Source organism: Pseudomonas sp. IT-P12, from assembly GCF_949767465.1.
GTDB lineage: Bacteria > Pseudomonadota > Gammaproteobacteria > Pseudomonadales > Pseudomonadaceae > Aquipseudomonas.
In genome coordinates this window covers 279964-321792 of record NZ_CATKPY010000027.1, presented here as the reverse complement: position 1 = coordinate 321792, position 41829 = coordinate 279964, and the positions used below count along the sequence as shown (strand labels likewise).

Here is a 41829-nt window from a genome sequence, read left to right as displayed (position 1 = left end):
GCCCGGTCACATCGCGAGCGGGCTCGCTCCCAAAATGGAGTGTGAACCACTGTGGGAGCGAGCCCGCTCGCGGTGAGGGCCTGGCAGGCGCCACTCAATGCTCAGGCTTCGCCGCCGGCTGCCACAGTATTTCCGCCACCCCCTGGCGCCGGGCAATCACCCGCGCTGCCACAAACAACAGATCCGACAGTCGATTGATGTAGGCCAGCCCGACCCCGGCCAGGGGTTCGAGCGCATTCAAGTGCTGACACCGTCGCTCGGCGCTGCGCGCCAGGCTGCGGCATACGTGGGCCTGGGCAATCAGCATCGAGCCACCGGGCAGAATGAAATTCGCCAGTGGCCCCAGCTCCTCGTTCCACACATCAATCGCTGTTTCCAGACGCTCGATTTCCGCGAGGTTCAGCGCCTGGTATTCCGGCATCGCCAATTCGCCCCCCAGGTCGAACAACCGATGCTGACAGGGCGCCAGCACTGCGCTCACTTCGTCCAGGCTCGCCGTCTCCAGCCCGGCGAGCAGCACGCCCAACTGACTGTTCAACGTGTCCACCTCACCGATCGCCTCGATCCGCGGATGGTCCTTGGGGACGCGACGGCCGTCGCCCAGTCCGGTCTCGCCTGTGTCGCCGGTGCGGGTGTAAATCTTCGACAAGCGAAAACCCATGGTTACCTCGAAAGCTGATTGAGTTCTTGAGAGACGAGCGGGGTGCTCGTCAGGGGCAGGCGCAAGGTGAAACAGGTGCCTTGGCCCAGGGTCGACTGAACTTCCATCTGGCCCTTGTGATTGTTGGTGATGATGAAGTACGAAACCGACAGCCCAAGCCCGGTGCCCTGGCCGATTTCCTTGGTGGTGAAGAACGGCTCGAACGTGCGTTTGCGCACGTTCTCGCTCATGCCGATGCCGTTATCCTCGACCTGGATTTCCGCCCAGGGTGGATTGAGTCGGGTGCGCAGGATGATCCGTCCCGGCTCGCTGTCATCTTCGCGCTGGTGAATCGCCTGGGCGGCGTTTTTCAGCAGGTTCAGCAACACTTGCTCGAGCTCGTTGGCGGTGCCGGGCACCGGGCCCAGCGTCGGATCGAACTGACGAATGATCGCCTGGCCCTTGAAGTCGAAGCCGATCGCCAGGTCGAAATCGTTGCCGGCAATTTCCACGGCCTGGTCGATCAGCGCCGGCAGGTCGCACGGCGCCATCTGCCGGGTGCTGCGGCGGCTGAAACTGAGCATGTGGGTGACGATTTTCGCGGCCCGTGCACCGGCTTGCTGGATGCCGTCGAGCAACTGCGGCACTTCGCGGGCCCGCAGGTACTCATTGACCGTATCCAGCTCGATGCCGATCTGCTCGGCCTGTTCGAGGTTTTTCGGCAGTTCCGTGGACAGGCGCCGACGAATGTTCTGCACGTTGTGCAGGATCGCTCCCAGCGGATTGTTGATTTCGTGAGCCATGCCGGCGGCGAGCCCGCCGACCGAGAGCATTTTTTCCGACTGCACCATCATCTCTTCCAGGGACAGGCGCTGGGTGATGTCGTCGATCCGGATCACCACGCCGCGCCCGGCGCCGCCCATCAGCGGGTAGAAGGTCAGGGCGTAGTGCTTGGGCTCATCGTCCTTCAGCCAGGTCACGCGCTCGATCTTCGCCACCGTGTGCTGCTCGACGGTCTGCTTGAGTTGCGGCAGAAACGGCTTGAGCGGTTCGAACGCGAGGAAGATCGGTTGATTCAAGGCTTCGTCCAGGCGCGTGCCCGAAAGGGCGCTGGCCTCCTGGTTCCATTGAGTCACGTAGAGCTGCTCATCGAGGGCAATCAACGCCGACGGCATGGAGTCGATGATGCTGTTGAGGTAGTTCTGGAACCCGGTGAGTTTCTTTTCGATCTTGCTGCGCACCTGGACTTCGAGTTCCAGCTTGCGGTTGGTGTGACGGGTTTCTTCGGCCAGCCCCTGGGCCTGGTCATAAGCCGCCTGGGAATCGTCCCGCGCCCGTTTGAGTTGCTGCTCCCGGGCCTCGATGCGCGAGAGCATGGTATTGAAGGCCTCGGCCAGGCTGCCGATTTCGTCATGATTGCCGCGCGAGGCGCGCAGGGCGTAATTCTCTTCGCGGGTCACCTGCCGCGACAATTCCTCCAGCTGATGGATCGGCCGGGTGATCAGGCGCTTGATCTGCCGGGCGATGATCAGCCACAACAGTACGCTGAAGATCAGGATGCCGAGGCTGGCGGTCAGGGTCCCGGTATAGAACGCCATCGGCAACTCACTGCTGGCGACCAGCAGCAAATGACCGGGCGCGGTGCCTGGGCGGGGCAGGGTGATCAACTGATTGCTGCGGAACTCAGTGGCTTGCCAGGCTTCGATGTGGCGATAACGCTCGGGCAACTTGAGTTTGTCGCCATGCTGCAACTGCGCCAGGCGTTCACCCTTGCCGTCATACAGCGCCGCTGCGCGCAGGGGTGAATAACTGTTGAGCTCGTTGAGCAGGCGTTCGGCACTTTGCGGGGATTGCAGGGCTTCGGACACCAGGCTCGGGTTGGACACCAGCCGGCCGATGGTCTGCAAGGCCTGGGGCGCCATGCTTTCCTGGGAGATGTAGTACGCGGCGCTGATGAAGGTCAGGTTGGCGACCAGCAGAACGGTGGTCAACAACACCAACAGGGCAGCCAGCAGTTTCTGGCCGACCGGAAGGTTTTCAAGGCGCTGGCGCAATGGCATCAGTGTGATCGCTGCACAAGGAACAAGTGGCCAGCGTAGCCGCTGCTCAGTCGCTGGGCAATCCGAGGCTGTGCAGATGGGCGATCAGCCGCTGCTGCAACTGGTTGAGGTGCGGCAGGTTCAGCTGATGCCGTGCGGCCGTTTTGCAGGCGTAGCCCAGCAGGTAGCTGATTTCGGTGCGGCGCCCCTGCGCGACATCCTGGTACATCGAGGAGTAATTGGCGGCGGTGGCGTGGATCACCCGTTCGACTTCCTGCTGGAGATCCTCGGCCGCGGCCGGCTGACCGCAGCGCTCCAGCAATTCGCGCAGTTCCCGGCAGAGGGTCGCGACTTCGCAATGATGATCCTGCAAGCCGCCATTACGGCAATCGTGCAGCACGGTCAGCGGGTTGATCGCGCAGTTGAGGGCCAGTTTGCGCCATAGCCGGGTGAGGATGTCGATGCTCCACGCGTGGGGAATACCGGCGGCGATCAGGTCGTCCAGCCAGATAGGCGCCACCGGATGCCCGGCATCCCCCAACCAGGTATAGCCATGGCCGGCGAACACCACGCGCCAGTCGCCTTCGCGAAATGCACCTTCGGTGCTCGATGCGCTGATGCAGCGGGCGTGCGGCACCTGTGCGGCGACGGCGTCCTGACTGCCGAGGCCGTTCTGCAGCAGAATCAGCTCAGCACCGGGGGCCAGGCGTGACGCCAGGCGGGCGACCGCTTGCTCGGCATCGTAGGCCTTGCAGGCCACCAGAAGTCGGTTGATCGGCTCGCCGCTGTCGGCCGTTTCACCGGGAATGTCCCAGGTGTGCGCCTCGCCCTGTTCCACCAGCGTCAGCCCGCCCGCCGCCCGATAGGCCTGCAACCGCGCGTCATCGCGCACGATCAGCCTGACCGGTATTCCGGCCCGCGCCAGGCGCGTGGCCCACAAGGTGCCAAGGCTGCCGGCGCCCAGCACATGCCAGGAGGTGGACATCAGCTTTTTGCTCTGTTTGAGGCGCGCATCGAGGGCTCGCAGTGAATGATGGGAAAGACCCGTTATAATCAGCGCGGATTTTAACCGCAAGCCAGGTGTGCTCCATCGTGATTGAGCGCGCCCTTTATTGGAGAAATTACATGCCGTCGTTCGACGTGGTATCCGAACTGGACAAACACGAAGTCACCAACGCCGTCGAGAACGCCGTCAAGGAACTCGACCGTCGTTATGACCTGAAAGGCAAAGGCAGCTTCGAGTTCAAGGAAAAGGAACTGACCGTCAACCTCACCGCAGAAGCCGATTTCCAGCTTGAAGCCATGATTGAGATCCTCAAGCTGGCCCTGGTCAAGCGCAAAATCGACGTGCAGTGCCTGGAAGTCAAGGACGCCTATGCGTCGGGCAAGCTGATGAAGCAGGAAGCCGTTCTCAAGGAAGGCATCGACAAGGAGCTGGCGAAGAAAATCGTCGCTCACATCAAGGATGCCAAGCTGAAGGTCCAGGCCGCCATCCAGGGTGAGCAAGTGCGCGTGACCGGCAAGAAACGCGACGATTTGCAGGAAGCCATCGCGGCCCTGCGCGCCAAGACGTTCGATATGCCCCTGCAGTTCAACAACTTCCGCGACTGACCTCTCAGGCGGGAACCTGTGGGAGCGAAACCTGCTCGCGAAAAGCGGCTTGTCAGTCACCCTTGGTGCTGAATGACGCAATGCTTCGCGAGCGGGCTCGCTGCCACCCACCCCGGTCGTGTGTAACTCGACGGCATTTTTCTGCCGCTTATTTTTCGTGTGCCGGATGGCCGGAAATCAGGAGAACGTAGATGGACTTGAACGCTGAAGTGGACAACCTGGTCAAGGCGTCCCAAGCCTGGATCCCGATGATCATGGAGTACGGCAGCCGCGTGTTGCTGGCGATCATCACCCTGGCCATTGGCTGGTGGCTGATCAACAAGGTCACGCAGAAACTCGGTGGCCTGCTGGCGCTGCGCAATGCCGACCTGGCGTTGCAAGGCTTTATCAGCAGCCTGGCAAACATCGTGCTCAAGGTGTTGCTGATCGTCAGCGTGGCTTCGATGATCGGCGTGGAAACCACCTCTTTCGTCGCTGCGATCGGTGCCGCAGGTCTGGCCATTGGTCTGGCGTTGCAGGGCAGCCTGGCGAACTTCGCCGGTGGCGTGCTGATCCTGCTGTTCCGCCCGTTCCGTATCGGTGACTGGATCGAAGCCCAGGGCGTGGCCGGCACGGTCGACAGCATTCAGATTTTCCACACAGTGCTGCGCACCGGTGATAACAAGACCATCATCGTGCCCAACGGCAACCTGTCGAACGGCATCATCACCAACACCAACCGTCAACCCACCCGCAAGGTGGTGTTCGATGTGGGGGTGGATTACGAAGCGGACTTGCAGAAGGCGCGCCAGGTGTTACTGGACCTGGCCAAGGATGAACGCATCCTGACCGAGCCGGCACCCCAGGCGGTTATTTCTACCCTGGGCGATAGCTCGATTACTGTTTCCTTGCGAGTGTGGGTCAAGACGGCGGATTACTGGGATGTCATGTTCATGTTTAATGAACAATCCCGTGATCGATTGAAAGCGGCCGGTATCGATATCCCGTTTCCACAACGTGTGATTCGAGTGGTGCAGGAATCGGCAGTGCAGTAAGTAACAAACATGTAACAAAAAAGGCCCATCCGAAGATGGGCCTTTTTGTTTGTTACCGCAAACTAACTGGATGCGATTACAACAGCGACAGCGGGTAGTCGACGATCAGACGGAACTCTTTGATATCGCCTTCGCCTTGGTCAGCGTTAGCCTGGTGCCATGCTTGACGAATACGGAAGGAGAGATCTTTTGCCGGGCCAGTCTGAACAACGTACTTGGCTTCGAAGTTGGTTTCGTTGTGTTTGCCGTCAGCACCGTACAGCGGGTCACCGTTGGATTTACGGTATACGCTGTTGGCCGCCAGGCCGGTACCGTCGATGTCCCAGCCTTTCACGTAACGGGTCATGAAGCTCAGACCAGGAACGCCGTACTCAGCCATTTTCAGGTCGTAACGGATCTGGGCAGATTTCTCTTCCGGACCGTTGAAGTCAGAGTACTGGATGGAGTTGGCGAGGAAGATCGAGTCGCCACCACGGTTGTTCTTGCCCACGCCGATGTAGTCGAACGGCGTATCACCATTGACCTTCTGGAAGGCTACGGTGAGGGTGTGTGCTTTCAGGAACGAGAAAGCAGCCGCCAGGGAGTACGTGGTGTTGCTGATGTCGCCAGCTTCGGAGTCACCGGTGTCCGAGGTGCGGTAGATGTTACCGTCCAGGTTCAGGGACTGATCGCCACCCATTGGGATGGTGTAGTTGGCGTTGGCGTAGTACTGGTTCCAGATGTCTTCCAGCTTGGCGCCGTACAGGGAAACGCTCAGTGCGTCGGTGATGCCATATTTGCCACCGAAGTAGTCGATGGTGTTGGCTTCGGTGCCGGCGTAGGTTGCAAACAGGCCGCCGTCACGGGAGTTGCGGTCCTGGCTGGTCGACGAGTAGAAGTGACCGGCTTCGAGGTCAAGGTCTTTGACTTCGCTGCTCTGCAGTTGGAAACCGCTGGCAGTTTGAGGAAGGATACGGGAACCGCCGACAGCGAACACTGGAGCAGTGCTTGGCTGCATGTCGCCGACTTTCAGCTCGGTTTTCGATACGCGGAATTTAACAGCGCCACCGGCCTTGCCCTGGCTGTCCTGAACGCCGTTGGCGCCTACAGGCATGTTGCCGGTACCGCCGGTACCGTCGCCACCGTCCAGTTTGATTGCCAGGTAGCCGAAGGCATCAACGCCGACGCCGACAGTGCCCTGGGTATAACCGGAGCTGAAGTTGCCCCAGAAACCTTGGGTCCAGTCTTTCTGGTCGTTGCCGCCGTCTTTGTTATTACGGTTGAAGTAGTAGTTGCGCAGCAGGATGTCTGCTTTTGCGTCTTCAACAAAACCTTTGGCTTCAGCCTGGTCACTTACGAAAGGTGCTGCCGTTGCCACTTGAGTACTGGCGGCTGCTGCAACTGCCAGTGCGATCATGCTCCACTTCATCACGCGCATCGTGATTTGCTCCTTTGGTTTTAGAAGAGTACTGCCGTCCCACCTGTTTTTTTATCTGGGCGGCTCTTTCTTTTTGTGTCGGCGCAAACTTATATCACGCCGACTCTATTGGCGATACTTGCGTATCTAACCTTTCAGCTTCTTTACGACCCTGTCGCAAATGGCTTGGTAGATGTCGCAAATTTACAGCCCCAATGCAATAGGAATGGCAACTACAGCGCTGTTTTCCAGGGCTTGAGCATCGGTTGAAAAGAGTCCTTGGTGCAGCGTTTGAATCTCCATCGGGCAACCCTGCCACTGTTTTTATTGCCTTTGGGCTTCCACGTCCGGCGGAGGCTCTGAAGGCGATGTAGGTGTGAATGCAACAAGCGTGCACAAATTGGCAATTCGCTGTTTTTTTTTCCGAACGCCCGCCCGTTAGCGTAAAAACCTCATAAAACCGGGGGTTACAAGCACCTTTTGAAGGGGCTTGACGCCATGGTTTGCATCGTGTTCAGCGCAGCCGTTCAGCGACGCGACAACGAAAAACGTTACCGGTTCACCCCTTTAGTGAGTAATTGGCGGATGCCCGACGCACTGAGCGTAGACGCACTGTGCGGTTTTGGTGCAAAAAATATTTTTTGCTGTACCGATTTCACACAGTTGTCGCTGTGGTGAAAAGTGAACGGGCCCCGGTTTTCGGGTCATTTTCGTCTGTTTCGTATGGCGCCCGGTGCTGGAATGGTGCGTCCACAGGAAAAATGTCTCATGCCGGGGCATGGTTTGCCGGTGATGGCCGGATAGGAACGTGTTCGTCGTGATACCGGCGTTATTCGCAGGTATGCTGCCGTCCTGTCGCTTGGCGCGCCGTCTCTCGGGGCGAGCGCTAAGCTGAAATGATCAAGACCGGGAGTGCACACAGTGTTCGCTTTAGATCCACGACTTCAACACGACACGCTGCCGATCGGCGATTTCCCGCTCAGCCGGTTGCTGTTGTCCAATGATTCGAACTACCCCTGGTTCATCCTGGTGCCGCGCCGCGCCGACATCAGCGAGATATTTCAGCTCGATGCCGCCGACCAGCAGCAGCTATGGCGCGAAACCACTGTGCTGGCGGAGCTGCTCAAGGATTCGTTTGACGCCGACAAGCTCAATGTCGGGGCGTTGGGTAACGTCGTCAGTCAATTGCACATGCACGTGATCGTGCGCAAGCGCGAGGATGCCGCCTGGCCGGCCCCGGTATGGGGCAAGCACCCGGCCCGGCCGTATACGGCGCAACAGGTCGCGACGATACGCGAGCGGCTGCGCCTGATCCTGACCGAAGATTTCACGTTTCTGGAGGGTTGAGTCATGAGCCTGGAAGAACGCGTTACCGATCTGGAGACCCAGCTGGCGTTTCAGGATGACACCATCCAGGCGCTGAGTGATGTGCTGGCCACACAGCAGCGGGCGGTTGAGCGCCTGCAATTGCAAATGGCCGCCTTGCTCAAGCGGCAAGAGGAGATGGCCGGACAGTTCGGGGTGTTTGAAGAGGAAGCGCCGCCTCCGCATTACTGAACGACTGCGCATAAAAAAAACCGCGAACAGCCGGGCTGCTCGCGGTTTTTTTCAGCCTCGGATCAACGTCGCGGCAGTGCGGCGATCACGTCTTCGGCCTGCAGGCCCTTGTCACGGTTCATGACGGAAAACTCCACGCGCTGACCCTCGACCAGAACGCGGTGGCCTTCACCACGAATGGCCCGGAAATGCACGAAAATGTCATCGCCGGAGTCACGGGAAATAAAGCCGAAGCCTTTGGATGTGTTGAACCACTTGACGGTACCGGTATCGCGGTTGCTCATGTCATAGCTAGGCGAGACGGCGGTCGGGGACGACTTGTAGAAGCTGACGCCCAGGTGCAGAAAAACGGCGATCAGGGCAGCGACCAGGCTGAACAGCACGGCCGGCTGACCGGCAATGACCGGCATTGGCGCGAACAGTGTCAGGGTTTGCAGGACGACCGCCAGTACCAGCAGGGCGCTGACGAGGTTCTGCAACTGGTGACGCGGACCTTTGTTCCAGTGAGGAATCACGGGTGCAAGGGTCAGGTTGAGCAGGCCGAAAAAGGCCAGGTACAGTGCATCGGGTTGTTGCAGGTAAGGAACAGCCTCGGACCGCAGGCTGGGGATGAAGGACAGCAGCAAGGCTGCTGCGCCCATTAGGAGGTGGACGATTTTCAACATTTTGATTAACTCACGTTCAGGCGGATCACAAGGAAGAGCTGATCGGGCACGGTTCGCTTCGAAACAATGAGAGGCGTTGGACACGCACCAGGCTTCAGCCTATGCGCAGCGCCCGGAAAAAAAGGCGTTGACGACACGTTGTCTATTTAACAGCAAAGCTCGCGGCTACTCAAATCAGGGTGTCCAGCGGTGTCTCGGGGCGATTTGTCACAGGCGGCGGGCGCAATCCGGGCTGTGATTGCGCGACGGTCTTGCTAGAGTGGTCCTGCACCTGTTGGATGAATTCATCACCGTTAGGGGAAAAGCATGGCAATCGATATCGGTATCAGTGAAGAAGACCGCAAGTCCATCGTCGACGGACTTTCGCGTCTGCTGGCAGACACTTATGTACTTTATTTGAAAACCCATAACTTCCACTGGAATGTCACCGGTCCGATGTTTCGGACCCTGCACTTGATGTTCGAGGAGCAATATAACGAGTTGGCGCTGGCGGTCGATTCGATTGCCGAGCGTATTCGCGCGCTGGGTTTTCCAGCACCGGGCGCCTATTCGATTTATGCGCGTCTTTCTTCAATCAAGGAAGAGGCGGGTGTGCCCACTGCAGATGAGATGATCAAGCAACTAGTCGAAGGGCAGGAAGCGGTCACACGTACGGCGCGGGGGATCTTCCCTCTGTTGGACAAGGTCAGCGACGAGCCTACCGCCGACTTGCTGACCCAGCGCATGCAGGTACACGAGAAAACTGCGTGGATGTTGCGTGCCTTGCTGGATTGACAGCCCCCATGGCGCGCGGAACACACCGGGCCGGTGTGGTTCGCGCGCTGTATTCTTGTACCTGTTCCTGCGGGAACTCACGCTCCGCTCTGTGGGAAATTGTCCAGACTAGGACGGTCTCCGTGATCTGCCTCTTGGTGTTGGCTTATCCTACGTCGACGGTCATAAAGTCATCTGGATATAACTTTGCACCTGCGGTTTTATAAGCCCCGCAACATGGCTTTTATAGAAACCAGAGATGGCAAAGGAGTGTCAGCAGTATGGTTTATGACGGCAGATTAAATGAAGGAAGGTTGGGTCCATTAAAGGATGTAAGGATCGACCCGTTTGTCAGTGAGTTCGATATGGGGCTGGCCCAGCCGTTATCGCGGTCGGTTCGCTTGAATGGTTTTGCCACCTGTTTGCGGCTTGAGCAGGTTTATTGGGATATCCTGGGGGAAATGGCGAAAATCAATTGCTGTTCCGTCAGCGCCCTGTTGTCCCATGTCGATCGCGAAGTGCATTTGCGCCACGGCGGGGTGAAAAATTTCAGCGGATTGGTCCGGGTCGTCTGCGTCGTGCACAGCCGCAACGAGGAGCGAGGCGGTGTCCTGGCGTAGCGCTGACGGTGCCGCGCATCAAGTGTCGGTCTGTGCTGTGTTACGGCTGCACAGGCCGCATTTAATGGATATAATCCCGCTCTTTGCCGCAAGACCCAGCGTGTGCGGTAGCATTCTGATCGCCGAGACAACCCCCATGCCGATGTACGACTATCAATGTGCTTCCTGTGGTCATCAGTTGGAAGCCATTCAAAAGATCAGCGCAGCACCGCTGGTCGACTGCCCTGCCTGCCAGGCGCCAGAGCTTAAGAAAATGCTGTCGATGCCGGGTTTCCGCCTCAGCGGCACCGGCTGGTACGAAACCGATTTCAAGACCGGGTCCAAGAAGAATCTGGCCGGTGGCGATAAAGCCGACTAAGGTCTGCAACCCGATTGAACGACACGTGCGAGCTCTTGCAGCATTCTTCAGCACTTGAAGTGCGCAAGGCCTCCAACCGAATTTCGAATTACGAGAAGTGAAACCACGACCATGATGCGCAGCCATTATTGCGGCCAACTGAACGAAAGCCTGGACGGCCAGGAAATTACCCTTTGCGGATGGGTTCACCGTCGCCGTGACCACGGTGGGGTGATTTTCCTCGATATCCGTGATCGTGACGGCCTGGCGCAGGTGGTGTTCGACCCGGATCGCGCCGAGACCTTCGCCGTCGCCGACCGTGTGCGCAGCGAATACGTGGTCAAGGTGACCGGCAAGGTGCGCCTGCGTCCGGCCGGTGCCACCAACGCCAACATGGCGTCGGGCATGATCGAAGTGCTGGGTTACGAACTGGAAGTGCTGAACGAAGCGGAAACCCCGCCGTTCCCGCTCAACGAGTTCTCTGACGTTGGCGAGGAAACCCGTCTGCGCTATCGCTTCCTCGACCTGCGTCGTCCGGAAATGGCAGAGAAGCTGCGTCTGCGTTCGCGCATGACCACCAGCATCCGTCGCTACCTGGACGAAAACGGCTTCCTCGACGTCGAGACGCCGATCCTGACCCGTGCGACGCCGGAAGGCGCCCGCGACTACCTGGTGCCGAGCCGTACCCACGCGGGTTCGTTCTTCGCCTTGCCGCAATCGCCCCAGCTGTTCAAGCAACTGCTGATGGTGGCCGGCTTCGACCGTTACTACCAGATCGCCAAGTGCTTCCGCGACGAAGACCTGCGTGCCGACCGTCAACCTGAATTCACCCAGATCGACATCGAAACCAGCTTCCTCGATGAAAAAGACATCATGGGCCTGACCGAAGGCATGATTCGCAACCTGTTCAAGGAAGTGCTGGATCTGGAGTTCGGCGATTTCCCGCACATGACGTTCGAAGAAGCCATGCGTCGCTACGGTTCCGACAAGCCGGACCTGCGTAACCCGCTGGAACTGGTGGACGTTGCCGACCAGCTCAAGGACGTTGAATTCAAGGTCTTCAGCGGCCCGGCCAACGACCCGAAATGCCGTGTGACTGCACTGCGCGTACCGGGTGCGGCGAGCATGCCGCGCAGCAAGATCGACGAGTACACCAAGTTCGTCGGCATCTACGGTGCCAAGGGCCTGGCGTACATCAAGGTCAACGAGCGTGCCAAAGGCGTCGAAGGCCTGCAGTCGCCAATCGTCAAGAACATTCCCGAGGCCAACCTCAACGTGATCCTCGATCGCGTTGGTGCGGTTGACGGCGACATCGTGTTCTTCGGTGCGGACAAGTTCAAGATCGTCAGCGAGGCCCTGGGCGCGTTGCGGATCAAGCTGGGTCACGACCTGAACCTGCTGACCTGCGAGTGGGCGCCGATGTGGGTCGTCGACTTCCCGATGTTCGAAGAGAACGACGACGGCAGCTTCAGTGCGCTGCACCACCCGTTCACCGCGCCGAAGTGCACCCCGGCGGAGCTGGAGGCCAACCCGGCCACCGCACTGTCCCGTGCCTACGACATGGTCCTGAACGGCACCGAGCTGGGTGGCGGTTCGATCCGTATCCACCGCAAGGAAATGCAGCAGTCGGTGTTCCGCCTGCTGGGTATCGACGAGGCGGAACAGGAAGAGAAGTTCGGCTTCCTGCTCGACGCCCTGAAATACGGCGCCCCGCCGCACGGTGGCCTGGCCTTCGGCCTGGACCGCCTGGTGATGTTGATGACCGGCGCCCAGTCCATCCGTGAAGTGATTGCCTTCCCGAAAACCCAGAGTGCTGCCGACGTCATGACGCAAGCGCCGGGTGTGGTGGATGCCAAGGCCTTGCGCGAATTGCACATTCGTTTGCGCGAAACGCCAAAGGCTGAGTAAGAGGGGCCTGAAGGCGCATCTTCGGATGCGCCTTTTCTTTATGCACAGGTCGAGATTTTTTGTTTGCCGGCCGGCGCCTCTGGGCGTGGCGGGTAATGTTTCAAAGAGCATTCGGAGCGAGTTATGGCAGGTCATTCCAAGTGGGCGAACATCAAGCACCGCAAAGAACGTCAGGATGCCAAGAAAGGCAAGATTTTCACCAAGTGGATCCGTGAGCTGACTGTCGCGGCCCGTCAGGGCGGCGGCGATCCGGGCTCCAACCCGCGTCTGCGCCTGGCGCTGGACAAGGCGTTGGGGGCGAACATGAGTCGCGACATCATCGATCGCGCCGTCGCCCGTGGTGCGGGTGCGGCCGACACCGACGACATGGTCGAACTGACCTATGAAGGCTACGGCCCGGGCGGCGTCGCGGTGATGGTCGAGTGCATGACCGACAACCGCAACCGCACGGCGGCGGCTGTTCGCCATGCGTTCAGCAAGTGTGGCGGCAACCTGGGCACCGACGGCTCCGTCGCCTACCTGTTCGAGCGCAAGGGGCAGATTTCCTTTGCCGCCGGCGTGGATGAAGATGCACTGATGGAAGCGGCGATGGAAGCCGATGCCGATGACGTGGTCACCCACGAAGACGGCTCCATCGATGTGTTCACCTCGTTCGCCGGTTTCTACGCCGTGCGCAACGCCCTGGAAGCTGCGGGCTTCAAGGGGCAGGATGCGGAAATCGTGATGCTGCCGACCACCAGCGCCGAGCTTGATCTGGAGGGCGCCGAGAAAGTCCTCAAGTTGATCGATATGCTCGAAGACCTCGATGATGTGCAGAATGTCTACTCCAATGCGGACATCCCGGAAGATGTGGCTGCGCAGCTCGGGTAAGTACCGCCGGGCATACTTGTGGGAGCGGGCTTGCTCGCGAAAGCGGATTTTCAGGCAACATGGTTGCCGAATGTGAAACCGTATTCGCGAGCAAGCCCGCTCCCACATTTGTTATTTGTTTAGTTGATCGCAGGCGTTATGACTTTAATTCTTGGTATCGACCCTGGTTCGCGCATCACCGGTTACGGCGTGGTGCGCGATACCGGTCGTGGCTGCGAGTACGTGGCCTCCGGCTGTATCCGCACTGGCGCCGGTGAGCTGCATGAGCGCCTGCAGATTGTTTACCGCGGAGTGCGGGAAATCATTCAGACCTACCACCCGGTGACCATGGGCATCGAAAAGGTGTTCATGGCACGCAACGCCGACTCCGCCCTGAAGCTGGGGCAGGCCCGTGGGGCGGCCATCGTGGCGGGGGCCGAAGAGAGCCTGGAAATCGCCGAGTACAGCGCAACACAGGTCAAGCAGGCGGTGGTCGGCACGGGCGCGGCCAACAAGGAGCAAGTGCAGATGATGGTCATGCACATGCTGAAACTGACCAGCAAACCGCAGATCGATGCCTCCGATGCCCTGGCCATCGCCATTTGCCATGCCCACACCCGTTCCAGCCTGCTGCCTCATGGCCTGGGCGCAGCACGCAGTCGTGGCGGACGCCTGCGTCTCTGATAGCATCAGCAATCATTTTTCCGGAATGAGGGTTTTGCGCCTGTGTTGTCGGCGTGAAACCCTTGTTCTGTCAGTCGCCAGTAACACCCTGGCCAACGCTCAAGGATCTGTAACGTGATTGGACGCTTGCGCGGCACCCTGGCTGAGAAACAGCCGCCGCACCTGATTCTGGATGTAAACGGCCTGGGCTACGAGCTGGAAGTACCCATGACCACGTTGTATCGCTTGCCGTCGGTCGGTGAACCGCTGACGCTGCACACCCATTTGGTCGTGCGTGAAGACGCGCAGTTACTCTATGGGTTCGCCAGCAAGCGTGAGCGAGACTTTTTTCGTGAGTTGATCCGTCTCAATGGTGTCGGGCCGAAATTGGCGCTGGCCTTGATGTCGAGCCTGGAAGTGGATGAGCTGGTACGTTGTGTGCAGTCCCAGGACACCTCGGCGCTGACCAAGGTGCCGGGCGTTGGCAAAAAGACCGCCGAGCGTCTGCTGGTGGAGCTCAAGGACCGCTTCAAGGCATGGGAAACCGTGCCGGCGATGTTCGCCCTGGTGCCCAACCAGCCGGGCGGGCCGGACGTGGCCCCGGTCGCCAGCGCCGAAACCGACGCGGTCAGCGCGCTGATTTCCCTGGGCTACAAGCCCCAGGAGGCCAGCAAGGCGGTGTCCGCGATCAAGGAGAAAGGTTTGAGCAGTGAAGACATGATTCGTCGTGCCCTGAAGGGAATGATCTAAGTGATTGAAGCTGATCGTCTGATAACCGCCTCGCCCGTGCCTCGGGAGCGCGAGGAAGTCCAGGACCGGGCGATTCGTCCTGTCAGCCTGGCGGAGTACATTGGCCAGCCGACCGTTCGCGAGCAAATGGAGTTGTTCATCCAGGCCGCCCGCGGGCGTAACGAGTCCCTGGACCACACGCTGATCTTCGGTCCGCCAGGCCTGGGCAAGACCACCCTGGCAAACATCATTGCCCAGGAAATGGGCGTGTCGATCAAAAGCACCTCCGGGCCTGTCCTTGAGCGCCCGGGTGACCTGGCTGCGCTACTGACCAACCTCGAGCCGCACGATGTGCTGTTCATCGACGAAATCCATCGCTTGTCGCCGATCGTCGAAGAAGTGCTGTACCCGGCCATGGAAGACTTCCAGCTCGACATCATGATTGGCGAAGGGCCGGCTGCGCGCTCGATCAAGCTGGACTTGCCGCCGTTCACCCTGGTGGGCGCGACGACGCGTGCCGGCATGTTGACCAACCCGCTGCGAGACCGGTTCGGCATCGTCCAGCGGCTCGAGTTCTATAGCACGGCCGACCTGGCCACGATCGTCGGCCGTTCGGCCAATATCCTCGGTTTGCCGCTGGACCCGGACGGGGCTTTCGAGATCGCCCGTCGCGCCCGTGGCACCCCACGGATTGCCAATCGGCTGTTGCGCCGGGTTCGCGACTTCGCCGAAGTGCGCGGCAAGGGCCATATCACCAAGCCGATTGCCGACCTCGCCTTGAACCTGCTGGATGTCGACGAGCGTGGCTTCGATCACCAGGACCGGCGCCTGCTGTTGACCATGATCGAGAAGTTCGATGGTGGGCCGGTCGGTGTCGACAGCCTGGCTGCCGCGATCAGTGAGGAGCGCCATACCATCGAGGATGTGCTGGAGCCTTACCTGATTCAGCAGGGCTACATCATGCGCACGCCCCGGGGGCGGGTCGTCACACGGCATGCGTACCTGCATTTTGGCTTAAACATTCCGTCACGATTGGGCGAAATGCCCGTGGTAGACGAGTTTCTTGACGGTGCTGACGATTAATTAACGTCTGCGTGCTGATTTTTCGGGCATTGTGCTGTCCTAGGACCGTACTTTCTCCGGTAAAGCCGCAGAACCATGAAAAACAGTTGCCTGGCCGGATTGGCAACCTGAGGAGTAAGCACTAGAGTATGCGCGCGCAAAACGGGCTTGAGCCGTTCGCACATCGTTGTCGCGTTTATTACGAGGACACCGATGCCGGCGGCATCGTGTATTACGTTAATTACCTCAAGTTTATGGAACGGGCTCGAACCGAGCGGCTCCGGGAGCTGGGCTTTGCCCAATCCCAGCTGGCAGGGGAGGACCTGTTGTTTGTCGTGCATTCCAGCGAAGCGCGCTACTACGCGCCGGCGCGACTGGACGACGAGCTGCTGGTAAGCGCTGAAGTAATCGAATTGAACCGTGTCAGCCTGCGCTTCAAACAGCAGGTCAGGCGGGCTACGGATGATGCGCTGCTCTGCGAAGGGCAGTTCCTGGTGGCCTGTGTGCGCACCAACAGTTTGAAACCCCGGGCCATTCCCGAAACTCTACGTGCGGCCTTTGCCGACGTGAGCGGCGCGGGTACACACTCAAAGCAGGAGATAAAGCGTGGAAGCTAACGTCGTCGACCATTCCTCCATGTGGAGCCTGGTCAGCAATGCCAGTATCGTGGTGCAACTGGTGATGCTGACCCTGGTAGCCGCATCGGTGACCTCATGGATCATGATTTTTCAGCGCAGCAACCTGTTGCGCGCCGGTCGACGTGCCCTGGAGAGCTTTGAAGAGCGCTTCTGGTCCGGTATCGACCTGTCCAAACTCTACCGTCAGGCCGGCAGCAACCCCGATCCGGATTCGGGCGTGGAACAGATCTTCCGTGCCGGTTTCAAGGAGTTTTCCCGTCTGCGCCAGCAGCCAGGCGTTGACCCGGAAGCGGTCATGGAAGGCGTGGCCCGTGCCATGCGCGTTGCCATCTCCCGTGAAGAAGAAAAGCTCGAACAGAGCCTGCCATTCCTGGCCACTGTCGGTTCCGTCAGCCCGTACATCGGTCTGTTCGGTACGGTCTGGGGGATCATGAACTCCTTCCGCGGCCTGGCCACTGCCCAGCAAGCGACCCTGGCCACCGTGGCCCCGGGTATCGCCGAAGCCCTGATCGCGACCGCCATCGGCCTGTTCGCCGCAATCCCGGCCGTTATCGCCTACAACCGTTTCGCCGCCCGCAGCGAAACGCTGATCAGCCGCTACTACACCTTCGCCGATGAATTCCAGGCGATCCTGCACCGCAAAGTGCACACCAGCGAAGACTAAGCAGGTATTTTCCAATGGCTTTAATCGCTCGAGCCCGCAACAAGCGCAAGCCGGTCGCCGAGATGAACGTGGTGCCATACATCGACGTGATGCTGGTACTGCTGGTCATTTTCATGGTGACCGCGCCGATGCTCAACCAGGGCGTGAAAGTGGATCTGCCCAAGGTTTCCAGCGAAGCCTTGCCGCAGGACAACAACACTCAGGTCCTGACCATTTCGATCAAGGCTGACAAGACCTACTACTGGAACCTTGGCAGCGAAGTCGACACCGAAAAACAGCAGGATCGCGCCATGACCCTGCCGCAGATGACGGATGCGGTGACCAAGATCATTCGTGCCGGCAACGAGGGCGGCAAGCACACCCAGGTGTTCATTCGTGGTGACAAGACCGTCGATTACGGTGCCGTCATGGGGGCGATGGGCGGGCTGCAGAAAGCCGGGGTCGGTAACGTTGGTCTGATTACCGAGGCACCCTGATGCAGCAACAGCGAGAGCCAACAGCCTCGGAAAGCTACTTCTGGCCCAGTGTCTGGGCGATTTGCTTGCACGTGCTGGTTTTCGGCATGTTGTTCGTCAGTTTCGCCTTCACACCGGAGCTGCCGCCGGCCAAGCCGATCGTCCAGGCCACCTTGTACCAGCTGAAATCGAAAAGTCAGGCAACGACCCAGACCAATCAGAAGATTGCGGGCGAGGCGAAGAAATCCGCTGCGCGCCAGACTGAAGTCGAACAGATGGAACAGAAGAAGGTCGAGCAGGAAGCGATAAAGGCTGCGGAACAAAAGAAAGAAGAAGCGGCTCAAAAGGCCGAGGAAGCCAAGAAGGCCGACGAGTCGAAGAAAGCGGAAGAGGCGAAAAAGGCTGACGAAGCCAAGAAAGCCGATGAAGCGAAGAAGACCGCCGAGGCCAAGAAGGCAGAAGAGAAACAATTGGCTGATATAGCCAAGAAGAAAGCCGAGGAAGAAGCCAAGAAGGCTGCTGAAGAAGAGGCCAAGAAAGCGGCCGCTGAAGAAGCGAAGAAAAAGATCGTCGAAGACGCGAAGAAGAAAGCCGCGGAAGACGCCAAGAAGAAAGCCGAAGCTGAAGAGGCGAAGAAGAAAGTCGCCGAGGACGCGAAGAAGAAAGCGGCTGCCGATGCTGCGAAGAAGAAAGCGCAGGATGCGGCACGTAAATCTGCCGAGGATAAAAAGGCTCAGGCCCTGGCAGACCTGCTTTCCGATACGCCCCAACGTCAGCAGGCCTTGGCGGATGAGCAGGGTGACGAAGTCGCCGGCAGTTTCGATGACCTGATCCGCGCTCGTGCAGCGGAAGGCTGGGCTCGCCCGCCGTCGGCGCGCAAGGGCATGACGGTGGTGTTGCAGATCGGCATGTTGCCGGACGGCACGGTGACCTCGGTCAGCGTGGCCAAGTCCAGTGGTGACGGTCCGTTTGACGCATCGGCCGTGGCCGCGGTGAAGAATATTGGACGTTTGACAGAAATGCAGGGAATGAAGCCGAGCGATTTCGCTCCGTATCGTTCATTCAAGATGACATTCACACCTGAGGATCTAGCCTTGTGAGAAACCTTCTTCGAGGAATGCTGGTCGTTATCTGCTGCATGGCAGGGATGGCGATGGCCGATGAGAAAAACATTCTGGTGACCAGCGGCAGCGATCGGGCGACCCCGATTGCAGTCGTACCGTTCGGTTTCCAGGGCGGCAGCGTGCTGCCGGATGACATGGCCGAAATCATCGGTAATGACCTGCGCAACTCGGGTTACTACGCGCCGATTCCAAAGCAGAACATGATCAGCCAGCCGAGCCAGGCCAGCGAAATCATCTTCCGTGACTTCAAGGCGCTGGGTGCCCAGTACGTCATGGTCGGCAGCATCGTTCCGGCGGGCGGTCGCCTGCAGGTCCAGTACGCCCTGTTCAACGTCGCGACCGAGCAGCAAGTGCTGACCGGCAGTGTCTCGGGGGGGGGCGATCAACTGCGCGACATGGCGCACTACATCTCCGACCAGTCGTTCGAAAAGCTCACCGGTATCAAGGGGGCGTTCTCCACGCGTCTGTTGTATGTGACGGCAGAACGTTTCTCCGAGAAGAACACGCGCTACACGCTGCAGCGTTCGGACTATGACGGCGCCCGCGCCGTGACCCTGCTGCAATCGCGCGAGCCGATCCTGTCGCCGCGTTTCGCCCCGGATGGCAAGCGCATCGCCTATGTTTCGTTCGAGCAGAAGCGTCCGCGTATCTTCATGCAGAACATCGACACCGGTCGCCGTGAGCAGCTCACCAACTTCGAAGGCCTGAACGGTGCGCCTGCCTGGTCGCCGGATGGCAATCGCCTGGCGTTCGTACTGTCCAAGGACGGCAACCCGGATATTTATGTGATGAACCTGGGTTCGCGTCAGATCTCCCGTGTCACCAACGGTCCCGGCATCAACACCGAACCGTTCTGGGGCAAGGACGGCTCGACCATCTACTTCACGTCGGACCGTGGCGGCAAGCCTCAGATCTACAAGACCAGCGTGGGCGGTGGCGGTGCGGAGCGTGTGACCTTTGTCGGTAACTACAACGCCAACCCGAAACTGTCGGCTGATGAAAAGACCCTGGTGATGATTCACCGCCAGGACGGCTTCACCAATTTCAAGGTGGCGGCCCAGGATCTGCAGCGGGGAAGTGTAAAAATCCTCACTGATAGCACTCTGGACGAGTCGCCTACTGTTGCGCCCAACGGCACCATGGTAATCTACGCCACCCGCCAGCAGGGCCGGGGAGTCTTGATGCTCGTGTCCATCAACGGACGCGTAAGGCTCCCGCTTCCTACCGCACAAGGCGAAGTCAGAGAACCTTCCTGGTCCCCTTACCTGAACTGACGCGGCGCTACACGTTTTACTTAACACACTGGGGTTCATTAGGAGTTTCACGATGGAAATGCTGAAGTTTGGTAAATTTGCTGCGCTGGCTCTGGCCATGGCTGTAGCTGTAGGTTGCTCGTCCAAAGGCGGCGACAACGCCGGTGAAGGCGCTGTTGATCCAAACGCTGGTTACGGCGCTAACACTGGTGCTGTTGACGGCTCCCTGAGCGAAGAAGCTGCTCTGCGCGCAATCACCACCTTCTACTTCGAATACGACAGCTCGGACCTGAAGCCAGAAGCCATGCGCTCCCTGGACGTTCACGCCAAGGACCTGAAAGCAAACGGCGCTCGCGTTGTTCTGGAAGGCAACACCGACGAACGTGGTACTCGTGAGTACAACATGGCACTGGGCGAGCGTCGTGCGAAAGCCGTTCAGCGCTACCTGGTACTGCAAGGTGTTTCCCCAGCTCAGCTGGAACTGGTTTCCTACGGCGAAGAGCGTCCAGTTGCTACCGGCAACGACGAGCAGTCCTGGGCTCAAAACCGTCGCGTCGAACTGCGTAAGTAATTCGTCATGCGAACGTGCCGTCGTGCTGTAACTGTATTGGCTCTCAGTCTCGCACCGCTTGCGGTGTGGGCTGCGGTTCCTGTGGTCGAGGACAACTCCGGCTATAACAATAGCGGGAGCAGTTATCCGCCTGCAGGTTACGGTACGAACGGCGCCTATGCCGGGGGAGGGGCTTCGGCTCCTGCCTCGGCACAGGGCATGCTGTTCAACCAACTGCAACAAATGCAGGATCAGATATCGCGCCAGCAAGGTGTGATTGAGGAACTGCAGAATCAGGTTACGCGCATGAAGCAGGAATCCCTGGAGCGATACCAGGATCTTGATCGGCGCATCGGATCCGGCGTTGCACCTGCCGCGACTCCCGAGAATTCTTCCACCGGTGGCGACTTGAACGCCCCCGGTGCCGCAGCAGGCGCCGGAGCGGCCGGCGCTGCCACCCAAGCGCCTGCCGCCGGTAGTGAACCGGCTGACCCGGCGAAGGAAAAACTGTACTACGATGCAGCCTTCGACCTGATCAAGGCCAAGGACTTCGACAAGGCCAGCCAGGCTTTCAGCGCTTTCCTGCGTAAATACCCGAACAGTCAGTACGCCGGCAACGCCCAGTACTGGCTGGGCGAAGTGAACCTGGCCAAAGGCGATCTGCAAGGTGCAGGTCAAGCCTTTGCCAAGGTTTCGCAGCTGTACCCCAAGCACAATAAAGTGCCTGACTCGCTGTACAAGCTGGCTGACGTAGAACGCCGCCTGGGTCACCAGGACAAGGTCAAAGGCATTCTGCAACAGGTTGTGTCGCAGTATCCGGGCACTTCCGCTGCTCAGTTGGCCCAACGCGATCTGCAGCGCATGTAGGATGGCTTGAGCTGTTTCGAAGAAACCCGCGCTTGTCGCGGGTTTTTTCGTTAGAATTCACGCCCTTTTTATGAAACACGCTTTTTGGGATCTGCGCGTTGGCGGGGTTCCTTGAAGTGCCTGACGGAGGCGGACAGCCTGTTTAGCTGTTACGCCCGTGGCGACTATGCAAGACACATTGAGAATCACCGAAGTTTTCTACTCGTTGCAGGGGGAAACGCGGACTGCCGGGCTGCCCACGGTTTTTGTGCGCTTGACCGGTTGCCCATTGCGTTGCCAATACTGCGACAGCGCCTATGCGTTTTCGGGCGGGACCGTACGCACCCTCGACGACATCCTCGAACAGGTGGCCGGCTTTCGCCCGCGCTACGTCTGTGTCACCGGCGGTGAGCCGTTGGCGCAGCCGAACGCCATCCCCTTGCTCAAGCAACTGTGCGACGCCGGTTACGAGGTGTCACTGGAAACCAGTGGCGCACTGGACATCTCGGCGGTCGATCCACGGGTCAGCCGGGTCGTCGACCTCAAGACCCCGGATTCGAAGGAAGCGCACCGCAACCGCTACGAGAACATCGAACTGCTCACGCCCAACGATCAGGTGAAGTTTGTCATCTGCTCACGCGAAGACTATGACTGGGCAGTGTCCAAACTGATTCAGTATGGACTGGAGCGACGTGCCGGTGAGGTCCTGTTTTCACCCAGTCACCATGACCTGAATGCTCGGGATCTGGCGGATTGGGTGGTGGCCGACAACCTGCCGGTCCGTTTGCAATTGCAGCTGCATAAATATCTTTGGAACGACGAGCCGGGGCGCTGATATGACTGAACAAACCCAAACTGCGGAAAAACGCGCGGTCATCCTGCTGTCCGGCGGGCTGGATTCGGCAACGGTGGTGGCCATGGCGCGCGCGCAAGGCTACCAGTGCTACACCATGAGTTTCGACTACGGCCAGCGTTCCCACGCGGAATTGCACGCTGCCGAACGCGTCGCCCGGGACCTGGGTGTGGTCGAGCACAAGGTCATCGGCCTGAACCTGAACGGTATCGGCGGTTCGGCGCTGACCGACACCCGCATCGACATTCCGGAGGAGGCCGGTGAAGGTATCCCGGTGACGTATGTGCCGGCCCGCAACACGGTGTTTCTGTCGCTGGCCCTGGGCTGGGCAGAAGTGCTGGGTGCGCGTGACATTTTTATCGGCGTGAACGCCGTCGATTACTCCGGATACCCGGACTGCCGCCCCGAGTTCATCGAGTCCTTCGAGCGCATGGCCAACCTGGCAACCAAGGCCGGGGTCGAGGGCAACGGCTTCCGGATCCAGGCCCCCCTGCAGAACTTGAGCAAGGCGCAAATCGTCGAGGCGGGTGTGAAGCTTGGCGTTGATTATGGCCTCACCGTTTCCTGCTACCAGGCGGACAATGCGGGGCGTGCATGTGGCAAATGCGACAGCTGCAGATTGCGTGCGGAAGGCTTCGCAGCGGCCGGAATCAGTGATCCGACCCCTTATTTTTGATTTATTTCAAATAAGGTGTTGAATAACCGTTAAAAATCAGTATTATACGCGCCACCACACAGCGGGTCGTTAGCTCAGTTGGTAGAGCAGTTGGCTTTTAACCAATTGGTCGTAGGTTCGAATCCCACACGACCCACCATTTTTGTAGCAGTTTTAAAAGTCTGGAAGGCCCACGCAAGTGAGGATTTCCGGATTTTTTTTTGCCTGCGATTTAAGGTTGGCCCCGTCTGCGGCTGTGCCGCGTGACGCAGGTCATAATCCCTCTTTTGCATCCACCGGATATTCTGTAGCCTTGCGCAGCTTCACCGTGCCTGATGAATACCCACTTTCCCGGCGGTGCCCCGATGGGTCCGGAGCCGGGTGTATACTCGACTTTCGCGCGAAAGCGCCTGCAGGTCTTGCGAACATGACGCAGATTTCCGAACGCCTTCTGGTTCAAGCCCACCTCGATGCCAAACAGCCCAAACCGCTGACGGTTGAGGAAGAGGCTTACTACCGTGCCGCTATCGCTGCTGAGCTCAAGGCTCAGGACGCGGTGCTGGTGGCCCACTTCTACTGTGATCCGATCATCCAGGCGCTGGCCGAGGAGACCGGGGGCTGCGTTTCCGACTCCCTGGAGATGGCCCGCTTCGGCAATGCTCACCCGGCCAAGACCGTGGTGGTCGCCGGCGTCAAGTTCATGGGTGAAACCGCCAAGATTCTCAACCCCGAGAAACGCGTGCTGATGCCGACGCTGGAAGCGACCTGTTCGCTGGACTTGGGTTGCCCGGTGGATGAGTTCTCGGCGTTCTGCGATCAGCACCCGGAACGTACCGTGGTGGTGTATGCCAATACGTCGGCCGCGGTCAAAGCCCGGGCGGACTGGGTCGTGACCTCCAGCTGCGCGCTGGAGATCGTCGAAAGCCTGATGGATAACGGCGAAACGATCATCTGGGGCCCGGACAAGCACCTGGGCACCTACATCCAGCGCCAGACCGGTGCGGACATGCTGCTGTGGGACGGTGCCTGCATCGTTCACGAAGAGTTCAAGTCCAAGCAGCTCGAAGACATGAAGGCGCTGTACCCGGATGCCGCAATCCTGGTGCACCCGGAGTCGCCCACGTCGGTGATCGAACTGGCGGATGCCGTCGGCTCGACCAGTCAACTGATCGCTGCGGCCCAAAGCCTGCCGAACAAGACGCTGATCGTTGCCACTGACCGCGGCATCTTCTACAAGATGCAGCAGCTGTGCCCGGACAAGGTCTTTATCGAGGCGCCTACGGCCGGTAATGGCGCGGCGTGCCGCAGTTGTGCACATTGCCCATGGATGGCGATGAATACGCTTGAGCGCACGCTCAAGTGCCTGAAAGAGGGGAGCAACGAGATCTTTGTCGACCCGGCATTGATTCCCCAGGCGATCCGCCCGCTCAAGCGCATGCTGGATTTCACTCAGGCCGCACGGATGAAGCTGGCGGGTAACGCGTAACGTCCGTCAGTCGGTAAAAATGTGGGAGCGGGCTTGCTCGCGAAGGCCGTCAGTCGACTTAGGCGCTGACTGATGCATTCGCCAGCAAGTCCGCTCCCACAATGGTTTTGACGCTGTAGATTATTTGGTCTTCTTCGGAATCCGCACCAGTTCGGTGCCCGAGTACATGTCATGCCAGCTGCGTTTCTGTTTATCGAACAGCGACCAGAAGAACCCGAGGCCAACGCACAGCAGTGATGCGATGGACACGATAAAACGCAACAACGCCTGCCACAGGCTGATGGATGAGCCGTCGGCGTTTTGCACGCGGATGCACCACACCTGCATGCCCAGTGTCTGACCGGACAGGGTCCAGAACTTGGCGAAGAAACCGAACAGCACGAACAGCAGCACGGTCGAGAGCAACGGGTCGCCGTCCAGCGCACCGGCTTCGGTGAGTGCGCGCATCCTGTCCTCGCCGATGATCGCCATCTGGATCATCTTGTAGAGGCCGCTGGTCACGATCAGCAGGGCGGTGCACAGCAGGAAGTCATAGAACATCGCTGCCAGGCGACGACCCAGGGTCGCGGCGGGAAAATCGCCCTGTGGTTTGAGCAGGTGTTTCGACATGACAGGGGTCCCTGGAAAAAAGAAGCCCATTTTACGGATTTACGCGCACAAAAAAGCCCCTGATGTCAGCATCAGGGGCTTTTTCGTTACAGAAGATCAGGCTTCTGCTTGTACTTCGTCAGCCTGCATGCCTTTCTGGCCTTGCACGGCGACGAAAGTCACTTTCTGGCCTTCTTTCAGGCTCTTGAAGCCGTTGCCCTGGATAGCGCGGAAATGCACGAACAGATCCGGACCGCTTTCTGGAGTGATAAAACCAAAACCTTTCTCGTCGTTAAACCACTTGACGGTACCGCTCTGACGTTGGGACATTTCTTATTTCCTTTGACGCTAAATTAATGACAGCCTCCTTCTCATGAAAGAGTACTGGGGCTGGTTGCAGGAGAGTAAGAAGACGTCGAACGGGATGTAGCTAACTTTGTAGGCTACTGCCCAGGTCACGATTCCAAGCGACCCATGCAAACACAGTGAACAAACTCTACGCCAACTATGGGAGAAAAAACAAGCCCTGTGAGAGGCCCGGTTTTGCTCGGGTTGGTCGCGTTAGTCAGTGCACTAGAGCCCTCTTATTCGAGGATATCGTTCAATCGTTTTCGATCGTTATAAGCAACGTTCATAAACGAAGGTCATACTCGAATAATGCACTGTTTTATGGCGGTTGCGTTACACATTAGTGCACTGTTAACGCAACCGCGTTACTTATAGAAACAGTCAATCAACCACGATAGTAGCGTTGTGGAACAAATGGCATTTTGCTTACAAGCAACGATACCTTTTTCCCACGTACGATCGCCCAGACGGGCGTGTCGATGGCGGTGTAGCCGCTGTCGAGGTAACCCATGGCCAGCGGACCGCCCAGGGTCGGGCCGAAGCCGCCGCTGCACACGCCGCCGATGATGTCGCCCGCTTCGTTGACGATGTCCGCGCCTTCACGCACCGGGGTGCGTTCCTGAGGCAACAGGCCGACGCGCTTGCGGCTGACGCCATTTTGCTGCTGGGCGAAGATCGCGTCGGCACCGGGGAAGCCGCCGGCACGTGCGCCATCGGCACGTCGTGGCTTGGAGATGGCCCACAGCAGGCTCGCTTCGATGGGGCTGGTGTCGGTATTCATGTCGTGACCGTAGAGGCACAGGCCGGCTTCCAGGCGCAACGAGTCCCGGGCACCCAGGCCGATGGCCTCGACTTCCGGTTCGGCCAAGAGGGCGCGGGCCAGGGCTTCGGCGCTGGCGGCCGGTACGGAGATTTCGAAACCGTCTTCACCGGTGTAACCCGAGCGGCTGACGAAGCTGTCCACGCCCAGCAGTTTCACGCGGGTGAATTGCATGAAGGTCATCTTCGCCACTTCCGGCGCCAGGCGTGCGAGCACGGTCACAGCGGCCGGGCCCTGCAACGCCAGCAGTGCACGCTCTTCGAACAGCGGTTCGATGCGGCATTGCTCGCCAATGTGCTGGCGCAGGTGCGCCAGGTCCTGCTCCTTGCACGCGGCGTTGACCACCAGGAACAGTTCGTCGTTGCCCAGGTTGGCGACCATCAGGTCATCGAGGATGCCGCCGGTTTCGTTGGTGAACATGGCGTAACGCTGCATGCCCACGGGCAGGTCGAGGATGTCCACCGGCACCAGGCTTTCCAGGGCCTTGGCGGCATTGGCGCCGCTCAGACGGATCTGACCCATGTGCGAGACGTCGAACAGCCCGGCCTGGTCGCGGGTGTGCTGGTGTTCCTTCATCACGCCCAGCGGGTATTGCACTGGCATGTCGTAGCCGGCGAACGGCACCATGCGGGCGCCGAGTTCGATGTGCAGTGCGTGCAACGGGGTTTTCAACAGTTGTTCGGTGGACATATCCAGCTCCTGTAGATCGTGCGGATGCGTGCATCAGCACTCGATAATGTTGACCGCCAAACCGCCACGGGCGGTTTCCTTGTATTTGCTTTTCATGTCGGCGCCGGTCTGGCGCATGGTGCGGATGACCTTGTCGAGCGAGACGAAATGTTGCCCGTCGCCGCGCATGGCCATGCGCACCGCGTTGATGGCCTTGACCGAGCCCATGGCGTTGCGCTCGATGCAAGGGACCTGCACCAGCCCGCCAATCGGGTCGCAGGTCAGGCCGAGGTTATGTTCCATGCCGATTTCGGCGGCGTTTTCCACTTGCTGCACGCTGCCGCCCAGCACTTCGCACAACGCGCCGGCCGCCATCGAACAGGCGACGCCGACCTCGCCCTGGCAGCCGACTTCGGCACCGGAGATCGAGGCGTTTTCCTTGTAGAGAATGCCGATGGCGGCAGCCGTCAGCAGGAAGCGCACGACCCCGTCTTCGTTGGCGCCGGGGATGAAGCGCATGTAGTAGTGCAAGACGGCCGGGACGATGCCCGCTGCACCATTGGTGGGCGCCGTCACCACGCGCCCGCCGTTGGCGTTTTCTTCGTTGACCGCCAGGGCGTACAGATTGACCCAGTCGAGCACCGACAGCGGGTCGCGCAGCGAAGATTCCGGGTTCTTGCACAGTTGGCGATGCAGCGCCGCGGCTCGGCGCTTGACCTTCAGCCCCCCGGGCAGAATGCCCTCGTTGCGGCAGCCGGCGTCGACGCAGTCTTGCATCACTTGCCAGATTTTCAGCAGGCCGGCGCGGGTTTCCGCTTCCGGGCGCCAGGCGCTTTCATTGGTCAGCATCACCTGGCTGATCGACAAGCCGTAGGTGCTGCAATGACCGAGCAGGTCCTTGGCGCTTTTGAACGGAAAGGTCAGCACGGTGGCGTCTTCGACGATACGGTCGGCGCCGGCAGCGTCTTCATCGACCACGAAACCGCCGCCGACCGAGTAGTACTCGCGGCTGCGGATTTGCAGGCCCGCAGCGTCGAATGCGCGAAAGATCATGCCGTTGGGGTGATAGGCCAACGGCTTGCGGATCATCGCCAGGTGTTCTTTCTCGTTGAACGCGATGCTGTGTTCGCCGAGCAGGTTCAAGCGACCATGGCCCCGAATGTCCTGCAGGCGGGCGGCCACGGTTTCGGTGTTCACGGTATCCGGGTGTTCGCCTTCCAGACCCAGCAACACGGCTTTGTCGCTGCCGTGGCCCTTGCCCGTGGCGCCGAGCGAGCCGTAGAGCTCGACCCTGACGCTCGCGGTGGCGCCCAGCAGGCCTTCACGGCGCAACCCTTCGGCAAACCGCGCAGCGGCGCGCATCGGGCCGACAGTGTGGGAGCTGGAAGGGCCGATGCCAATCTTGAACAGGTCGAACACGCTTAAAGACATGGTTGTTCTCCGGTTTCTTGTTATGGGAATTGGCGCAAGCCTGAGGTGTTACATGAACCCTTGTGGGAGCGGGCTTGCTCGCGAATGTGGCGGGTCAGACAACATTGAGGGTGGCTGATCCAGCGCATTCGCGAGCAAGCCCGCTCCCACAGGGGGTAGGCGGTGTTCTCGAGTGGGGCGGATTGACCGCCCCACACAGGTTTAAGCGTAGCTTTCGATCGACGGGCAGGCGCACACCAGGTTGCGATCGCCGAAGACGTTGTCGACGCGACCGACCGGCGGCCAGTATTTGCCTTCGACCAACGATGCAACCGGGTACACCGCCTGCTCGCGGGTGTATGGGTGCGACCACTCGCCGACCAGCTCCGCTGCGGTGTGCGGGGCGTTTTTCAGCGGGTTGTCGTCCTTGTCCAGGGTGCCGTTTTCCACCGCGCGGATTTCTTCGCGGATGCGGATCATGGCGTCGCAGAAGCGGTCCAGTTCTTCCTTGGATTCACTTTCGGTCGGCTCGATCATCAACGTGCCTGCGACCGGGAACGACATGGTCGGGGCGTGGAAGCCGAAGTCGATCAGGCGCTTGGCCACGTCGTCGACGCTGATGCCGCTGCTGTCCTTGAGCGGGCGCAGGTCGAGGATGCATTCGTGCGCCACCAGGCCGTTGCTGCCGGTGTACAGCACCGGGTAGTGCTCTTCGAGTCGACGGGAAATGTAGTTGGCGTTGAGGATCGCCAGTTGCGAAGCCCGCTTGAGGCCGGCGCCACCCATCATCCGGATGTACATCCAGGTGATTGGCAGGATGCTCGCGCTGCCGAACGGCGCTGCGCAGACCGCGCCTTCCTTGCGTTCCATCTGCGCGTGGCCCGGCAGGAATGGCGCCAGGTGCGATTTCACGCCAATCGGGCCGACGCCCGGGCCGCCACCGCCGTGGGGAATGCAGAACGTCTTGTGCAGGTTCAGGTGCGAGACGTCGCCGCCGAACTTGCCCGGTGCGCAGAGGCCGACCATTGCGTTCATGTTGGCGCCGTCGATGTACACCTGGCCGCCGTTGTCATGAATGATGCCGCAGATTTCGCGGATGCCTTCCTCGAACACGCCGTGGGTCGACGGGTAGGTGATCATCAGTGCGGCAAGGTGCTCGCGGTGCTCGATGGCCTTGGCGCGCAGGTCTTCGATATCGACGTTGCCACGGGCATCGCACGCGGTGACCACGACACGCATGCCGGCCATCTGGGCGGTGGCCGGGTTGGTGCCATGGGCGGACGACGGGATCAGGCAGATGTCGCGACGGTCTTCACCACGGCTCTGGTGGTAGGCGCGAATCGCCAGCAGGCCCGCGTACTCACCTTGCGAACCGGCGTTCGGTTGCAGCGAAATCGAGTCGTAGCCGGTGGCGGCACAGAGCATCGCTTCCAGTTCGTCGGTCAGTTGCTGGTAACCGGCGCTTTGCTCGGCCGGCGCGAACGGGTGCAGGGCGCCGAATTCGGCCCAGGTCACCGGGATCATTTCGCTGGCTGCGTTGAGTTTCATGGTGCAGGAGCCCAACGGGATCATGGTGCGGTCGAGCGCCAGGTCCTTGTCGGCGAGCTTGCGCAGGTAGCGCATCAGCTCGGTTTCCGAGTGATAACGGTTGAACACCGGGTGGCTGAGGATCGGCGACTGGCGAACCAGCGCGGCCGGGACGGTGCTTTGTACCGCGGCAGCGAGCGCAGCGAAGTCCGGCAGCGCTTTGCCTTCAGACAGCAGGGCCCACAGGGTTTCGACATCGGCCTGGGTGCTGGTTTCGTCCAGGGACAGGCCCAGGCGTTCGGCGTCGACCACGCGCAGGTTGATCTGCTGGGCGCGCGCCTTGTCGTGCAGGCGGGCAGTGTTCGCGCCGGTGTTCAGCGTCAGGGTATCGAAGAAGTGGGCTTGCTCGACGACCAGGCCCAGGGCGCTCAGGCCTTTGGCCAGAATCGCGGTCAGGTGATGGATGCGCTGGGCGATCTGCGTCAGGCCTTTGGGGCCGTGGTAGACCGCGTACATGCTGGCGATGTTGGCCAGCAGTACTTGTGCGGTGCAGATGTTGCTGGTGGCTTTCTCGCGACGGATGTGTTGCTCGCGGGTCTGCATGGCCAGGCGCAGGGCCGGCTTGCCGAAACGGTCCACGGACACGCCGACCAGACGGCCCGGCATGTCGCGCTTGAACGCATCCTTGGTGGAGAAGTAGGCCGCATGCGGGCCACCGAAGCCCAGCGGTACGCCAAAGCGCTGCGCGCTGCCGATGGCCACGTCGGCGCCGAACTCGCCTGGCGGGGTGAGCACGGTCAGGGCCAGCAGGTCGGCCGCGACCGCGACCAGTGCATTGGCGGCGTGGAAGCGTTCGGTCAGTTCGCGGTAGTCGAACAGGTCACCGTTGCTCGCCGGGTACTGCAACAGGGCGCCGAAGAATGGCGTCACGTCGCTCAGTTCGCGCTCGTCACCGACGACCACGTCGATACCCAGCGGCTCGGCACGGGTGCGCAGCACGTCGAGGGTCTGCGGGTGGCAATGGGCGGAAGCGAAGAACTGGTGGCTGCCCTTGTTCTTGCTCAGGCGTTTGCAGAAGGTCATGGCTTCGGCGGCAGCGGTGGCTTCGTCGAGCAGGGAGGCGTTGGCGATCGGCAGGCCGGTGAGGTCGCTGATCAGGGTCTGGAAGTTCAGCAACGCTTCGAGACGGCCCTGGGAAATTTCCGGCTGGTACGGGGTGTACGCGGTGTACCAGGCCGGGTTTTCCAGCAGGTTGCGCAGGATCGGCGCCGGCGTGTGGGTGCCGTAGTAACCCTGGCCAATGTAGGTCTTGAACAGTTGATTGCGGGCGGCGATGCCCTTGATCAGCGCCAGGGCATCGGCTTCGCTGAGGCCGTCATCCATATCGAGCACGCTGGTGCCCTTGATGCTTTCCGGGATCACGCTGGCGCTCAACGCTTCCAGCGAGTCGAAACCGAGGCTGTTGAGCATGGCTTGTTCATCGCCGGAACGCGGGCCGATATGACGGGCGATGAATTCGTTGGCGGTGCTCAGGTTGACTTGAGTCATGTGCGTTCTCCTCAGGCTTCGGCGTTGGCTTTGATCAGGCGGTCGTAGGCGTCCTGATCCAGCAGTTTGGCGACCGCCGAGGCGTCGGCCGGCTGAAAGCGGAAAAACCAACCTTCACCCAGCGGGTCTTCGTTGACCAGTTCCGGGCTGCTGTCCAGTGCCGGGTTGACTTCCAGCACGTCGCCGTCCAATGGCATGTACACGCCGCTGGCGGCCTTGACCGACTCCACGGTGGCGGCTTCTGCGCCTTTTTCATAAGCCTGCAGCTCGGGCAGTTGTACGAAAACCACGTCGCCCAGGGCGTTCTGTGCGAAAGCCGTGATGCCGACGGTGACACTGCCGTCCGCTTCGGCGCGCAGCCATTCGTGATCTTCAGTAAAACGCAACTCGCTCATGGAAACTCCTAAGGGGCCAGACTCGTCTGGTGGACGCGGTTGAAAGGCTTTTGGGCAAAAGCCCTGCTTTTAATAAGGACGATACTTAGCAAGAACACGGCCAATGTTGTTTTTTCGTTATAAAACAATAAGTTATGTTTTGTGGTGAGCGCGCAAACCGACCCGTGTGTAGCGAAATCGCTACAGGCTGGGGCGCGGAAAAAAGCATAACGGGATCAAAGCCTTGCACGGCGCTGATCGGGGAGGGGTGTATCGATTTCGTTCCGCTGTAGCGCTTTCAGTACAGGTGGAGGTCGTTTTTGAGCGGGCCAGGAACTGCCCAATGATCGTGGGAGCGAGCCTGCCCGCGAAGCGGTCTGTCAGTCGCCACCATGTTGGCTGTGACACCGCTTCGCGAGCAGGCTCGCTCCCACAGCAGGGACGGAAGGCCTATGCCTTGTTGGGAATCCCATACTTGCGCAATCGATGGGCAATGGCCGTGTGGGACGTCTGCAGTCGGCTGGCCAGTTGTCGTGTCGAGGGGTAGCTGACGTAGAGCTTTTCCAGCAGGGTCTTTTCGAACGCTTCCACCGCCTGTTCCAGGCTGTCGACGTCGTTGTCGCTCTGGCGTGCCACGGAGGTGCCGGCGATGTCGAGATCGCCGATGTCCACCAGGGTGCTTTCGCAGATGGCGGCGGCGCGGAAGATCACGTTCTGCAATTGCCGAACGTTGCCGGGCCAGCGGTTACCCAGCAGCGCCGGATAGGTGCCGGGCGCCAGTCGGCAGACCGGGCGCTGGATCTGCGCACAGGCCTGCTGCATGAAATAGCGGGCCAGCAGCAGGATGTCCTGGCCCCGTTCGCGCAGCGGCGGGACCTCGACGTTGAGGACATTGAGGCGATAGAACAGGTCTTCACGGAACGTGCCTTCGCTGACCATTTTTTCCAGGTCGCGGTGGGTGGCACTGAGAATGCGCACGTTGACCTTGACCTCGCGATCCCCACCGACCCGGCGGAAACTGCCGTCATTGAGGAATCGCAGCAGTTTCGCCTGCAAGTACGGCGACATTTCGCCGATTTCGTCGAGAAACACCGTGCCCTGGTTCGCCAGCTCCATCAACCCGGGTTTACCGCCCCGTTGCGCGCCGGTGAAGGCGCCGGGGGCATAGCCGAACAGCTCGCTTTCGGCGAGGTTCTCCGGCAATGCCGCGCAGTTCAGCGCGAGGAACGGCGCGCTGTGGCGCGCGCTGATGGCGTGGCAGGCGCGGGCCACCAGCTCCTTGCCGGTGCCTGTTTCGCCCTGGATCAGCAACGGCGCATCCAGCGCCGCCACCCGTTGCGCACGGGCCTTGAGGGTGCGAATCGCCGGGGACTCGCCGATCAGTGCATCGAACCCTTCGGCATGGTCGTGGTGCAGCGCCGACAGGCGTTCGCCAATCCGGTTCGGCTGGTAGAGCGTCAGCAGCGCGCCGGCGTCGGTGATCGGCGTGGCGTCCAGCAACAGGGTCTGGCCGTTGACCGTGACCTCGCGCAGCGGCAAGCGGAAGCCCTGTTCCAGCAGGGCGTCGAGCAGCGCCGGATCGGCAAACAGGTCGGCCACGCTTTCACCGGCCGGCTCCCGACCGTACAGGGCGATCAGTGCCGGATTGGCCAGCAGCACCTTGCCAACGCTGTCCAGGGCCAGGACCGGATCGGTCATGGCGGCCAGCAAGGCGTCGAGTTGCAAGTGGCGGCGCTGGCCGGGAAGGATGTCGACCACCGTCATCGCCTGCACGCCGCGCACGCTGAGCAGCGCATCGCGCAGCTCTTCGAGGACTTCGGGGCTCAGGGTCGGGGCGTCGATGTACACGTTGGGCGGAACCATTTCCACCGCATCCAGATTGAGGTTGCGCCCACCGAGCAAGGCCAGGACTTCCTGGGTAATGCCGACGCGGTCGATGAAGCTGACGTGGATACGCATGGGGCGGTTTTCAATCTGACGAGCGGAGGGTGGCAAGTATGCCTTGGAGCGGGGTAATGGTGAAATCCCGTGGGGGATTTGCAGGGGGACACCGATCCGCTGTGGGGGCGGGTTTGCTCCTACTTCGGATCGGTGGCGGGTTTACTCCAGATGCTCGGGTTTGACCGGGTCACCGGATTTCATGTCCAGTTGCAGGCGCACGTCCTCGAACATCGCGTCATAGTGCTTGTGGACCGAGCCGATGCTGCTGTGGGTCTTGGGGATGCCATATTTCTCGGCGATTTTCGTCACGTTGCTGGCGAAGTTGTAGGCCTGGTCCTTGGGCAGGAAAAACGATTCCTCCACGTCCTTGCCCTGCATGCTGCCCTGCAGGGTGAACAGCATGCCCTTGCCTTCCTTGGGGTCCTGCGTGACCTCGTATTTGAGGTGCAGGTTGTAGCTGACATCGTCAGGCGTCAGCGCATGACGCTCGATGTGCAAGTAACCGGGCTCGAACTTGGCCATTGACGGTTCTCCTTATACATAAGTTATCCCGGGCTTCGCCGTACTGATGCGAGTACCGGCCGTGCCCTGGACGATCGCCTCGATGTCCGACAGTGAACCGATCACCGCCGTTTTTCCAGTATGGCGTGCGAACTCGCAGGCTGCCTGAACCTTGGGGCCCATGGAGCCGGCGGCGAAACCGAGCTTTTCGATTTCGTCGGGATGAGCGTAGCTGATGGCTTTCTGGGTCGGTTTGCCAAAGTCGATGTACGCGCCGTTGACGTCGGTGGCGATCACCAGCAGATCGCTCTCGAGCTGTTCGGCCAGCAGCGCCGAGCACAGGTCCTTGTCGATCACGGCTTCCACGCCTTGCAGCTTGCCCTGGGCGCCGTACATCGTCGGGATGCCGCCACCGCCGGCACAAATCACGATGCTGCCTTTTTCCAGCAGCCATTTGATCGGGCGAATTTCGAAGATGCGCTTGGGCCGGGGGCTGGCCACCACGCGGCGGAATTTGTCGCCGTCCGGGGCAATCGCCCAGCCTTTTTCCGCGGCGAGTTTTTCCGCTTCGGCCTTGGCGTACACCGGACCGATGGGTTTGGTCGGGTTCTGGAACGCCGGGTCGTTGGCGTCGACTTCAACCTGGGTCAGCAAGGTGGCGAAGGGCACTTCAAAGTCCAGCAGGTTGCCCAGTTCCTGTTCGATGATGTAGCCGATCATGCCTTCGGTTTCGGCGCCGAGCACGTCCAGTGGATACGGCGAAACCGAGGTGTAGGCCGCCGCTTGCAGCGACAGCAGGCCGACCTGCGGGCCATTGCCGTGGGCGATGACCAGTTGATTGCCAGCGTGGACCTTGGCGATTTGCTCGGTGGCAATGCGGATGTTGGCACGCTGGTTGTCCGCGGTCATGGGTTCACCGCGGCGGAGCAGGGCGTTACCGCCCAGAGCTACGACGATACGCATAATGCAGTCCTTCTAAACAGTGAGTTCGCATGCGCCCGGCTTCCGATTGAAACCGGATCGACTGTGGGAGCGGGCTTGCTCGCGAAGGCGGTGGATCAGTCGCAATTTTTTCGCCTGAACAATCGCCTTCGCGAGCAAGCCCGCTCCCACATTGGCCGTGTTTCGTCCGTGAGAGCGGGGATGCCGTTATAGATCAGCCAACGTCGACACCAGGATCGCCTTGATCGTGTGCATGCGGTTTTCCGCCTGCTCGAAGGCGATGCAGGCCGGCGACTCGAACACGTCGTCGGTGACCTCGATGCCGTTCTTCAGGTGCGGATACTGCTCGGCAATCTGCTTGCCGACCTTGGTATCGCTGTTGTGGAACGCCGGCAGGCAGTGCATGAACTTGGTGCGCGGGTTGCCGGTGGCTTTCATCAACTCGGCGTTGACCTGATAGGGCAGCAGTTGCTGGATACGTTCGGCCCAGGCTTCGACGGGCTCGCCCATCGACACCCAGACGTCGGTGTGGATGAAGTCCACGCCCTTGACCGCCGCTTTCGGATCTTCGGTCAGGGTGATGCGCGCGCCGCTTTCCTCGGCGTATTTGTTGCAGCGCTCAACCAGGTCGTCATGGGGCCACAGGGCCTTGGGCGCGCAGATGCGCACGTCCATGCCCAGCTTGGAACCGACCAGCAGCAGCGAGTTGCCCATGTTGTTGCGGGCATCACCGAGGTAGGCGTAGCTGATCTCGTGGATGGGCTTGTCGGCGTGCTCACGCATGGTCAACACGTCGGCGATCATCTGTGTCGGGTGGTACTCGTCGGTCAGGCCGTTGAACACCGGCACGCCGGCGAACTTGGCCAGTTCCTCGACGATTTCCTGCTTGAAGCCACGGTACTCGATGGCGTCGTACATGCGCCCGAGGACGCGGGCGGTGTCCTTCATGCTTTCCTTGTGGCCGATTTGCGAAGAGTTGGGGTCGATGTAAGTGACGTTGGCCCCCTGGTCATAGGCCGCGACTTCGAACGCGCAACGGGTGCGGGTCGAGGTTTTCTCGAAGATCAGCGCGATGTTGTTGCCCTTGAGATGCTGCTGTTCGGTGCCGGTGTACTTGGCGCGCTTGAGGTCGCGGGACAGGTCGAGCAGGTAACGCAATTCGCGAGGGGTGTGGTGTTCCAGGCTCAGCAGATTGCGGTTATGAATATTGAAAGCCATGTCGGATCTCCAGAAATCAGTAATCGATCGGGTCGCGGATGATCGGGCAGGTCATGCAGTGGCCACCGCCACGTCCACGTCCCAGTTCACCGGCGCTGATGGTGATGACTTCCACCCCGGCCTTGCGCAACAGGGTGTTGGTGTAGGTGTTGCGGTCATAGCCGATCACCACGCCGGGCTCGACGGCGACCACGTTATTGCCGTCGTCCCATTGCTCGCGCTCGGCGGCGAAGCTGTTGCCGCCGGTTTCCACGACGCGCAGTGCCTTGAGGTTGAGGGCGGCCGCCACGGTATCGAGGAAGTTGCTTTGTTCGCGGCGGATATCGATGTGCCCGGGTTTGCTTTCGTCAGGGCGCAGGGTGAAGGCGACGATCTGGTTCACCACCTCGGGGAAGATCGTCACAAGGTCGCGGTCGCAGAAGCTGAACACGGTGTCCAGGTGCATCGCCGCGCGGGACTTGGGCAGGCCGGCGACGATCACGCGTTCCACCGCCTTGTTCTTGAACAGGTTCAATGCCAGTTGGCCGATGGCCTGGCGGGACGAGCGTTCGCCCATGCCGATCAGCACCACGCCGTTACCGATCGGCATCACGTCACCGCCTTCGAGGGTGGCGCTGCCGTGGTCCTGGTCCGGGTCGCCGTACCAGATCTCGAAGTCGGCGTTGGTGAACTGCGGGTGGAACTTGTAGATGGCGGTGGTCAGCAGAGTTTCCTGGCGACGCGCCGGCCAGTACATCGGGTTCAACGTCACGCCACCGTAGATCCAGCAGGTGGTGTCGCGGGTGAACTGGGTATTGGGCAGCGGCGGCAGGATGAAGCTGGAATGACCGAGAAAGTCGCGGAACATCTTGATCGTCTCGCCGCCGAAACTGTCCGGCAGGTCATCGGCGGACACGCCGCCAATCAGGAATTCCGCCGCTTTGCGCGGTTCCAGGCTTTTCAGCCACGATTTGACTTCATTGATCAGGCCCAGGCCGACCGAGTTGCCGGTGACCTTGCGCTCCAGGATCCAGTCCAGCGCTTCGGGGATGGCGACGATGTCGGTCAGCAGGTTGTGCATTTCCAGCACATCGATTCCGCGCTCGCGCATTTTGGTGACGAAATCGAAATGGTCACGCTTGGCCTGGGCCACCCACAGCACATCATCGAAAAGCAGTTCGTCGCAGTTGTTCGGGGTCAGCCGCTGGTGGGCCAGGCCGGGGGAGCAAACCATGACTTTGCGCAGTTTGCCGGCTTCGGAATGTACGCCGTACTTAACTTTTTCCGTGGTCATTACAGTGATCCTCCAGACAAAACAATCGTTACAGGGTCAGGAAACCGTCGTACAGCCCGTACGCCGCCACCAGGGCGCCGACGATGACTGCCGCGAAGATCAGCTTCTCGACGTTGGTGAAAACCGGTTTGTTGACTTCAAGCTTGGCCTTGGCGAACAGGATCGCGCCGGGGGCATAGAGCAGGGCCGACAGCAGCAGGTATTTGACGCCACCGGCGTAGATCAGCCAGATCGCGTAGATCAGGGCGACAGCGCCGATGAACAGGTCTTTGCTGCGCTCGGAGGCCGCGTTCTCGTAACTCTCGCCACGCACCGCCAACAGCAATGCATACGCGGCCGACCACAGGTAAGGCACCAGGATCATCGAGGTGGCGAGGTAGATCAGCGACAGGTAGGTGCTGGCCGAAAACAGCGTAATGATCAGGAACAGCTGCACCATGGCGTTGGTCAGCCACAAGGCATTGACCGGCACATGGTTGGCGTTTTCCTTGCGCAGGAACTCCGGCATGGTGTGGTCCTTGGCGGCAGCGAACATGATCTCCGCACACAACAGCACCCACGACAGCAGCGCGCCCAGCAGCGAGATGATCAGGCCGACGCTGATCAATACCGCCCCCCAATGCCCGACCACGTGTTCCAGCACGGCCGCCATCGACGGGTTCTGCAGTTTGGCCAGTTCCGGCTGGGTCATGATGCCCAGCGACAGCACGTTCACCAGCACCAGGAACAGCAGTACGGTGATGAAGCCGATCACGGTGGCTTTACCGACGTCGCTGCGTTTTTCCGCACGGGCCGAGAAAATGCTTGCACCCTCGATGCCGATGAACACCCAGACGGTGACCAGCATCATGTTGCGCACCTGGTTCATCACACTGCCCAGGTCGGGGTTTTTCACGCCCCAGATGTCAGCGGTGAAGATGTCCAGCTTGAAGGCGAAAAGCGCAATCAGGACAAACAGCAGCAGCGGCACGACCTTGGCGACGGTGGTCACCAGGTTGATGAACGCCGCTTCCTTGATCCCGCGCAGCACCAGGAAATGCACGGCCCACAACAGCACCGAGGCGCCGATCACCGCGGCCGGGGTGTTGCCCTCCCCGAACACCGGGAAAAAGTAGCCCAGGGTACTGAACAGCAAAACGAAGTAACCGACGTTGCCCAGCCAGGCACTGATCCAGTACCCCCAGGCGGACGAGAAACCCATGTAGTCGCCGAATCCGGCCTTGGCGTAGGCATAGACACCGCCGTCCAGATCGGGTTTGCGATTGGCCAGGGTCTGGAACACGAAGGCCAGGGTCAGCATGCCAACCGCAGTGATTGCCCACCCGATCAGCACGGCACCGACATCGGCACTGGCCGCCATGTTCTGCGGCAGGGAAAAGATCCCGCCACCGATCATCGAGCCAACAACCAACGCAACAAGTGCACCAAGTTTCAGTTTTCCGGGAGCTTCAGACATCGCATGACTCCAGTGCAGGAGAAGAGAGACAACAGAATAAATCTGTTAGCAATTCAATCGTCTGACATAGATCAGTGCATGGGTACATTCCATTGATAATGAAGCGCTTATGAAACCTTCCAGGGCATAAGGGGGAATCGCCGGAGAAGCCCTGTCCAGAGGCCTTGGTCAAATAAAATGGAAACAACAGCGTTTAACCCGAACTTTTAAGCTAGTTCTTTTTCGGTTTTGTGCAAATTTTGTCGGCTTTTTCGGTTTTGCAACGTCTGGTAAAAATCCAGCAACAAAATCGCTCTCTCCGTTAACGCGTATAGAATCATTGGCTATAAATAAGAGGCAAACTTTGGCGTTATTCAATAAACGTTATTACCCTGTCCCTATTTAGTTAAATCCCATCATGTGACGGTTTCTCGATCATGGTTAATCTCCCGGCTCGATCGGGAAAATGGAGACGCAGGCATGTCGCAACCGACGCAAAAGCTCCGCCTGAGCGCGCTGATCGCGCTGGTGGTGGGTTCGATGATTGGCGGGGGGATCTTTTCCCTGCCCCAGAACATGGCCGCCCGCGCCGATGCCGGTGCGATCCTGATCGGCTGGGCGATCACCGCCGTGGGCATGCTGACCCTGGCCTTCGTGTTCCAGACCCTGGCCAACCGCAAGCCCGAACTGGATTCCGGGGTCTACGCCTACGCCAAGGCGGGGTTTGGCGACTACATGGGTTTCTCGTCCGCCTGGGGGTACTGGATCAGTGCCTGGCTGGGCAACGTCGGTTACTTCGTTCTGCTGTTCAGCACCCTGGGCTATTTCTTCCCGGTGTTTGGCCAGGGCAACACGCCTGTCGCCATCGGCTGCGCGTCGGTGTTGCTGTGGGCCGTGCATTTTCTGGTGATGCGCGGAATCAAGGAGGCGACCTTCATCAATCAGCTGACCACCGTGGCCAAGATCGTCCCCTTGATCATGTTCATCGTCATCGCCGCGGTCGCCTTCAAGGCCGAGGTCTTCACCCGTGACATCTGGGGGCGCAGCAATCCGAATTTTGGCGGCGTGATGGACCAGGTGCGCAACATGATGCTGGTGACCGTGTTCGTGTTCATCGGCATCGAAGGCGCCAGCGTGTATTCGGCGCGGGCGGAAAAGCGCGCGGATGTCGGGCGGGCGACGGTCATCGGTTTTCTCGGGGTGCTGGCGCTGCTGGTGCTGGTGAACGTGCTGTCGCTGGGCATCATGAGCCAACCGGAACTGGCCAACCTGCAGAACCCGTCACTGGCGGCCGTACTGGAACACATCGTCGGGCCCTGGGGCGCGTTGCTGATCAGCATCGGCCTGGCGATTTCGCTGCTGGGCGCGCTGTTGTCCTGGGCGCTGCTGTGCGCCGAGATTCTGTTCGCCACGGCCAAGGACAAGACCATGCCGGCGTTCCTGAAAAAGGAAAATGCCAACCATGTGCCGGTCAATGCGCTGTGGCTGACCAACGTGATGATCCAGATATTCCTGCTGATCACGCTGTTCTCCGCCGGTACTTACACCAGCCTGATCTACCTCGCATCCTCGATGATCCTGGTGCCGTACCTGTGGTCGGCGGCCTATGCCGTGTTGTTGAGCGGGCGGGGGGAAACCTACGAGCATGCGTCGGCGGAACGCACCAAGGACCTGATGATCGGCGGCATTGCCCTGGGGTACGCGGTCTGGCTGTTGTATGCCGGCGGGATGAAGTATTTGCTGTTGTCGGCGCTGCTGTACGCGCCGGGGGTGATTCTGTTTGCCAAGGCCAAACACGAGCAGGGCGAACCGCTGTTCACCCACATTGAAAAAGGCATTTTCACCTGCGTGATCATCGGCGCCGGGTTGGCGGCCTATGGCTTGTACAGCGGCTTGTTGTCGCTTTGACGGTCCGTGCGCCATCGTGAGCAGGCTCGCTCCTCCACTTGAACCGGGCCGCGCTTTGTGGAAGCGAGCCGGCTCGCGATGGGCCCGTCAATTCACCACCATTGCGCACGATGGGCGCCCAATTCCCCGGCGGCAATCGCCCATTGCACTGGAGTACCGGTGATTTTCAGTGGCACCTGCAACCGATGCGCCGGGCCCCACGCGGTCTGTTCGACCACCAGGCCCTGATCGTTTTCGTCTTCTGGGCGCAACGGTTTGTCGGTGCCTGCGCCATGCTCGATCAACAACCTCGCCGTGCGCGCCAGGGAGAGTCGGGCCGACCCGCCCAGCCCGCTGTTCAAGCGCCGGGCCAACAGGGTGATCGCCGCAGCCGCCATCAGGTACCCGGTCGCATGATCGAGCGCCTGCACCGGCAGCGGCAGCGGTTTGTCCGCCTGTTTCCACTGCTGGCCGGCCTCGGCGATGCCACTGCTCATCTGCACCAGGCTGTCGAAGCCGCGACGGTTCTGCCACGGGCCGCTCCAGCCGTAGGCATTCAGGCAGACGTCGATCAGGCCGGGGGCGAGCGCCTGGCGTTCGGCGACACCGTAACCCAGGTGTTGCAGGGCATCGGCCCGGTAGCCGTGGAGCAGAATGTCGGCATCCCTCAGCAGGCTTTCGAACAGCTGGCGATCAGACGTGTCGTGCAGGTTCAGGCGCGCGCAACGTTTGCCCAGGGTGACTTCAGGGACCACGCCCGGTTCGTTCCAGGTCGGCGGGTCGAGGCGCAAGACGTCGGCGCCGAGCCCCGCGAGGAAACGGCTGGCGACAGGGCCCGCGAGCACGCGGGTCAAGTCCAGCACCTTGAGCCCGGACAGCGGTCGCGCCACCGAACCTGGCCAAGGTTGGATGGGCTGGCGGTTGCCTTCGGTGAATGCGATCAGCGGCTCGCTGTTCACGG

The 41829-nt window shown here is 60.3% G+C and carries 41 protein-coding genes and 1 tRNA gene (1 of these 42 only partly in view); 24 read left to right on the top strand and 18 right to left on the bottom strand.

What is annotated here, in order from left to right:
• Positions 1-94 precede the first annotated feature (94 nt).
• Genes ACM6IM_RS28380 through ACM6IM_RS28370 form a run of 3 tightly spaced genes read right to left on the bottom strand, consistent with a single transcriptional unit; the run spans position 95 to position 3664 of the window.
• The gene (locus tag ACM6IM_RS28380; protein ID WP_414866914.1) at positions 95-661 is read right to left on the bottom strand and encodes a cob(I)yrinic acid a,c-diamide adenosyltransferase; all 567 of its coding nucleotides are present in this window, start codon (positions 659-661) and stop codon (positions 95-97) included.
• 2 nt (positions 662-663) lie between these two features.
• Complete coding sequence (locus ACM6IM_RS28375) at positions 664-2700, bottom strand: sensor histidine kinase (protein WP_192305535.1); 2037 nt, start codon at positions 2698-2700, stop codon at positions 664-666.
• Positions 2701-2746: 46 nt separating this feature from the next.
• On the bottom strand, positions 2747-3664 hold the full coding sequence (locus ACM6IM_RS28370) for a putative 2-dehydropantoate 2-reductase (protein ID WP_414866913.1): 918 nt from the start codon (positions 3662-3664) through the stop codon (positions 2747-2749).
• A gap of 140 nt (positions 3665-3804) precedes the next feature.
• Here ACM6IM_RS28370 and ACM6IM_RS28365 point away from each other — a divergent pair, with 140 nt between their 5' ends.
• On the top strand, positions 3805-4290 hold the full coding sequence (locus tag ACM6IM_RS28365; RefSeq protein ID WP_003193880.1) for a YajQ family cyclic di-GMP-binding protein: 486 nt from the start codon (positions 3805-3807) through the stop codon (positions 4288-4290).
• Positions 4291-4481: 191 nt separating this feature from the next.
• Positions 4482-5324: a mechanosensitive ion channel family protein gene (locus ACM6IM_RS28360; RefSeq protein ID WP_192305539.1), complete on the top strand. Its 843-nt coding sequence runs from the start codon at positions 4482-4484 to the stop codon at positions 5322-5324.
• 76 nt (positions 5325-5400) lie between these two features.
• Here the strand turns inward: ACM6IM_RS28360 and ACM6IM_RS28355 are convergent, their stop codons facing one another.
• The gene (locus ACM6IM_RS28355) at positions 5401-6741 is read right to left on the bottom strand and encodes an OprD family porin (RefSeq protein WP_192305541.1); all 1341 of its coding nucleotides are present in this window, start codon (positions 6739-6741) and stop codon (positions 5401-5403) included.
• 900 nt (positions 6742-7641) lie between these two features.
• On the opposite strand from ACM6IM_RS28355, the gene ACM6IM_RS28350 reads away from it, so the two are divergent.
• Positions 7642-8067, top strand: a complete 426-nt coding sequence (locus ACM6IM_RS28350; RefSeq protein ID WP_414866912.1) for an HIT domain-containing protein — start codon at positions 7642-7644, stop codon at positions 8065-8067.
• Between the two features lie 3 nt (positions 8068-8070).
• Positions 8071-8277 carry a SlyX family protein gene (locus tag ACM6IM_RS28345; RefSeq protein ID WP_192305545.1) on the top strand — a complete coding sequence of 69 codons (207 nt, stop codon included), beginning with the start codon at positions 8071-8073 and terminating at the stop codon, positions 8275-8277.
• 62 nt (positions 8278-8339) lie between these two features.
• On the opposite strand, the gene ACM6IM_RS28340 is transcribed toward ACM6IM_RS28345, so the two are convergent.
• Positions 8340-8942 carry a cold shock domain-containing protein membrane protein gene (locus ACM6IM_RS28340; RefSeq protein ID WP_414866911.1) on the bottom strand — a complete coding sequence of 201 codons (603 nt, stop codon included), beginning with the start codon at positions 8940-8942 and terminating at the stop codon, positions 8340-8342.
• A 306-nt stretch (positions 8943-9248) separates the two neighbouring features.
• Between ACM6IM_RS28340 and ACM6IM_RS28335 the strand changes: the two genes are divergently transcribed.
• From ACM6IM_RS28335 to nadA, 19 genes are all read left to right on the top strand, one after another.
• A complete protein-coding gene (locus ACM6IM_RS28335; protein ID WP_201193467.1) occupies positions 9249-9716 on the top strand; it encodes a Dps family protein in 468 nt (155 codons plus the stop codon).
• Between the two features lie 260 nt (positions 9717-9976).
• Entirely contained in the window at positions 9977-10315 is a 339-nt protein-coding gene (locus tag ACM6IM_RS28330; RefSeq protein ID WP_192305551.1) for a ribbon-helix-helix domain-containing protein, read from the top strand.
• Between the two features lie 136 nt (positions 10316-10451).
• Positions 10452-10673: an FmdB family zinc ribbon protein gene (locus ACM6IM_RS28325; RefSeq protein WP_010457489.1), complete on the top strand. Its 222-nt coding sequence runs from the start codon at positions 10452-10454 to the stop codon at positions 10671-10673.
• Between the two features lie 111 nt (positions 10674-10784).
• Positions 10785-12560 (top strand): aspartate--tRNA ligase, encoded by a 1776-nt coding sequence (aspS, locus tag ACM6IM_RS28320; protein WP_201193465.1) that lies wholly within the window; start codon positions 10785-10787, stop codon positions 12558-12560.
• A 123-nt stretch (positions 12561-12683) separates the two neighbouring features.
• Entirely contained in the window at positions 12684-13430 is a 747-nt protein-coding gene (locus ACM6IM_RS28315; RefSeq protein ID WP_414866910.1) for a YebC/PmpR family DNA-binding transcriptional regulator, read from the top strand.
• A gap of 138 nt (positions 13431-13568) precedes the next feature.
• A complete protein-coding gene (gene ruvC / locus ACM6IM_RS28310; RefSeq protein ID WP_192305557.1) occupies positions 13569-14093 on the top strand; it encodes a crossover junction endodeoxyribonuclease RuvC in 525 nt (174 codons plus the stop codon).
• A 114-nt stretch (positions 14094-14207) separates the two neighbouring features.
• Positions 14208-14822, top strand: coding sequence for a Holliday junction branch migration protein RuvA (gene ruvA / locus ACM6IM_RS28305; protein ID WP_192305559.1), 615 nt, complete (start codon positions 14208-14210; stop codon positions 14820-14822).
• Complete coding sequence (gene ruvB, locus ACM6IM_RS28300; RefSeq protein ID WP_201193459.1) at positions 14823-15884, top strand: Holliday junction branch migration DNA helicase RuvB; 1062 nt, start codon at positions 14823-14825, stop codon at positions 15882-15884.
• A 128-nt stretch (positions 15885-16012) separates the two neighbouring features.
• Positions 16013-16480: a tol-pal system-associated acyl-CoA thioesterase gene (gene ybgC / locus ACM6IM_RS28295; protein WP_414866909.1), complete on the top strand. Its 468-nt coding sequence runs from the start codon at positions 16013-16015 to the stop codon at positions 16478-16480.
• The gene (gene tolQ / locus ACM6IM_RS28290) at positions 16470-17165 is read left to right on the top strand and encodes a protein TolQ (protein ID WP_192305565.1); all 696 of its coding nucleotides are present in this window, start codon (positions 16470-16472) and stop codon (positions 17163-17165) included. Before ybgC ends, tolQ begins: the two co-directional genes overlap by 11 nt.
• A 23-nt stretch (positions 17166-17188) precedes the next feature.
• Complete coding sequence (gene tolR / locus ACM6IM_RS28285) at positions 17189-17641, top strand: protein TolR (RefSeq protein WP_192306394.1); 453 nt, start codon at positions 17189-17191, stop codon at positions 17639-17641.
• Positions 17641-18720 carry a cell envelope integrity protein TolA gene (gene tolA, locus ACM6IM_RS28280; RefSeq protein ID WP_192305567.1) on the top strand — a complete coding sequence of 360 codons (1080 nt, stop codon included), beginning with the start codon at positions 17641-17643 and terminating at the stop codon, positions 18718-18720. The genes tolR and tolA overlap by 1 nt, the downstream gene beginning before the upstream one ends.
• A gap of 17 nt (positions 18721-18737) precedes the next feature.
• Complete coding sequence (gene tolB / locus ACM6IM_RS28275; protein ID WP_414866919.1) at positions 18738-20018, top strand: Tol-Pal system beta propeller repeat protein TolB; 1281 nt, start codon at positions 18738-18740, stop codon at positions 20016-20018.
• Between the two features lie 52 nt (positions 20019-20070).
• On the top strand, positions 20071-20568 hold the full coding sequence (pal, locus tag ACM6IM_RS28270; RefSeq protein WP_150772357.1) for a peptidoglycan-associated lipoprotein Pal: 498 nt from the start codon (positions 20071-20073) through the stop codon (positions 20566-20568).
• Positions 20569-20574: 6 nt separating this feature from the next.
• Entirely contained in the window at positions 20575-21414 is an 840-nt protein-coding gene (gene ybgF, locus ACM6IM_RS28265; protein WP_192305569.1) for a tol-pal system protein YbgF, read from the top strand.
• Between the two features lie 166 nt (positions 21415-21580).
• On the top strand, positions 21581-22228 hold the full coding sequence (queE, locus tag ACM6IM_RS28260; protein WP_192305571.1) for a 7-carboxy-7-deazaguanine synthase QueE: 648 nt from the start codon (positions 21581-21583) through the stop codon (positions 22226-22228).
• Position 22229: 1 nt separating this feature from the next.
• Positions 22230-22922 (top strand): 7-cyano-7-deazaguanine synthase QueC, encoded by a 693-nt coding sequence (queC, locus tag ACM6IM_RS28255; RefSeq protein WP_414866908.1) that lies wholly within the window; start codon positions 22230-22232, stop codon positions 22920-22922.
• A gap of 63 nt (positions 22923-22985) precedes the next feature.
• A tRNA-Lys gene (locus ACM6IM_RS28250) sits at positions 22986-23061 on the top strand.
• 267 nt (positions 23062-23328) lie between these two features.
• Positions 23329-24387: a quinolinate synthase NadA gene (gene nadA, locus ACM6IM_RS28245; RefSeq protein ID WP_192305575.1), complete on the top strand. Its 1059-nt coding sequence runs from the start codon at positions 23329-23331 to the stop codon at positions 24385-24387.
• Positions 24388-24507: 120 nt separating this feature from the next.
• Here the strand turns inward: nadA and ACM6IM_RS28240 are convergent, their stop codons facing one another.
• From ACM6IM_RS28240 to arcD (ACM6IM_RS28185), 12 genes are all read right to left on the bottom strand, one after another.
• Positions 24508-24996, bottom strand: a complete 489-nt coding sequence (locus ACM6IM_RS28240; protein WP_192305577.1) for an RDD family protein — start codon at positions 24994-24996, stop codon at positions 24508-24510.
• Positions 24997-25092: 96 nt separating this feature from the next.
• Positions 25093-25305: a cold-shock protein gene (locus ACM6IM_RS28235; protein ID WP_003175786.1), complete on the bottom strand. Its 213-nt coding sequence runs from the start codon at positions 25303-25305 to the stop codon at positions 25093-25095.
• Positions 25306-25708: 403 nt separating this feature from the next.
• Positions 25709-26833, bottom strand: coding sequence for a glycine cleavage system aminomethyltransferase GcvT (gene gcvT, locus ACM6IM_RS28230; RefSeq protein ID WP_414866907.1), 1125 nt, complete (start codon positions 26831-26833; stop codon positions 25709-25711).
• A 33-nt stretch (positions 26834-26866) separates the two neighbouring features.
• The gene (locus ACM6IM_RS28225) at positions 26867-28243 is read right to left on the bottom strand and encodes an L-serine ammonia-lyase (RefSeq protein ID WP_192305582.1); all 1377 of its coding nucleotides are present in this window, start codon (positions 28241-28243) and stop codon (positions 26867-26869) included.
• 201 nt (positions 28244-28444) lie between these two features.
• Entirely contained in the window at positions 28445-31297 is a 2853-nt protein-coding gene (gene gcvP, locus ACM6IM_RS28220) for an aminomethyl-transferring glycine dehydrogenase (RefSeq protein WP_414866906.1), read from the bottom strand.
• Between the two features lie 11 nt (positions 31298-31308).
• A complete protein-coding gene (gene gcvH, locus ACM6IM_RS28215) occupies positions 31309-31692 on the bottom strand; it encodes a glycine cleavage system protein GcvH (RefSeq protein WP_192305586.1) in 384 nt (127 codons plus the stop codon).
• Between the two features lie 429 nt (positions 31693-32121).
• A complete protein-coding gene (locus ACM6IM_RS28210) occupies positions 32122-33630 on the bottom strand; it encodes a sigma-54-dependent transcriptional regulator (protein WP_201193448.1) in 1509 nt (502 codons plus the stop codon).
• 141 nt (positions 33631-33771) lie between these two features.
• A complete protein-coding gene (locus ACM6IM_RS28205) occupies positions 33772-34134 on the bottom strand; it encodes a DUF5064 family protein (RefSeq protein ID WP_414866905.1) in 363 nt (120 codons plus the stop codon).
• Positions 34135-34146: 12 nt separating this feature from the next.
• Complete coding sequence (arcC, locus tag ACM6IM_RS28200) at positions 34147-35076, bottom strand: carbamate kinase (RefSeq protein WP_201193445.1); 930 nt, start codon at positions 35074-35076, stop codon at positions 34147-34149.
• 186 nt (positions 35077-35262) lie between these two features.
• Complete coding sequence (locus ACM6IM_RS28195) at positions 35263-36273, bottom strand: ornithine carbamoyltransferase (protein ID WP_192305593.1); 1011 nt, start codon at positions 36271-36273, stop codon at positions 35263-35265.
• Between the two features lie 16 nt (positions 36274-36289).
• Positions 36290-37546 carry an arginine deiminase gene (gene arcA, locus ACM6IM_RS28190; protein WP_192305595.1) on the bottom strand — a complete coding sequence of 419 codons (1257 nt, stop codon included), beginning with the start codon at positions 37544-37546 and terminating at the stop codon, positions 36290-36292.
• Positions 37547-37574: 28 nt separating this feature from the next.
• Positions 37575-39002: an arginine-ornithine antiporter gene (arcD, locus tag ACM6IM_RS28185; protein WP_192305597.1), complete on the bottom strand. Its 1428-nt coding sequence runs from the start codon at positions 39000-39002 to the stop codon at positions 37575-37577.
• Between the two features lie 459 nt (positions 39003-39461).
• Here arcD (ACM6IM_RS28185) and arcD (ACM6IM_RS28180) point away from each other — a divergent pair, with 459 nt between their 5' ends.
• On the top strand, positions 39462-40889 hold the full coding sequence (arcD, locus tag ACM6IM_RS28180; protein ID WP_414866904.1) for an arginine-ornithine antiporter: 1428 nt from the start codon (positions 39462-39464) through the stop codon (positions 40887-40889).
• A gap of 92 nt (positions 40890-40981) precedes the next feature.
• Here the strand turns inward: arcD (ACM6IM_RS28180) and ACM6IM_RS28175 are convergent, their stop codons facing one another.
• Positions 40982-41829, bottom strand: partial view of a CoA transferase gene (locus tag ACM6IM_RS28175; protein ID WP_414866903.1) — the 3' portion only. 502 nt of this gene lie beyond the right edge of the window; the window shows 848 of its 1350 coding nt (coding positions 503-1350); its start codon lies beyond the right edge, outside the window; its stop codon occupies positions 40982-40984.

Excerpts from the sequence above, each read along its gene's own strand:
- queC (WP_414866908.1), top strand. The coding sequence starts at position 22,230 with ATGACTGAACAAACCCAAACTGCGGAAAAACGCGCGGTCATCCTGCTG.
- tolA (WP_192305567.1), top strand. The coding sequence starts at position 17,641 with ATGCAGCAACAGCGAGAGCCAACAGCCTCGGAAAGCTACTTCTGGCCC.
- ybgF (WP_192305569.1), top strand. The coding sequence starts at position 20,575 with ATGCGAACGTGCCGTCGTGCTGTAACTGTATTGGCTCTCAGTCTCGCA.
- gcvP (WP_414866906.1), bottom strand. The coding sequence starts at position 31,297 with ATGACTCAAGTCAACCTGAGCACCGCCAACGAATTCATCGCCCGTCAT.
- ACM6IM_RS28315 (WP_414866910.1), top strand. The coding sequence starts at position 12,684 with ATGGCAGGTCATTCCAAGTGGGCGAACATCAAGCACCGCAAAGAACGT.
- ACM6IM_RS28225 (WP_192305582.1), bottom strand. The coding sequence starts at position 28,243 with ATGTCTTTAAGCGTGTTCGACCTGTTCAAGATTGGCATCGGCCCTTCC.
- ACM6IM_RS28360 (WP_192305539.1), top strand. The coding sequence starts at position 4,482 with ATGGACTTGAACGCTGAAGTGGACAACCTGGTCAAGGCGTCCCAAGCC.
- pal (WP_150772357.1), top strand. The coding sequence starts at position 20,071 with ATGGAAATGCTGAAGTTTGGTAAATTTGCTGCGCTGGCTCTGGCCATG.
- ACM6IM_RS28235 (WP_003175786.1), bottom strand. The coding sequence starts at position 25,305 with ATGTCCCAACGTCAGAGCGGTACCGTCAAGTGGTTTAACGACGAGAAA.
- arcA (WP_192305595.1), bottom strand. The coding sequence starts at position 37,546 with ATGACCACGGAAAAAGTTAAGTACGGCGTACATTCCGAAGCCGGCAAA.
- arcD (WP_414866904.1), top strand. The coding sequence starts at position 39,462 with ATGTCGCAACCGACGCAAAAGCTCCGCCTGAGCGCGCTGATCGCGCTG.
- ACM6IM_RS28210 (WP_201193448.1), bottom strand. The coding sequence starts at position 33,630 with ATGCGTATCCACGTCAGCTTCATCGACCGCGTCGGCATTACCCAGGAA.
- ACM6IM_RS28330 (WP_192305551.1), top strand. The coding sequence starts at position 9,977 with ATGGTTTATGACGGCAGATTAAATGAAGGAAGGTTGGGTCCATTAAAG.
- ACM6IM_RS28335 (WP_201193467.1), top strand. The coding sequence starts at position 9,249 with ATGGCAATCGATATCGGTATCAGTGAAGAAGACCGCAAGTCCATCGTC.
- ACM6IM_RS28355 (WP_192305541.1), bottom strand. The coding sequence starts at position 6,741 with ATGCGCGTGATGAAGTGGAGCATGATCGCACTGGCAGTTGCAGCAGCC.
- ACM6IM_RS28370 (WP_414866913.1), bottom strand. The coding sequence starts at position 3,664 with ATGTCCACCTCCTGGCATGTGCTGGGCGCCGGCAGCCTTGGCACCTTG.
- ybgC (WP_414866909.1), top strand. The coding sequence starts at position 16,013 with ATGCGCGCGCAAAACGGGCTTGAGCCGTTCGCACATCGTTGTCGCGTT.
- nadA (WP_192305575.1), top strand. The coding sequence starts at position 23,329 with ATGACGCAGATTTCCGAACGCCTTCTGGTTCAAGCCCACCTCGATGCC.
- tolB (WP_414866919.1), top strand. The coding sequence starts at position 18,738 with ATGCTGGTCGTTATCTGCTGCATGGCAGGGATGGCGATGGCCGATGAG.
- ACM6IM_RS28205 (WP_414866905.1), bottom strand. The coding sequence starts at position 34,134 with ATGGCCAAGTTCGAGCCCGGTTACTTGCACATCGAGCGTCATGCGCTG.
- ACM6IM_RS28340 (WP_414866911.1), bottom strand. The coding sequence starts at position 8,942 with ATGTTGAAAATCGTCCACCTCCTAATGGGCGCAGCAGCCTTGCTGCTG.
- ACM6IM_RS28345 (WP_192305545.1), top strand. The coding sequence starts at position 8,071 with ATGAGCCTGGAAGAACGCGTTACCGATCTGGAGACCCAGCTGGCGTTT.
- aspS (WP_201193465.1), top strand. The coding sequence starts at position 10,785 with ATGATGCGCAGCCATTATTGCGGCCAACTGAACGAAAGCCTGGACGGC.
- ACM6IM_RS28195 (WP_192305593.1), bottom strand. The coding sequence starts at position 36,273 with ATGGCTTTCAATATTCATAACCGCAATCTGCTGAGCCTGGAACACCAC.
- ACM6IM_RS28380 (WP_414866914.1), bottom strand. The coding sequence starts at position 661 with ATGGGTTTTCGCTTGTCGAAGATTTACACCCGCACCGGCGACACAGGC.
- arcC (WP_201193445.1), bottom strand. The coding sequence starts at position 35,076 with ATGCGTATCGTCGTAGCTCTGGGCGGTAACGCCCTGCTCCGCCGCGGT.
- queE (WP_192305571.1), top strand. The coding sequence starts at position 21,581 with ATGCAAGACACATTGAGAATCACCGAAGTTTTCTACTCGTTGCAGGGG.
- gcvT (WP_414866907.1), bottom strand. The coding sequence starts at position 26,833 with ATGTCCACCGAACAACTGTTGAAAACCCCGTTGCACGCACTGCACATC.
- ACM6IM_RS28365 (WP_003193880.1), top strand. The coding sequence starts at position 3,805 with ATGCCGTCGTTCGACGTGGTATCCGAACTGGACAAACACGAAGTCACC.
- arcD (WP_192305597.1), bottom strand. The coding sequence starts at position 39,002 with ATGTCTGAAGCTCCCGGAAAACTGAAACTTGGTGCACTTGTTGCGTTG.
- ACM6IM_RS28240 (WP_192305577.1), bottom strand. The coding sequence starts at position 24,996 with ATGTCGAAACACCTGCTCAAACCACAGGGCGATTTTCCCGCCGCGACC.
- ACM6IM_RS28375 (WP_192305535.1), bottom strand. The coding sequence starts at position 2,700 with ATGCCATTGCGCCAGCGCCTTGAAAACCTTCCGGTCGGCCAGAAACTG.
- gcvH (WP_192305586.1), bottom strand. The coding sequence starts at position 31,692 with ATGAGCGAGTTGCGTTTTACTGAAGATCACGAATGGCTGCGCGCCGAA.
- ruvC (WP_192305557.1), top strand. The coding sequence starts at position 13,569 with ATGACTTTAATTCTTGGTATCGACCCTGGTTCGCGCATCACCGGTTAC.
- ACM6IM_RS28325 (WP_010457489.1), top strand. The coding sequence starts at position 10,452 with ATGCCGATGTACGACTATCAATGTGCTTCCTGTGGTCATCAGTTGGAA.